56 protein-coding genes (2 of these 56 cut by a window edge) are annotated in these 56,325 nt (G+C 71.7%); 22 read left to right on the forward strand and 34 right to left on the reverse strand.

The genetic code is table 11. The annotated features are described in order from the left end of the window. The 3 genes in view from ACFYWM_RS32110 to ACFYWM_RS32120 are tightly spaced (at most 10 nt apart) and all read left to right on the forward strand, a layout consistent with a single transcriptional unit that may run on beyond the window. Positions 1-537, forward strand: the 3' portion of a protein-coding gene (locus ACFYWM_RS32110) for a carbon-nitrogen hydrolase family protein (RefSeq protein ID WP_389921361.1). Its footprint begins 258 nt before the window's first position; 537 of the gene's 795 nt are visible here — the last part of the coding sequence; the start codon falls outside the window, past its left edge; its stop codon occupies positions 535-537. A 10-nt stretch (positions 538-547) separates the two neighbouring features. Then, on the forward strand, positions 548-1,009 hold the full coding sequence (locus ACFYWM_RS32115; RefSeq protein ID WP_389921364.1) for a hypothetical protein: 462 nt from the start codon (positions 548-550) through the stop codon (positions 1,007-1,009). Beyond that, positions 1,006-1,437, forward strand: a complete 432-nt coding sequence (locus ACFYWM_RS32120) for a hypothetical protein (protein ID WP_389921367.1) — start codon at positions 1,006-1,008, stop codon at positions 1,435-1,437. The genes ACFYWM_RS32115 and ACFYWM_RS32120 overlap by 4 nt, the downstream gene beginning before the upstream one ends. A gap of 25 nt (positions 1,438-1,462) precedes the next feature. Here ACFYWM_RS32120 and ACFYWM_RS32125 read toward each other — a convergent pair whose 3' ends face one another. The 4 genes from ACFYWM_RS32125 to ACFYWM_RS32140 form a co-directional block, all read right to left on the reverse strand. Then, a complete protein-coding gene (locus tag ACFYWM_RS32125) occupies positions 1,463-3,097 on the reverse strand; it encodes an MFS transporter (protein WP_389921369.1) in 1,635 nt (544 codons plus the stop codon). Between the two features lie 232 nt (positions 3,098-3,329). Further along, complete coding sequence (locus ACFYWM_RS32130) at positions 3,330-4,826, reverse strand: carboxyl transferase domain-containing protein (RefSeq protein ID WP_389921372.1); 1,497 nt, start codon at positions 4,824-4,826, stop codon at positions 3,330-3,332. Positions 4,827-4,875: 49 nt separating this feature from the next. Continuing rightward, positions 4,876-6,039, reverse strand: coding sequence for a CaiB/BaiF CoA transferase family protein (locus ACFYWM_RS32135; RefSeq protein ID WP_389921373.1), 1,164 nt, complete (start codon positions 6,037-6,039; stop codon positions 4,876-4,878). Between the two features lie 468 nt (positions 6,040-6,507). After that, positions 6,508-6,855 (reverse strand): hypothetical protein, encoded by a 348-nt coding sequence (locus ACFYWM_RS32140; protein WP_389921376.1) that lies wholly within the window; start codon positions 6,853-6,855, stop codon positions 6,508-6,510. Positions 6,856-6,868: 13 nt separating this feature from the next. Here ACFYWM_RS32140 and ACFYWM_RS32145 point away from each other — a divergent pair, with 13 nt between their 5' ends. After that, on the forward strand, positions 6,869-7,186 hold the full coding sequence (locus ACFYWM_RS32145; RefSeq protein WP_389921378.1) for a hypothetical protein: 318 nt from the start codon (positions 6,869-6,871) through the stop codon (positions 7,184-7,186). A 328-nt stretch (positions 7,187-7,514) separates the two neighbouring features. Here the strand turns inward: ACFYWM_RS32145 and ACFYWM_RS32150 are convergent, their stop codons facing one another. From ACFYWM_RS32150 to ACFYWM_RS32160, 3 genes are all read right to left on the reverse strand, one after another. Beyond that, positions 7,515-7,889: a VOC family protein gene (locus tag ACFYWM_RS32150; protein ID WP_389921381.1), complete on the reverse strand. Its 375-nt coding sequence runs from the start codon at positions 7,887-7,889 to the stop codon at positions 7,515-7,517. A gap of 414 nt (positions 7,890-8,303) precedes the next feature. Then, positions 8,304-8,507 (reverse strand): cold-shock protein, encoded by a 204-nt coding sequence (locus ACFYWM_RS32155; protein ID WP_049562746.1) that lies wholly within the window; start codon positions 8,505-8,507, stop codon positions 8,304-8,306. A gap of 228 nt (positions 8,508-8,735) precedes the next feature. Then, positions 8,736-8,990, reverse strand: a complete 255-nt coding sequence (locus tag ACFYWM_RS32160) for a hypothetical protein (RefSeq protein WP_389921384.1) — start codon at positions 8,988-8,990, stop codon at positions 8,736-8,738. Between the two features lie 124 nt (positions 8,991-9,114). On the opposite strand from ACFYWM_RS32160, the gene ACFYWM_RS32165 reads away from it, so the two are divergent. The 4 genes from ACFYWM_RS32165 to ACFYWM_RS32180 all read left to right on the forward strand — a co-directional run bounded on the left by ACFYWM_RS32165 (position 9,115) and on the right by ACFYWM_RS32180 (position 12,427). After that, positions 9,115-9,870 carry a TetR/AcrR family transcriptional regulator gene (locus tag ACFYWM_RS32165; protein ID WP_389921387.1) on the forward strand — a complete coding sequence of 252 codons (756 nt, stop codon included), beginning with the start codon at positions 9,115-9,117 and terminating at the stop codon, positions 9,868-9,870. 48 nt (positions 9,871-9,918) lie between these two features. Next, the gene (locus ACFYWM_RS32170; RefSeq protein WP_389921390.1) at positions 9,919-10,365 is read left to right on the forward strand and encodes a GntR family transcriptional regulator; all 447 of its coding nucleotides are present in this window, start codon (positions 9,919-9,921) and stop codon (positions 10,363-10,365) included. After that, a complete protein-coding gene (locus ACFYWM_RS32175; protein ID WP_389921393.1) occupies positions 10,362-11,243 on the forward strand; it encodes an ABC transporter ATP-binding protein in 882 nt (293 codons plus the stop codon). The genes ACFYWM_RS32170 and ACFYWM_RS32175 overlap by 4 nt, the downstream gene beginning before the upstream one ends. A gap of 215 nt (positions 11,244-11,458) precedes the next feature. After that, positions 11,459-12,427: a hypothetical protein gene (locus ACFYWM_RS32180; protein WP_389921396.1), complete on the forward strand. Its 969-nt coding sequence runs from the start codon at positions 11,459-11,461 to the stop codon at positions 12,425-12,427. A 12-nt stretch (positions 12,428-12,439) separates the two neighbouring features. Here ACFYWM_RS32180 and ACFYWM_RS32185 read toward each other — a convergent pair whose 3' ends face one another. The 3 genes from ACFYWM_RS32185 to ACFYWM_RS32195 all read right to left on the reverse strand — a co-directional run bounded on the left by ACFYWM_RS32185 (position 12,440) and on the right by ACFYWM_RS32195 (position 17,269). Continuing rightward, positions 12,440-14,341 carry a hydantoinase B/oxoprolinase family protein gene (locus ACFYWM_RS32185; RefSeq protein ID WP_389921398.1) on the reverse strand — a complete coding sequence of 634 codons (1,902 nt, stop codon included), beginning with the start codon at positions 14,339-14,341 and terminating at the stop codon, positions 12,440-12,442. A gap of 31 nt (positions 14,342-14,372) precedes the next feature. Further along, positions 14,373-16,499 carry a hydantoinase/oxoprolinase family protein gene (locus tag ACFYWM_RS32190; RefSeq protein ID WP_389921400.1) on the reverse strand — a complete coding sequence of 709 codons (2,127 nt, stop codon included), beginning with the start codon at positions 16,497-16,499 and terminating at the stop codon, positions 14,373-14,375. A gap of 323 nt (positions 16,500-16,822) precedes the next feature. Then, positions 16,823-17,269 (reverse strand): hypothetical protein, encoded by a 447-nt coding sequence (locus tag ACFYWM_RS32195; RefSeq protein WP_389921403.1) that lies wholly within the window; start codon positions 17,267-17,269, stop codon positions 16,823-16,825. Positions 17,270-17,623: 354 nt separating this feature from the next. Between ACFYWM_RS32195 and ACFYWM_RS32200 the strand changes: the two genes are divergently transcribed. Further along, positions 17,624-18,262, forward strand: coding sequence for a hypothetical protein (locus ACFYWM_RS32200; RefSeq protein WP_389921405.1), 639 nt, complete (start codon positions 17,624-17,626; stop codon positions 18,260-18,262). A 256-nt stretch (positions 18,263-18,518) separates the two neighbouring features. After that, the gene (locus ACFYWM_RS32205) at positions 18,519-19,151 is read left to right on the forward strand and encodes a thymidine kinase (protein WP_389921408.1); all 633 of its coding nucleotides are present in this window, start codon (positions 18,519-18,521) and stop codon (positions 19,149-19,151) included. A gap of 82 nt (positions 19,152-19,233) precedes the next feature. On the opposite strand, the gene ACFYWM_RS32210 is transcribed toward ACFYWM_RS32205, so the two are convergent. The 5 genes from ACFYWM_RS32210 to ACFYWM_RS32230 all read right to left on the reverse strand — a co-directional run bounded on the left by ACFYWM_RS32210 (position 19,234) and on the right by ACFYWM_RS32230 (position 22,582). Beyond that, positions 19,234-19,932 (reverse strand): DsbA family protein, encoded by a 699-nt coding sequence (locus tag ACFYWM_RS32210; protein ID WP_389921411.1) that lies wholly within the window; start codon positions 19,930-19,932, stop codon positions 19,234-19,236. A 109-nt stretch (positions 19,933-20,041) separates the two neighbouring features. Continuing rightward, positions 20,042-20,239 (reverse strand): hypothetical protein, encoded by a 198-nt coding sequence (locus tag ACFYWM_RS32215; protein ID WP_389921414.1) that lies wholly within the window; start codon positions 20,237-20,239, stop codon positions 20,042-20,044. Positions 20,240-20,300: 61 nt separating this feature from the next. Then, the gene (locus ACFYWM_RS32220; RefSeq protein WP_389921416.1) at positions 20,301-20,756 is read right to left on the reverse strand and encodes an ATP-binding protein; all 456 of its coding nucleotides are present in this window, start codon (positions 20,754-20,756) and stop codon (positions 20,301-20,303) included. Beyond that, the gene (locus ACFYWM_RS32225) at positions 20,753-21,280 is read right to left on the reverse strand and encodes a DUF5999 family protein (RefSeq protein WP_389921419.1); all 528 of its coding nucleotides are present in this window, start codon (positions 21,278-21,280) and stop codon (positions 20,753-20,755) included. The genes ACFYWM_RS32220 and ACFYWM_RS32225 overlap by 4 nt, the downstream gene beginning before the upstream one ends. A 318-nt stretch (positions 21,281-21,598) precedes the next feature. Beyond that, positions 21,599-22,582, reverse strand: a complete 984-nt coding sequence (locus ACFYWM_RS32230; RefSeq protein ID WP_389921421.1) for a LysR family transcriptional regulator — start codon at positions 22,580-22,582, stop codon at positions 21,599-21,601. A gap of 166 nt (positions 22,583-22,748) precedes the next feature. Between ACFYWM_RS32230 and ACFYWM_RS32235 the strand changes: the two genes are divergently transcribed. Both ACFYWM_RS32235 and ACFYWM_RS32240 read left to right on the forward strand, forming a co-directional pair. Beyond that, positions 22,749-23,630, forward strand: a complete 882-nt coding sequence (locus tag ACFYWM_RS32235; protein ID WP_389921423.1) for a serine hydrolase — start codon at positions 22,749-22,751, stop codon at positions 23,628-23,630. Between the two features lie 215 nt (positions 23,631-23,845). Beyond that, positions 23,846-24,814 carry an MBL fold metallo-hydrolase gene (locus ACFYWM_RS32240; protein ID WP_389921426.1) on the forward strand — a complete coding sequence of 323 codons (969 nt, stop codon included), beginning with the start codon at positions 23,846-23,848 and terminating at the stop codon, positions 24,812-24,814. A 19-nt stretch (positions 24,815-24,833) separates the two neighbouring features. On the opposite strand, the gene ACFYWM_RS32245 is transcribed toward ACFYWM_RS32240, so the two are convergent. The 9 genes from ACFYWM_RS32245 to ACFYWM_RS32285 form a co-directional block, all read right to left on the reverse strand. Next, positions 24,834-25,742 (reverse strand): hypothetical protein, encoded by a 909-nt coding sequence (locus ACFYWM_RS32245; protein WP_389921429.1) that lies wholly within the window; start codon positions 25,740-25,742, stop codon positions 24,834-24,836. A gap of 25 nt (positions 25,743-25,767) precedes the next feature. Beyond that, on the reverse strand, positions 25,768-26,097 hold the full coding sequence (gene mnhG / locus ACFYWM_RS32250) for a monovalent cation/H(+) antiporter subunit G (protein ID WP_389921431.1): 330 nt from the start codon (positions 26,095-26,097) through the stop codon (positions 25,768-25,770). Then, positions 26,094-26,354, reverse strand: coding sequence for a monovalent cation/H+ antiporter complex subunit F (locus ACFYWM_RS32255; protein ID WP_389921433.1), 261 nt, complete (start codon positions 26,352-26,354; stop codon positions 26,094-26,096). The genes mnhG and ACFYWM_RS32255 overlap by 4 nt, the downstream gene beginning before the upstream one ends. A 163-nt stretch (positions 26,355-26,517) precedes the next feature. Then, positions 26,518-27,078 carry a Na+/H+ antiporter subunit E gene (locus ACFYWM_RS32260; RefSeq protein ID WP_389921436.1) on the reverse strand — a complete coding sequence of 187 codons (561 nt, stop codon included), beginning with the start codon at positions 27,076-27,078 and terminating at the stop codon, positions 26,518-26,520. Between the two features lie 72 nt (positions 27,079-27,150). Continuing rightward, positions 27,151-28,725, reverse strand: a complete 1,575-nt coding sequence (locus ACFYWM_RS32265) for a Na+/H+ antiporter subunit D (protein ID WP_389921438.1) — start codon at positions 28,723-28,725, stop codon at positions 27,151-27,153. Between the two features lie 100 nt (positions 28,726-28,825). Next, positions 28,826-29,647, reverse strand: a complete 822-nt coding sequence (locus tag ACFYWM_RS32270) for a Na(+)/H(+) antiporter subunit C (RefSeq protein ID WP_389921440.1) — start codon at positions 29,645-29,647, stop codon at positions 28,826-28,828. Beyond that, entirely contained in the window at positions 29,644-32,433 is a 2,790-nt protein-coding gene (locus ACFYWM_RS32275) for a Na+/H+ antiporter subunit A (RefSeq protein WP_389921442.1), read from the reverse strand. The genes ACFYWM_RS32270 and ACFYWM_RS32275 overlap by 4 nt, the downstream gene beginning before the upstream one ends. A gap of 229 nt (positions 32,434-32,662) precedes the next feature. Then, a complete protein-coding gene (locus ACFYWM_RS32280; RefSeq protein ID WP_389921444.1) occupies positions 32,663-33,427 on the reverse strand; it encodes a carbon monoxide dehydrogenase subunit G in 765 nt (254 codons plus the stop codon). Between the two features lie 131 nt (positions 33,428-33,558). Continuing rightward, positions 33,559-34,671, reverse strand: a complete 1,113-nt coding sequence (locus ACFYWM_RS32285) for a fatty acid desaturase family protein (protein ID WP_389921447.1) — start codon at positions 34,669-34,671, stop codon at positions 33,559-33,561. A 268-nt stretch (positions 34,672-34,939) separates the two neighbouring features. On the opposite strand from ACFYWM_RS32285, the gene ACFYWM_RS32290 reads away from it, so the two are divergent. Further along, positions 34,940-35,827 carry a polysaccharide deacetylase family protein gene (locus ACFYWM_RS32290; protein WP_389921449.1) on the forward strand — a complete coding sequence of 296 codons (888 nt, stop codon included), beginning with the start codon at positions 34,940-34,942 and terminating at the stop codon, positions 35,825-35,827. 73 nt (positions 35,828-35,900) lie between these two features. Here ACFYWM_RS32290 and ACFYWM_RS32295 read toward each other — a convergent pair whose 3' ends face one another. Continuing rightward, the gene (locus tag ACFYWM_RS32295; RefSeq protein ID WP_389921452.1) at positions 35,901-36,422 is read right to left on the reverse strand and encodes a hypothetical protein; all 522 of its coding nucleotides are present in this window, start codon (positions 36,420-36,422) and stop codon (positions 35,901-35,903) included. 579 nt (positions 36,423-37,001) lie between these two features. Between ACFYWM_RS32295 and ACFYWM_RS32300 the strand changes: the two genes are divergently transcribed. Next, positions 37,002-38,450: a cytochrome ubiquinol oxidase subunit I gene (locus ACFYWM_RS32300; protein ID WP_389921455.1), complete on the forward strand. Its 1,449-nt coding sequence runs from the start codon at positions 37,002-37,004 to the stop codon at positions 38,448-38,450. 11 nt (positions 38,451-38,461) lie between these two features. Further along, entirely contained in the window at positions 38,462-39,403 is a 942-nt protein-coding gene (gene cydB / locus ACFYWM_RS32305) for a cytochrome d ubiquinol oxidase subunit II (protein ID WP_389921458.1), read from the forward strand. Between the two features lie 16 nt (positions 39,404-39,419). On the opposite strand, the gene ACFYWM_RS32310 is transcribed toward cydB, so the two are convergent. Further along, positions 39,420-41,027, reverse strand: a complete 1,608-nt coding sequence (locus ACFYWM_RS32310) for an LLM class flavin-dependent oxidoreductase (RefSeq protein ID WP_389921459.1) — start codon at positions 41,025-41,027, stop codon at positions 39,420-39,422. 151 nt (positions 41,028-41,178) lie between these two features. Between ACFYWM_RS32310 and ACFYWM_RS32315 the strand changes: the two genes are divergently transcribed. After that, the gene (locus tag ACFYWM_RS32315; RefSeq protein ID WP_389921462.1) at positions 41,179-41,736 is read left to right on the forward strand and encodes a MarR family winged helix-turn-helix transcriptional regulator; all 558 of its coding nucleotides are present in this window, start codon (positions 41,179-41,181) and stop codon (positions 41,734-41,736) included. A gap of 301 nt (positions 41,737-42,037) precedes the next feature. Here the strand turns inward: ACFYWM_RS32315 and ACFYWM_RS32320 are convergent, their stop codons facing one another. Next, positions 42,038-42,562, reverse strand: a complete 525-nt coding sequence (locus tag ACFYWM_RS32320) for a hypothetical protein (protein WP_389921465.1) — start codon at positions 42,560-42,562, stop codon at positions 42,038-42,040. A gap of 419 nt (positions 42,563-42,981) precedes the next feature. Between ACFYWM_RS32320 and ACFYWM_RS32325 the strand changes: the two genes are divergently transcribed. Beyond that, on the forward strand, positions 42,982-43,869 hold the full coding sequence (locus ACFYWM_RS32325) for an LLM class flavin-dependent oxidoreductase (protein ID WP_389921468.1): 888 nt from the start codon (positions 42,982-42,984) through the stop codon (positions 43,867-43,869). A 151-nt stretch (positions 43,870-44,020) separates the two neighbouring features. Then, positions 44,021-44,740 (forward strand): spermidine synthase, encoded by a 720-nt coding sequence (locus ACFYWM_RS32330; protein WP_389921471.1) that lies wholly within the window; start codon positions 44,021-44,023, stop codon positions 44,738-44,740. Positions 44,741-44,949: 209 nt separating this feature from the next. On the opposite strand, the gene ACFYWM_RS32335 is transcribed toward ACFYWM_RS32330, so the two are convergent. Continuing rightward, positions 44,950-45,369 carry a PPOX class F420-dependent oxidoreductase gene (locus tag ACFYWM_RS32335; protein ID WP_389921474.1) on the reverse strand — a complete coding sequence of 140 codons (420 nt, stop codon included), beginning with the start codon at positions 45,367-45,369 and terminating at the stop codon, positions 44,950-44,952. Positions 45,370-45,729: 360 nt separating this feature from the next. On the opposite strand from ACFYWM_RS32335, the gene ACFYWM_RS32340 reads away from it, so the two are divergent. Then, a complete protein-coding gene (locus tag ACFYWM_RS32340; protein WP_389921477.1) occupies positions 45,730-46,137 on the forward strand; it encodes a MerR family transcriptional regulator in 408 nt (135 codons plus the stop codon). A 13-nt stretch (positions 46,138-46,150) separates the two neighbouring features. After that, entirely contained in the window at positions 46,151-47,230 is a 1,080-nt protein-coding gene (locus tag ACFYWM_RS32345) for an SDR family oxidoreductase (RefSeq protein ID WP_389921482.1), read from the forward strand. A gap of 20 nt (positions 47,231-47,250) precedes the next feature. On the opposite strand, the gene ACFYWM_RS32350 is transcribed toward ACFYWM_RS32345, so the two are convergent. The 6 genes from ACFYWM_RS32350 to ACFYWM_RS32375 are packed head-to-tail and all read right to left on the reverse strand — an operon-like array spanning position 47,251 to position 53,242. After that, the gene (locus tag ACFYWM_RS32350) at positions 47,251-48,456 is read right to left on the reverse strand and encodes a hypothetical protein (protein ID WP_389921484.1); all 1,206 of its coding nucleotides are present in this window, start codon (positions 48,454-48,456) and stop codon (positions 47,251-47,253) included. Then, a complete protein-coding gene (locus ACFYWM_RS32355) occupies positions 48,453-49,352 on the reverse strand; it encodes an ABC transporter ATP-binding protein (protein ID WP_389921485.1) in 900 nt (299 codons plus the stop codon). Before ACFYWM_RS32355 ends, ACFYWM_RS32350 begins: the two co-directional genes overlap by 4 nt. Before the next feature lie 10 nt (positions 49,353-49,362). Continuing rightward, positions 49,363-50,145 (reverse strand): ABC transporter ATP-binding protein, encoded by a 783-nt coding sequence (locus ACFYWM_RS32360; protein WP_389921490.1) that lies wholly within the window; start codon positions 50,143-50,145, stop codon positions 49,363-49,365. Then, complete coding sequence (locus ACFYWM_RS32365; RefSeq protein ID WP_389921495.1) at positions 50,142-51,173, reverse strand: branched-chain amino acid ABC transporter permease; 1,032 nt, start codon at positions 51,171-51,173, stop codon at positions 50,142-50,144. The genes ACFYWM_RS32360 and ACFYWM_RS32365 overlap by 4 nt, the downstream gene beginning before the upstream one ends. Further along, positions 51,157-52,044, reverse strand: a complete 888-nt coding sequence (locus ACFYWM_RS32370) for a branched-chain amino acid ABC transporter permease (RefSeq protein ID WP_389921498.1) — start codon at positions 52,042-52,044, stop codon at positions 51,157-51,159. Before ACFYWM_RS32370 ends, ACFYWM_RS32365 begins: the two co-directional genes overlap by 17 nt. 4 nt (positions 52,045-52,048) lie before the next feature. Next, positions 52,049-53,242 carry an amino acid ABC transporter substrate-binding protein gene (locus ACFYWM_RS32375; RefSeq protein ID WP_389921501.1) on the reverse strand — a complete coding sequence of 398 codons (1,194 nt, stop codon included), beginning with the start codon at positions 53,240-53,242 and terminating at the stop codon, positions 52,049-52,051. A 154-nt stretch (positions 53,243-53,396) separates the two neighbouring features. Between ACFYWM_RS32375 and ACFYWM_RS32380 the strand changes: the two genes are divergently transcribed. Beyond that, positions 53,397-54,470, forward strand: coding sequence for a LacI family DNA-binding transcriptional regulator (locus ACFYWM_RS32380; protein WP_389921504.1), 1,074 nt, complete (start codon positions 53,397-53,399; stop codon positions 54,468-54,470). A gap of 296 nt (positions 54,471-54,766) precedes the next feature. Beyond that, positions 54,767-56,325, forward strand: the start of a protein-coding gene (locus ACFYWM_RS32385; protein WP_389921507.1) for a PQQ-dependent sugar dehydrogenase. It continues 1,885 nt past the right edge of the window; only the first 1,559 of its 3,444 coding nucleotides appear in the window; the start codon lies at positions 54,767-54,769; its stop codon lies off the right edge, out of view.

Genomic DNA, 56,325 nt, shown 5'->3' on the forward strand with positions numbered 1-56,325 from the left:
GGCCGGGTCCACAACACCGCGGTCGCCATCGGCCCCTCGGGCTCGATCGAGGCGGCCTACCGGAAGATCCACCTGTTCGACTCCTTCGGCGCCCGCGAGTCCGAGCTGGTCGCGCCGGGCGACACCCCGGTCGTGGTGGAGCTGGCCGGGATCCGGGTGGGCCTGGTCACCTGCTACGACATCCGCTTCCCCGAGCTGACCCGGACCCTGGTCGACCTGGGGGCCGAGGTGTTCGCGGTGATCGCCGCGTGGGGGTCGGGGCCGATGAAGGAGGAGCACTGGACCACGCTCGTCAGGGCCCGCGCGATCGAGAACACCACCTGGGTCGCGGCCGTGGGCCAGGCCCCCAACCCGGAGGCCCGCGACGGCTTCGGGATCGGGCGGAGCATGCTGGTCGATCCGATGGGGGTGGTACGCACCGACCTGGGACCGGCAGCCGCCGTACATATATGCGAAATCGACTCTCAGATCACGATTGCCACCCGGAATGCCTTACCGTGCCTGGAACACCGGCGGCTCCAGGTCGGCAGATCGTAAAATGCCGACCGTGAGTGAGCCACCTGGGCGTAGAACGCAGATGCAGAAGGTCATACCTCCTCGGCTGCTCGTGCCCTATCTGGCCGGCAGACGCACCGTGATCTCCGGATACGTGTACCGGGTTCAGGACTGCGCGCGGCTGACCACCCCCGCGCAGCTGTTCGCCGGTCTCGACCTGGGGTTCGAGGGTTCGGAGCTGGCCGCGACGGTCCCGGAGATCTACCTGATGCGCTGGTTCGCCCGCGACATGGACGCCTACGTCGTGCCGTACGGCCCGCACATGGGCGGTGACTGGAACGATTCACCACCCTTCACCGGAAACGGCTTCACCACCTCGCGGGAGCACGTCGTGCCGCAGTTCCACACCACGCCCATGCCGATCCCCGCGGGGGCCGAGATCATCCACGTCGTCCCCGGCGAGGAGCGCCTCTTCGGCCTCTACGACGGCCTGAGCTGGCGGCCCGCCTCATGAGCGCCGAGATCGAGCCGGTCGCCTCGGGGTTCGCCGCCCGCTACCTGGGCCGTACGTACGCCGCGGCCCTCGGCCCCGGCGGCTCGGAGGTGGTGCTGTTCAACGAGGAGGCCCAGAAGGGCTTCGAGGCGGCCTCCGGCTACTGGCGGCTGGTCGTCGCCCGCGAGGACCTCGAATGGCTGGTGCTGGTCCGCACGGTCGGCGCGTTCGGCGGGGAGCCGTGCCTGGTCCTCGACGTCTCCGAGGAGAACGGCGAGGAGAGCCTGCACATCGCCTACACCGGGCACAGCGGGATGAAGGCCGAGGCGCTGGGCTACTGGATGGTCGACCACGGGGCCTACGAGGTCGTCGTCCCCCGCGACGAGGTCTTCTCCATCAGGATCGAGCGCCTGCCCGTCCCGCTCGTCCCGGAGGGCGCGGAGCCGTAGCACTCCCGGCACCCGCGGGGCGGGCTCACCGGTCAACCGATCGGCCGATCCGTCGAACGGTCGATCGGCCGGCCCGCTGCCGGTCAGTCCGCCGATCGGCCGGCCGCCGGTCGGCCGGGAGCGTCTCGCCGCCCGGCGTCCCCCGGAGCAGGACCACCACCAGCAGGGCGACACCCGCCATCAGGACGGCACTGATCGCCGCGGTCACGTGGAAGCCCTGGACGAACGCGGTGCGTGCCGTGTCGAGGAGTCCGGACGCGAGCCGTCCGGGGAGGCCTCCCGCGACCGCCACCGCGGCGTTGAGGTCGCCGCGGGCGGCCTCGGGGATGTCCGCCGGCGAGGTCCGGCTCCGGTAGACCACGGTGATGACGCTGCCGAGGACCGCGATGCCGAGCGCGCCGCCGAACTGGGGCGCCACCGAGGCGATCGCCGCCGCGGCACCGGCGCGGTGGGGCGGCGCGGAGCCGACGACCAGGTCGGTCGCGAGCGCCATCATCGGCCCCAGCCCCGCGGAGACGACGACGGCCCCGGAGACGAGAACGGCGAGCCCGCCCGTACCCTGCGTCTGGGTGAGCACGAGATAGCCGATCGCGGACACGGCCAGCCCCGTGGCGATCACGACGGAGGGCGGGATCCTGCGCGCGACCCGGGGAGCCAGGAGGGAGCCCGCGATGACGCCCGCCGCCGAGGGAGCCGTCCACAGCCCCGCCTCCAGGGGCGACAGGCCGTGCACCAGTTGCAGATACTGCGCGACGGCGTAGTTGGACCCCCACAGCACGAAGATGCCGAGTGCCAGCGTGGCGGCCGCGGCACTGAACGTCCGTCCGGCGAACAGCCGCAGGTCGACGAGGGGGTCGGCCGACGTACGCTGTCTGCGGACGAACGCCGCCGCCAGCGCGAGCCCGGTCGCGACCGCGACCGCGGACGTCACCTCCGGGCCGTCGGCCGCGATCCGCTTGAGCCCGTAGACCACCGGCAGCACCGCGCCCAGTGACAGCAGGGCGCCGACGACGTCCAGCCGCCCCGCGGCGGCGTCCCTGCGCTCCGGCAGCAGTAGCGGCCCCGCCACCAGCAACACCGCCATGAAGGGTACGGCCAGCAGGAACGCCGACCCCCACCAGAAGCGCTCAAGCAGCCATCCCCCCACCAGCGGGCCGATCGCCGTACCTCCCGAGACGCTGGCGACGATGACCCCGATGGCCGTCGCCCGCTGCCGCGGATCGGCGAACATGGACGTGGCCAGGGAGAGCGTGGAGGGCATCAGCGTCGATCCCGCGACCCCCATCAGCCCTCGGGCGACGATGAGGCTCCCGGCGTCGGGCGCGTAGGCGGCCAGGACCGAGGCCAGGCCGTACGCCACCGCCCCGATCAGCAGCAACCGGCGGCGGCCGATCCGGTCGCCCAGCGCGCCCATGGTGATGAGCGACCCGGCCAGCAGGAAGGCGTAGACGTCCACGATCCACAGCGACTGGGTGCCGCTCGCCGCCAGATCCCTGACGATGGCGGGCAACGCGAGGTTCGTGACGGTCAGTTCGAGGGAGGCGAGGAGGGCGGGCAGCGCCAGCACGGCGAGTCCGGCCCACTCCCGCCGCCCGGCCGTGACCGGTGCGGCCGGTGCGGGCGGCGTGGACGGCGTGGATGGCGGGGGCGGTGTGGTCATGGCCATCAGGATGAGACCTCAACCAAAGTTCAGGTCAACCCCCGACGGCCACGCCGGGACGTCCGGCGTCCGTGCGCCTGTGACGTCCGGCGTCCGGCGTCCGGCGTCCGGCGTCCGGCGTCCGGCGTCCGGCGTCCGGCGTCCGGCGTCCGGCGTCCGGGCGAGTGTGACGTCCGGCGTCAGTACGAGTGACGCCGGCGTCCACCGGCGGGCCGTGGAGGCCCGCACCCCCTCAGCTCACGCCGAGCCGCCGGTAACGGGCCAGCCTGGCGGCGAGGCGGTCGGCGGGGGCCCGGCCCAGCAGTCCCGCGATCTCGTGCTCCAGGGTGCGCGCGACCCGGGCGCAGAACGCCTCCGGCTCGTAGGCGGCGTCGGGGAACTCCGGGATGATCCGGTCGACGAGGCCGTCCCTGCGCAGGTCGGTGGATCTCACCCCCTGCGCGGCGGCGATCTCCGGGGCGAAGTCGACGCTCCGGTACAGCAGCGCCGAGGCCCCCTCGGGAGACAGCGGCGACAGCCAGCCGTGCTGGGCGCACAGCACCCGGTCGGCGGGGAGCAGCGCGAGCGCGGCGCCGCCCGCGCCCTCCCCCAGCAGCAGGCACACGGTCGGGGCGTCGAGCATCACCAGGTCGGCCACCGAACGGGCGATCTCCGCGGCCAGGCCGCCCTCCTCGGCCGCCTTGGACAGCGCGGCCCCGGCGGTGTCGATCACGGTGACCAGCGGCAGTCCCAGCTCGGAGGCGAGACGCATGCCGCGCCTGGCGACCCTGAGCCCGGCCGGGCCGAGCGGGGCGTCGATCCGCTGGTGCCGCCGGTCCTGGCCGAGCACGACCGCGGGGGCCTCGCCGAACCTGGCCAGGGCGAGGATCAGCCCGGGGTCGTTCTCGCCCACACCGGTGCCGTTGAGCGGGGTGACGTCGGAGGCGCCGAGCTTGAGCAGCGCCCGCACCCCGGGACGGTCGTCGCGCCGGGAGCGGCTGATCGCGTCCCACGCCTGGACCGTCGGGACCCGCTCGTCCGGCTCGGGCCCCGGGTCCAGGCCCCGGCGGGGAGCGCACAGCACGGCGAGCGCCCGTACGGCGATCCGCCGGGCGTCCTCCGCCGACACGACGGCGTCGACCAGGCCGTGGGCGAAGAGGTTCTCCGAGACCTGGACGCCCTCGGGGAACGGGTAGCCGTGCAGCGACTCGAACACCCTCGGCCCCAGGAACCCGATCAGCGCGCCCGGCTCGGCGGCGGTGACGTGCCCGAGCGACCCCCAGGAGGCGAAGACGCCGCCGGTGGTGGGGTGGCGCAGGTAGACGACGTACGGCAGTCCCGCGGCGCGGTGCGCGGCGACGGCGGCGGTGATCTTCACCATCTGGACGAAGGCCACCGCGCCCTCCTGCATCCGGGTCCCGCCCGAGGCGGGGGCGGCCAGCAGCGGGAGCCCCTCGGCGGTGGCCCGCTCGACCGCGGCGGTGAGCCGCTCGGCGGCGGCCACCCCGATCGAACCGGCCAGGAAGGAGAACTCGCACACGACGATCGCCACCCGGCGCCCGTCGAGCAGGCCCTCCCCGGTGATCACCGACTCGTCGTATCCCGTCTTGGCCCGGACCGCGGCCAGCTCCTCGGCGTACCCCGAGCCGGGCGCGGCGGGGTCGGCGGGCGGCTCGTCCCACGACCGCCACGTCCCCGGGTCGAGGAAGGTGTCGATCAGCGTGCGCGCGTCGGGCCGTGCCGGGGTCATACCCGCGCTCCGTGGGACGGTACCCGGGCGTGGAGGGGGGGTGTGCCTGTCATCGCTCGCGTGCCTCCAGCCAGGCGAGGATCTCCTCGCCGTGCTCGCCGAGCGCGGGCGGGGCGGCGTGGCGCACGGGAGGGTCGCCGTCGAAGCGGAGCGGCGGTCCCGGCAGCTCGATGGCGCCGAGCACGGGGTGGTCCACCTCGACGACCAGGCCCTGGGAACGGGTCTGCTCCCAGGCGTAGACCTCGTCGAGGGACCTGATGGCCCCGGCGGGCACCCCGGCCTCGCCGAGGGCGGCCAGCCAGTGCGCCCTCTCGCGCTTGGTGAGCGTCCGCTCCATGTCGGCGATCAGCTCGTCCCGGTGCTCGAACCTCTCCCTGTTGGTCGCATATTTCGCAATATAAGGTTCGGTGTCCAGTTCCAGCAGGACGGCGACCCTGCGCCACTGCGCGTCGTTCGCCGCCGCGATCTGGATCATGCCGTCGGCACAGCGGAAGGCGCCGTACGGGGCGATGGAGGCGTGGTGGTTGCCGCCCGCCCGGGACACCTGGCCGCCGACCGTCCAGGCCGTGCCGTGGTAGGAGTGCACCCCGGTCACCGCGGCCAGCAACGAGGTCCGCACGACCTTGCCCCGCCCGGTCCGCTCCCGCTCGTACAGCGCGGCGACCACGCCGTACGCGCCGTGGATGCCGCCGAGCAGGTCCGCCACCGAGGCGCCCACCCGGTACGGCTCCTCGGGCGACGGGCCGGTCAGGCTCATCAGCCCCGCCTCGCCCTGCGCGATCTGGTCGTAACCGGGCCTGCCGCCCTCCGGGCCGTCGTGGCCGAAACCGGTGATCGACAGGATGACCAGGCGGGGGTTGATCTCGTGCAGCCGCTCGACGGAGAAGCCCAGCCGGTCCATCACCCCGGTACGGAAGTTCTCCACCAGCACGTCGCTCTGCCGCACCAGGCGCTCGACGAGCGACCTGCCCTCGGCGGACTTGAGGTCGACGGCGATCGACTGCTTGTTGCGGTTCGCCGCCAGGAAGTACGTGGATATGTCGTTGTCCGGGCCCACGAACGGCGGCCCCCAGCCCCGCGAGTCGTCACCCCCCGCGGGATGCTCCACCTTGATCACCCGGGCACCCAGATCACCGAGCATCTGCGCGGCGTGCGGGCCCGCGAGCGCGCGAGAGAGATCGAGGACGACGATGTCGCCGAGTGCTCCCTGCAAGATCAACCTCCGGTGCGTGGCGGCCGTCCCGGCCGGCAAGGGCTCCCCCGTTTCCTGCCCGTTTTGTCAGGAGACCACGTGGCACCATACCCGGACGGAGGAACCCCCATGATCTCCCATACCATCACCGGACGGGACGGGAGGGGGCGAGATCAAGAGGACGTGTTCGTCACGATCCCCCACACGCCTCCGGCCAGGAGGAACCCGGGGTCACTCATGCAACGGCTCTCCCAGAGGTAACCCCCGGACACTTCCGCAATCCACATGATTGACCACCTCGGACCACCGGCCATAGATCCAGGCCACGCTTTTGAAAAGTGATGTTCCCTGGCTTTCGTGGAGTCGCTTTGATCGACTTACATGCTTCCACCCCCTTCAGAGGAGGCGGCGTAGCAAGGAGATATCCCCCGAGTTCCGGCGGAAAGTCCTGGCCCTCTCACAGGCCGGTCGGACCGTACGACAGGTGACCTAGACGCTCTCCCCGAACGCCCTGCCGGCGTGAGGGTCAACCAAGCCGACCACACCGAACTCGGGACACACCAAAAGAAACAACAGGACGAAATTGCAAAGCATCTGCTGGACGACATCGCTCAGGAGGGGTGCCGCGGATTCACCGAACCAGCCGGCAGTTGTCGTGACCAAAGCGGAAAAAACACGACAAGGGTTGAGAAAGACCCTGCGAAAAAGAGCGGACAGCAGGCCCGACACGAAGGAAAAACGGTGCGGCGTGGACAAAAATAAAAAGCATTCTCTCCTTGTCAAGTCTTTAGCACTTGTCGTTTCAATAATGCTCACGTCGACGGGGTGCTCGTACACGTGTGAATCTGAAGTGAAGAAGCTCCTCGCCATGGCGAAAGTAGCTGCCAAAAATTCGTTCACGGGATGGACCTTCTCGCACGACACATCCGCGTGCGACTCCGGGGACCACCCTTCGGTCACCTTCTGGCTCGGCGACGTACGGTCATCGACTGAAGTGTCCGAGAAAATGAAGGCGGACGGCTGGACACCTGTTTCCAAAAAGGAAGCGAGACCTTACAATGCCGATGTCGTGCTCAAGAAATATGTCGACAAACAACCTCTGGCCGCCGCAATAAGAGATGCTTTACAGACAAACACAAAAATGGTTGAGATTTTTTTCGGAGATTGAAGCCCGCCCGAAAAAGAGTCGTCATACACGTGCGGCGACATGCGCCCGATTCGCGGCCAACCGGAGCGACAGGCGCCGATTTCCCACACATCTCATTTCTCGTCCGGACTCTTCTACCTCCTCCCCTGCTCTACCTGCTCCCCTGCGGTCTGCCTGGCCGGCGCGCGGCCGACCGTCCGGTCCGGAGCGGACGAGCGCAGCCGAGAGGCGCCGGACTTGAACGGCGACAGCGTCGGCCACACTTCAGCCCAGCTGAACGGCGCCTTGTTTCAGCAGGCCACAGCGCCACGGAAACAGATGGGTAAGCATCAGACAAGCCGTGGCCGGTTCAGCTTGTACCGGGGCCGCCGAAGACGATGCAGAACGGGTGACCGACGGGATCGGTGAAGACGCGAAAGCCTGTCTCACGTTCTCCTGGGACACGGGTGGCACCCAGAGCAAGGAGTTCCCGCTCGGCCTGGTCGGGATCGCTCACACGAATATCGAGGTGCATCTGCTGGGGATACACCGGGTCAGGCCAGCGCGGCGGAACCCATGGGGCCGCCCTCTGAAAGGCCAGCTGCCGAAGACCAGGTTCCAGGCCGATGACCACCCAGCCGTCGATGTCCTCGTTGACCCTCATACCGAGCACCCGGCAGTAGAACTCCGCCAGAGTGCGTGGGTCCGGGCAGTCGATCACTGTCTTTTCGAGACGTCCGATCATGTGTAGAGAATGCCAGCATGCCGGTGACCGCGCCTTCACCCCTGCCTGACCAGGCGCGACGGGGCTTGGCGCACGATCTCGCCGAGATGTTCCAAGTCCCGGAACGGGAGCGGAAAACCGGGAGCTGTGGTCGGGCGGGGGTCGGGAGTCGGCGTCACCGACGCGCCCGGCCGCTGCGTCGTCCTGCTCCTGCGCCTACGCGGGCTTACGGCTGACCGACACTCGCGCGGTCACCGGTCCCGCCCGGCGTCTGGCTGTGCCCGCCGGAAGGTGACTCCTGGCGCCGACCTCGGTGCCACGACCCCCTCACCTCTTCACGCGATGCCAGAACGGTTTTCGGCACGGAGAAGCGAAACGAGCCGGGGCCCGCACCCTTGAGAGGTGCGGGCCCCGGCCCGTGATGTGCCGGTGCTACTAGGCGGGAACGATGTTCTCCGCCTGCGGGCCCTTCTGGCCCTGCGTGACGTCGAAGGAGACCTTCTGGCCCTCCTGCAGCTCACGGTAGCCCTGGGCGGCGATGTTGGAGTAGTGGGCGAAGACGTCGGCGCCGCCGCCGTCCTGCTCGATGAAGCCGAAGCCCTTTTCCGCGTTGAACCACTTCACGGTGCCAGTCGCCATGATCATTCTCCTTCGATAGGGGGCAGAGCCGGGATCCACACCGCGTGGATCCCGCGTCGCCGCGATGAGCCCATCCGGAGATGACCGGGAAAACAAAATGCACCTGAAGGGTTATCCGTCAGGTGCACACAAAGTTTCATGGGTACCACAACCGCAACTACGTTCAGGCTAGCACCTGCGCGGACCAACTCACGAGCCCACCCGCCCCGAACGTGGAACCGGTGACGATCACCCGCCGCCCGGCCGCTCCTTGCCGGCCGGCGCCCGCTTGTGCGCGGCGTCCAGGAGCGCGATCACGCCGAGGGCCGCGACCGTCGCGCCCGTGGCCGCGAGGTAGCACCAGGGGGCGGGCAGGTAGTTGGCCGCGGTCAGCGCGCTGGGCGCCTTGTCGGTGAAAACACGGAAAACGATCGCCAGCGGCCCCTCCCAGACACCCGCGGCGAGCACCAGGAGCATTGCGAGCCGGTACCAGGCCTCGTTCATCGTCGACCTCCTTGCGTCATGACCTGAGAACGTTACGAACGTATCAAAGGGTCGCCTAGCAAAAAGCCTCCTATCTGGACTATTCGCGACTTACATCACAGATTATTGGGAATATACTGTGAGGGTGCGTGATGAAAAGAAGGCGGCCTGCCAGGTCTGCCGTGCCCCGCTGCCGACGGTGACGCGGGGGCGGCCCCCGGCCTACTGCTCGCGCGGTTGCCAGGCCAGGGCGTACCGGCGGCGGAAGAACCCCCCTCCCGCGCCCGTGGCTCCCGAGCCGGGCGCGCGGTCGTCCAGGCGCCGCGAGATCAGCGAGGCGCTCTGGCGCGTCGCCGCCGGGCGTGGGCTGGACGCGGCGAGCATGCGGGAGGTCGCGGCCGAGGCCGGGGTGTCGCTGCGCGTGGTCCAGTACCACTTCGACAGCAAGCACCGGCTCCTCGTCTCCGCGCTCCGGTTGCTGAACGAGGACAACGAGCGGCACGCCCGGGCGCGGATGGCCTCGGTCGACCCCTCCGACTCCCGTGCCCTGCTGGGAGCGATCCTGGGCGAGTTCCTGCCGCTGGACGACCAGCGCCGGGCGGCCCTGCGGGTGCTCGCCGCCTACTACGCCCGCAGCCTCACCGATCCCGCGCTGGCCTCGGTCTTCCTGCACGACGCCCAGCCGATCGAGCAACTGGTCGCCGGTGTCATCGAGCGGGCGCAGCGCGAGGGGACGGCCGCGCCGGGGCTCGACCCGCGCCACGAGGCCGACCTCCTGGTGGCCGGTATCACCGGGCTGGGCATGGACGTCCTCCACGGGCGGCGCACCGTGGCCGAGGTCCGGCGCGCCGTCGACTACCACCTCGACCGCGTCTTCCCCGGCGGCCCGGGAGGGGCTTGACATTCCCCCGCCTTGACTCCACCCTTTCACTACTTAATTAGTGAAAGGGTGTGGACGTTGATCGAATTCCGCCTCGACCGGGGGTCGGGGGTGGCGACGTACCTCCAGCTGGTGCATCAGGTCCGGCACGCGCTGCGGCTCGGCGTGCTGCGGCCGGGGGACCGGCTGCCGACGGCCAAGGAGGTCGTGACCCAGCTGGCGATCAACCCGAACACCGTGCTGAAGGCGTACCGGGAGCTGGAGCGTGAGGGCCTGGTCAGCGGGCGGCCGGGGCAGGGCACCTTCGTGGAGCGGTCGCTGGGCCAGACCTCCATGGGCGACCGCGCGCGGTTGCGCGCCGACCTGGTGCGCTGGGTGCGCGACGGGCGCCAGGCGGGTCTGGACCTGGAGGACCTGGAGGCGCTGGTCGCCTCCGTCCTGACCGACCTGTCCCACGAGGCCCCCGGGACCCCCGGGGGCCGTGGAAGCCGTGAATCCCGCGAGGAGATCGCGTGAACGCGCTGGAGACCGAGGCCCTGGGCAGGCGTTACCGGCGGACCTGGGCGCTGCGCGACTGCTCGGTGGCGGTGCCGTCCGGGCGGGTGGTCGCGCTGGTGGGTCCCAACGGCGCGGGCAAGTCGACCCTGCTCCACCTGGCCGTCGGCCTGCTCGCCCCGACCACGGGTACCGTGCGGGTGTTCGGCGGGCCGGTGCACGAGAGCCGGCGGCGGATCGCGTTCATGGCACAGGGCAAGCCGCTGTACGCGGGCTTCAGCGTGGCCGAGATGCTCACGTTCGGACGCGGGCTCAATCCCCGGTGGGACAACGCGGCGGCCAGGGCACGGCTGGCGGAGCTGGACATCCCGCTCGACCGCAGGGTCGGCAGGCTCTCGGGCGGGCAGCGGACGCAGGTGGCGCTCACCGTCGCGCTGGCCAAGCGCCCGGACCTGCTGGTGCTGGACGAGCCGCTGGCCGACCTCGACCCGCTGGCCCGTCAGGACGTGATGCGCGCCCTGATGGCGGCGGTCGCCGAGACAGGGCTGACCGTGTTGCTCTCCTCACACGTGGTGTCGGAGCTGGAGGGGACCTGCGACTGGCTGATGGTGGTCAACGGGGGCCGGGTCCAGGTCAGCGGCGACATCGACGAGCTGGTGGCCGGGCACCGGCTGCTGACCGGTCCCGCCGAGGGCGCCGACGCGCTCGCCGCCCGGCTGCCGGTGATCTCGCGGGGCGGGACCGGGCGGCAGGCCACCCTGCTCGTCCGGGACGACACCCCGCCGCCCGACCCTCGCTGGACCGCCCGCCCGGTGAACCTGGAGGAGACGGTGCTGGCCTACCTGCGCGCCCCGGACCTCGCGGCCCTCCCCCGCCCCGCGCTGACCTCCGCCCGCTGATCCTCTGCCCCACCATGACTTCCGCCCTTTGATCCTCCGCCTCGCTCTGCCCTCTGCCCGTTGATCCTCTGTCCTCGCCCTGGCCTCCGCCCGCCGATCCCCGCCCCTGTCGCGGGGAACCGGTACGGAACCGGCGATGTTCGCATGATCTTCCGTACGGAACCGCCACGGAACCACCCGGGTGGACCGGGCGTACCACCTGAAGGGATTTCTCCTTGCTCTGGCTGACCTGGCGACAGCATCGCGCGCAGATCCTGGTGACCTGCGGTCTGCTGCTCGCCCTGGGAGTGCTGCTGCTGGTCTCCGGCCTGCGGGCGAGCGCCTACATCACCGGCCAGGCCCCGCCCGGCTGCCCCGGGCCCGCCGCCGCGTGCTCCGGCGTGAACTCGGCGATCTACCACGACTACTACTACCCGGTCTTCATGGTCTTCGGCCTGCTCCCCATCGCCGGGTCCGCGCTGGTCGGGGCCTTCTGGGGCGCGCCGCTGCTGGCGGCCGAGTTCGAGCGCGGGACCAGCGCGCTGGCCTGGACCCAGTCGGTCTCCCCCCGGCGGTGGCTCGCGGTCAAGCTCTGCCTGCTCGGCGGCATGGTCGTGGCCGCCGCCCTCCTCCTGTCGGCGATGATCAGCGCGTGGCTGCCGGTGTTCCGCGACGTGATCGGCGACAAGTCCCTGGAGGCCGGGACGTTCACCGTCATCGGTGTCGTCCCGGCCGCGTGGTGGCTGTTCGCGTTCGTCCTGGGCGCCGCCGCCGGGACGTTCTTCCGGCGCACCCTGGCCGCGATGGCGGTGACCGTGGCGCTGGTCGCGCTGGCCGTTCCGGCCGTCTTCTTCTCCCGCGACTCGTACGCCGAGCCCGTGCGTACCGTCACCACCGGCTGGACGGCGCTCTACGAGGGCGGCGGCACCCTGGTCGGCGAGGCCTGGGTCGCCCCCTCCGGCCGGGAGATCCCGGAGCCTCCGGCCGGTGCCTGCCCCCCGCCCTCCGGGGTGGACTCCCGTTCTGAACGGGCCCAGCTGCTGAGGGAGGAGTGCCTGATCGACGAGGGCTATCGCAAGGCGGTCTACCACCATCCGGCCGACCGGTTCTGGCGCTTCCAGTGGACCGAGACCGCCATCCTGCTGACCGGCACCCTCGCCCTCGGCGGGCTCACCGCCACCCGCACCCTCCGCCGCCGGAGGTGACCCCCTCGGGCATCACATGAGATCCACCTCCGCGTACGGCAAGCCGCCCGACAGGGTGGGGAAGCCCGGCCCCCGGTCGAAGAAGGGCCTTTCGGCCGGACCGGCCGGGTCTGCCGGGTCTGCCAGAAGGAGGGCGCGGAGATCGGCGCGGCGGGCCTCGGTGGCCTCGGCGTCCACCCGGGGATCGTCGGGGTCGCCGTACAGGACGACCCCGTAGTCGTCGCGGGCGCCCTCGGCGGAGACCTTGCCGTCGCGGACGTCGGCGGCCACCAGGGCGGGGTCGCGGTCCAGCGGGGAGCCCCAGCCGCCCCCGCCCGTGGTCCGCACCCGGATGATCTCCCCGGCTCGGACCGGGGAGTCGTCCACCAGGCCCTCCATCTCCCTGCCCTCGATCTCCACGACGAAGGGCCGTCCGGCCCGGCCGCCGTTCACGCCCCAGCACGACAGGATCGAACGGTCGGCGATGGACATGAACGAGGCGTCGCGGAGCATCCGCAGGTGCTTGTCGTAGCCGAGGCCGCCCCGGTAGAGGCCGGGGCCGCCGGAGTCGCGGGCCAGGCCGAGCCGCTCGACCCGGAACGGCCAGCGGGACTCGGCGAACTCGACCGGGATGTTGCGCGAGTCGGGCACCACGTGGATGGTGTCCTCGCCGTCGGCGTACCACCGGCCGCCGGAGCCGCCGCCGAGGACCTCCCTCATCAGGTACGGGGTGCCGTCGGCGCCGTCGCCGTAGACGCCGGTGTAGCGGATGGTCTCCTGGTCGGCGGGCATCCGGCCGCCGGTCGCCTTGGCCAGCACCCCGGCCAGCACGCCCAGCAGGCGCAGGATCACGAACGTACGGGCGTTGGTGGGGGCCGGGAAGATCGGGGTGAGCAGGGTGCCCTTCTCAGGGAAGCGCATCTCGATGAGGGGGACGACACCCTCGTTGACGTCGAGCTCGGCCATCCGCTCGGGGGTGTCGGCCAGGTTGCGCAGGATCGGCGCGAGCCACTTCTTCAGGAACACCCCGTCGGCGTAGTCGCCCGCGTGGTTGATCGGGCCCTTCGCCTGCGGGGAGGTACCGGTGAAGTCGATGACCAGGGGAGCGGCGGCGGAGTGGTCGACGGTGAGGGTCATCCGCTGCGTGTGCAGGCGGGGCTCGTCGACGCCGTCGTGCTCGGCGTAGTCCTCCCACACGTGCGTGCCCTCGGGGATCTTGGCCAGCAGCTCCCTGCGGAACGTCTCGGTGGTGCTGGAGATGATCGCGTCGAAGCACGCCTCGACCGCCTCGCGCCCGTAGCGGTCGAACAGCTCCCCCAGCCGCCGCGCGCCCATCAGGCAGGCCGAGCACTCGGCGTCCAGGTCCCCGGCGAGGGAGTCGGGCATCCGGGAGTTGCGCGTCATGATCGTGAGCGCCGCCCGGTTGGGCACGCCCTCGTCCCACAGCCTGATCGGCGGGACCATCAGCCCCTCCTCGAACACGCTGCGCGCGTTGCTCGGCATGGAGCCCGGTACGGCCCCGCCGATGTCGTCGTGGTGGCCGAACGCCTGCACGAAGGCGACGACCTGCCCGTCGTGGAAGACCGGGACCGTCACGCACAGGTCTGGCAGGTGCCCGATGCCGCCCTCGGACAGGTAGACGTCGTTGTGGAAGAACACGTCACCGGGCCTCATCCCGTCGATCGGGAAATCCCTGACGATCGGCTGGACCAGCGCCGAGTAGGACCTGCCGGTCAGTTTGCGCAGCCGTACGTCGTGGATGCCCGCGCGGAAGTCGTGAGCGTCGCGGATCATGGGCGAGCGGGCGGTACGGGCGATGGCCGTCTCCACCTCCATCTCCACCGACGCGAGCGTCCCCTCGACGATCTCCACCAGCACCGGGTCCGCCCCGCTCACCGGCCGCCCGCCCATGGTCACCGGCCGCTCCGCGCTCATCGGTCGCTCCGCGCTCAACGGTCGCTTCGCGTCATGCACGGCGTACCTCCAGGTTTCCGAACTCGTCCATGGTCGCGGTGAAGCCGGGGTGGAGCGGGAGCGTGGAGCCGTACTCCTCGATGACCGCCGGGCCGGTGATCTCCGCTCCGGCGGTGAGGTCGGGGCGACGATGGATGGGGACGGCGCCCCACTCGTCGTAGAAGACCTCGCGGGAGGCGACCGGCTCGGGCCTCGGGTCGCCGTGGGGCCTGCGCGCGATGGCGGGGCGGGTGATGGGGCCGATGCCGGAGACGCGGAGGTTGACCCACTCGACGCCGTGCCTGGGGTCGTCGCGGTAACCGTACCCGTAGAGCTTGCGGTGCTCGGTGTGGAAGCGGTCGAGCACCTCGGCCCGCCAGGCCTCGTCCAGCGGGCCGGAGGGCGCAGGCACCCTGACCTCGTAGGCCTGGCCGTAGTAGCGCAGGTCGGCGCTGCGCGCGTAGACGTGCGCGCCGGCGGCGAAGCCCTCGCGGTCCAGGGCCGAGGCGGCCTGTCCCTCCAGGTCGCCGAAGATCTCCCCGGCCGTCTCCAGGGAGAGGTCGCGGGTGACGAAGGTGCGCACGTAGTCGTTCTTGACGTCCACGGTGAGCAGCCCGAAGGCCGAGACGTTGCCCGGATCGGGCGGGACGATCACCGACGGCAGGCCGAGGATGTCGATCAACCGGCAGACCAGCAGCGGCCCCGAGCCCCCGAAGGCGACCATCGGGAAGTCGCGCACGTCCAGGCCGCGTTTGACGGTGATCTGGCGGATGGCGTTCGACTGGTTGAACGCGCTGATCTCCAGGATGCCCGCCGCGGTCCGTTCCGGGGACAGCCCGATCTTGCCCGCGAGGGCCTCGATCCCCTCGCGGGCGGCGTCGGCGTCGAGCGGGATCTCGCCGCCGAGCAGGTGCGGGGGGACCCGGCCGAGGAAGACGTGCGCGTCGGTGACGGTGACCTCGGTGCCGCCCCGGCCGTAGCAGAGCGGGCCCGGGTCGGCCCCGGCCGATCTGGGCCCGACCTTGGGCGTGCCCTCGGGTGAGATCCACGCGACGGAGCCGCCGCCCGCGCCGACGGTCACGATGTCGATCATCGGGATCTTGCAGGGGTAGCGGCCGATGCTGCCCTCGGTGGTCAGGGACGGCTCCCCGTCGACGACCACCGCGACGTCCGTCGAGGTGCCTCCGCCGTCCAGGGTGATCACCGAGGGGTGCCCGGCGGTGGCGGCGATCAGCGCGGCGCCGAGCGCGCCCGCGGCCGGTCCCGAGAGCACGGTGGTGATCGGCTGGTGCACGACCTCGGCCGCGGACAGCACGCCGCCGTTGCTCTTCATCACGGAGAACGGCATGCCGCTCCCCTGCCCCGCTCGCCCTGACGGCTCAGCGTCCTGTACGCGGCTCGCCGCCTCCAGGCGTTCGGCCAGGTTGGCGATGTAGCGGCGCATGGTCGGTTTGACCGCGGCGTCGACCAGGGTGGTGACCGACCGCTCGTACTCGCGGTACTCGCGCAGCACGTCGCACGAGATCGAGACGACGGCGTCCGGGTGCTCCCGTTCGAGGACCTCCCGCATGCGCAGTTCGTGGGAGGGGTTGGCGTAGGAGTGCAGGAAGCACACGCCGATCGCGGTGACGCCGCGGTCGCGGAACCACCGGGCCGTCGCGACGGCCTGCTCCTCGTCGAACGGCCGCACCTCGGCGCCGGTGTGGTCCAGGCGCCCGCCGACGGTCCTGACCCGGTGCACCGGGACGATACGGGGTGGCTTCACCCAGAAGTAGGAGTTGCCGTAGCCGTCCGGCACGCTCTGGCGGGCGATCTCCAGGATGAACTCGAAGCCCTCGGTGGTGACGAAGCCGAGGTCGGCGATGCGGTCCTCGAGGAGCTGGTTCGTGGCGACCGTGGTGCCGTGCACGACGGCCGACACGGCCTCCAGGCCCACGTCGCCCGTGTCGCTCGCCTCGGTCACGTCCTCGGCCCCGGCCGCCTTCCGCAGGACTTTCCGCACCCCCTCCATGAACCCGTCCGCCGGGTTGGCGGGGGTGGAGGGAGTCTTGGTCGTGGTGATCTCACCGGTCTGCTCGTCCACCGCGACCACGTCGGTGAACGTGCCTCCGGTGTCGACCCCGATACGGACGCTGCGCATGCCCCCGTGTCTACCCAGTCCCGGCGAGTACGCAAATCGGCGGACCCTGCCGAAGCTGTGCCCGGCCCTTGGGCAGTCTTGGCGGGAAACGACCGGGAAACGACCGGGAAACGACCGGGAGACACCTCGGAAGCGATCTTCCCGGAAACGACCCCGCTGGAACGACCTCGGCGGGACGGCCTCAGTGGAACGACCTCGGCGGGACGGCATCCCTGGAAACGACCCCGCTCGAACGGCCGCACCAGGACGGCCGCACCGGAACGGCCTCGCCGAGGGCGGTCCCGCCGCCACGGTCACGGACCGGCCGGCGGCGGGAGCGGACCCTAGCGGCGGCGGGGACCCATGGTGGTGTTGATCACCGCGTCGGCGTCGTGCGCGTGGATCTTGGCGGCGAGGCGGATGGCCATCTCGTTCGTACGGCGCAGCTCGGCCTCGACCCGGTCCTTGCCGGACTGGCCGACCTGCACCCCGAAGTAGGCGCCGATGACCGCGCCCGAGACCCCGACGAGCCCGGCGAACGGCGCGGCCGTGTCGCCCTCGCGCAGCGCGATCACCACGAAGCCGATCAGGATGACGATGAGCCCCATGATGACGACGTAGAACCCGTACCGCCAGCGAGCCGCCTCCGCCTGGGCGGCGACGGCCTCGTCCTCGGTCATCATCGCCGCGAGCGCCGTGGGCATCTCCGTGCTCTCCGTGCCGGAGGGGCCGGGGGTCACGACGGCCGGTGTCTTGCCGAGGGGTGGAGCGGAGTTGTTGGTGGTCGTCACAGATTCTCCCACTTTTCGATGGACCAAAAGGAATCTCCCACGGTTCTCGCCATCAAGCCAAGTCAGGCCAAGTCAGATCAAGCCAGGTCACGTCGCGACTTGTCATGGCCTGTTGCGGCTTGTTGTGGCTCGTCAACCGGGGGTCCGCCCCCTTCTACCAGTGCGTCTTCGCGCCAAACGTCCCCGCGTGCCCCGCGGTTCGCCACCGGCCGTGGATCGTCACCTTTCCGGCGGGCGTACGGGAGTGAGCCGCCCGTGAAACATGGAGATCACGATCCGCGATCAACGCGGTAAAACGGGACTCGGATGAGATAGAAGACATTCACTACTCTCATTCGGTTTTCAGAGGTATCTGTGACAAAGCTCCTCCGTCTCCTCGTGGCCCCGCTGTCAGCCGCGGCCCTCCTCCTCACCATGTTCTCGACCCCCGCCCGGGCCGACACCGACCCCGTGCTCGCCGCCCAGTGGCAGGTGGCGTGGGACACCTACCGGTTCTACGAGTGCCTGACCGCTCCCCTCCCGATAACGGGACGGAGCCAGGCCAAGCGCGACATCTCCATCGAGATCGACGCGCCGGTTGAGCACGTGTTCGACGCCTACTCGAACATCAACAACCACCTCGGCATGCACTCGTTCCTGAAGCGGGTCGTCACCCACGCGGACTGGACGGACGCGGGGACGCGCTACGTCAACTTCACCGCCGTGGAGGACATCCCGGTCGCCGGGCTGCCCGTCACCTCCAACACGCACGCGCAGCAGCGCATCCACCGCGACGACCTCTACTACGAGACCGACACCTGGACGCTGCCGAACGTCGTCACGCACCAGAAGATCGTCTTCGAGGACCTGGGCGACGGGCGGACGCGCGTCACCGAGCACCTCACCTTCGAGGCGAGCGTCCTGCTCATCGACTTCACCGTGACGAACGGCGTCTCCTCCCACCAGGCGACGCAGGCGGGTCTCAAGGCGGCGATCGAGAGCGGCGAGCTCTGAGCCGACTCACCCGCGAAAGGGGGCCATGGGACCCGCCCGCCGGAACCGGGCGGGCCCCATGGTCCTTGTCGGTCCTTGTCGGTCCTTGTCGGTTCTCGTCAGCGGGCCGGAAGCGGTCCCGTACGACCGGAGCGGTCCCGTACGACCGGCCGCCGGATGCCGTCGGACGCCGCCGGGTGCCGCCGGGTGGAGGTGACGAACCGATGACCAGGGCTGGAGATCGCGGAACGTGGCCGGAGTACTAGGCTGGCCCCCCGTGACCGAACTGTCTGCCCTCTCCGCCGTTCCCGCCGGTTCCCGGGACGGGGTGCTGCGCTTCTACTTCGGCCCGATGGACTGCGGCAAGTCCACGCTGGCCCTGCAGATGAACTACAACCACGGCCGCCAGGGCAGGCGCGGCCTGGTGCTCACCAAGCACGACCGCTCGGGCACCCCGCAGGTCACCAGCCGGATCGGCCTGGGCAGCGAGGCCGTCGAGGTCGTCGACGACCTCGACCTGGTGGCCCTGGTCCGCGCGCACGAGCCCATCGACTACGTCATATGCGACGAGGCGTGCTTCTACACGGTCGCCCAGATCGAGCAGCTCGCCGATCTCACCGACGACTTCGGCATCGACGTCTACGCCTTCGGCCTGGCCTCGGACTTCCGCTCGCAGATGTTCCCCGCCGCCCAGCGGCTGTTCGAGCTGGCCGACGAGATCAGCCGCCTGCAGGTCGAGGTCCTGTGCTGGTGCGGGCGTCCCGGACGCCTGAACGCCCGGGTGGTCGGCGGCAGGATGGTCCGTACCGGCGAGCAGGTCGTCATAGGCGACACGGGCGCCGACCCGATCCGCTATCAGGTGCTGTGCCGCCGCCACTACCGCTCCGGCGAGCTCGGCCTGACCGGCTGACCTCACCGCGAGACCTCCTTCACCAAAAAACCTCACCGCGAGACCTCACCGCGAGGCGGGGGCGTCCCCCCGCCCGGCGGTGTCAGACGGCGCAGTAACCCTCGTCGTCGCAGGCGTCGCCGCCGGTCGCGGCGGCCTTGACGGCCCTGGCGGCCGGAGACTGGCCGGTGCGCTCGGCGACCTCCTCGAGGGCGGCGAGCAGGGTGTCCTCGGGCTGGGCGCCGGAGACGGCGAACTGGCCCTCGAAGAGGAACAGCGGCACCGAGCTGACGCCGATGGCGCGGGCCTGGGCCAGCTCCTCCCGTACCGCCGCCGCGCCGTCCTGCCCGTCCAGGTCGGCCTGCACGCCGAGCTCGCGGGCCAGTCCGGCGAGGACCTCCCGGGAGCCGACGTCGAGGCCGTCGGTGAAGTGGGCGCGGAAGAGGGCGTAGAGCGCCTCCTCCCCCTTGCCCTGCTCCCCGGCGAGCCGGATGAGACGGTGCGCGTCGAAGGTGTTGGCCTGGATCGAGTGGTCGAAGTCCAGCGCCAGCCCGTCCTCGGCGGCGACCTCGGTCACCCTGTCGAACATCCGGGCGGCCTGCTCGGCCCCGCCGAACTTCGCCGCAGCCCACTTGAGCGTGAGCTCGCCGTTGGACTTCGCGTCCGGCGCGAGCTGGAACGGCCTGAACTCGACCTCCACCTCCCCGCCCTTGGCCCGGTAGCGCTCCACGGCGCGGGCGAAGCGGGTGTGGCCGATGTAGCACCACGGGCATACGACGTCTGAGTAGATTTCAACCTTCACACCACGCTGCAACCGGTACGGCAACTCACTGATTCCTTCCGCCGGCCGTGAACGTGAACGCATGGAATTCCGGTCACGACCGGATGTGCTCGTCGCCCGGCCTCCGAGGTCAGTACGGCAGCAGCCTTCCCGACGGGCTCCGCAGGTCCAGCACGACCTGGGCGGAACGCCGCGAGCGCTTGCGGATTCGTATCTGGCGCTTCGCCCGGAACTCCTGCCGGGTGCGCGTACGGGCATGGCCCGCCGATCCCTGTGATGTGCCGTCGTACGGGCGGCGCGGATGGTCCATGGCGTCTACGTCCCCCATGTTCCTCTCTGTCCTCCCTGAGGAGAGGCTTTACTGTCGTGGGCTGTGAAGCCGGCCCCTCTCAGGCCGCGGTGCCGTCCGGGCGGGTGGCGACGGACAGCTCGAACCAGCTGACCTTCCCGGTGGGCGTGCGTTCGCTGCCCCACCGGTCGGAGAGCAGGTCGAGCAGTTGCAGCCCGCGCCCTCTCTCGTCGTCCCCGAGAGGATCGCGCGCGCTGGGCAGGGCGGGATTGGCGTCGTTCACCTCGCAACGCAGCGTTCCGTCCCGATAGGAGACGGCGAGCCAGACCGGCCCCCAGGCGTGGCACAGCGCGTTGGTGACGAGCTCGCTGACGAGCAACCGGGCGACCTCGTCCTGCTCGCCGATCCCCCACTCGGCCAGCTGGTCGCCGACCAGCAGCCGGGCCCTGGGCACCGAGGCCGGGATGGGGAAGATCCGCCAGGACGCCTCCCTGGCGTCGGGGCGAGGGATCGGGACGGTGGCCACGCAGAGGGAGAGAGCGGTGAACAGTCTCATGCCGTCCTCCCTCGAGGATCGCGACGAGCGGGAGCACCACGTCCACCGGGCGCGAGCGTCCCGGCGTCCTGGAGGACCACCACGCCGTCGCGGAGCAGCCCCCATCCCCGTTCGGGGTGAGAGATCACGAGACGGGCCGCCTCACGATCCGGGGCGTCCACGAACGGACGGGCGGGCGGGTGCTGACACACGGTCCTACTCCGATCTTGATCCGATCCTGATTGGCTACTGAGGGGAACCTCCCGGAACCCCTGGCGGGCGATCGTCTTCTCCGGCTCGCCTCCGGCCCGTCGACGACGGGACCGGCTCCCTTTTCGGAAACGCGCTTTCCGAATGCGAACTCTTCGAGCACGAACTCCTCGAATGCGAGCTTTCGAACGCGAGCTTTCCGGATGCGAGCTTTCCGGACGCGAGGGACCTGTCCCTCTTCCGCTGTCGGCGACGACCCTTCGCGCGCCTGCGCCCACGTCTACCTCGGTGCGGCCGGTTCCGGTAGTGACCGGGAACCCTGTCGACGATCGCACTCACCCGTTCGATGACCTGCACGTGACACAAAATCGCTGTCACACTTCCCCGAACGGGCTGCGGTGTTGATTTATAACCGCTTATATGTTGATTTCTCTTTGTTTACACCCGTATGTGTTGAAGGTCGATAGAGCTAAGTCCTTGTCCTGGTAAAGCATTCTTTGCGGTATGGATTCGCCCCGCGCCAGGTAAAAACGAGCGACGACGAGGAGCCTCAGGCAATCCGAGAGGCCGGCCGGGGTCGGCGATCCTCTTCCGGGCCTCGCCGGGGAGCGGCCCGGGAGAAACGCGGAGTGTGACCGGCACCCCGAGGGCGGCTACGGACTGTAGACGACGGACCAGGGGCGGGGTGTGGGCGACGGGGGCGTCCCGGGTGCCGCCTGCGGCGTACCGGCGGTGGCGTCCTGGGCGAGGATCTCCGCCGCCAGGGCGGCGAACCCGGCCGCCGCCGGGTGGGCCGCCCCCTCCGGCCAGGCGACACAGATCCCTCGCCGCAGCGGGGCACCGGCCAGGGGGCGCCAGGCCAGCCGGGGCTCCCTGCGGGCCATCGTCTCCTGCTCGAACGCCACCCCGTGCCCGGCCAGCACGAGCCCGAGCAGGAACTCCGGGTTGCGGGCGTGCTGGAGGCGTACGGGAGAGAAGCCCCCCGCGCGGCAAACGTCGAGCATGCGGTCGTACCACGCCGGAGAGGTCTCGCGCGGGAAGACGACCAGGTCGTGCCCGGCGAGGTCGGCCAGCGTGATCTCCCACGCCCCTTGGGGGCGTGCCGCCAGCAGGCGGGAGGAACGGGGCAGCACCACGCCCAGCGGGATCTCCACGACGGGCCCGGACCGCAGGCCGGGGACGTCGGCGGGGTGGTGCACGAGGCCCGCGTCGAGCTGGGCGGAGGTGAGGCGGCGCAGCTGTTCCGGGATGGTCAGCTCGTGGAGCTCCAGCCGTAGTCCCGGCGTCTCCTCGGTGACACGCCGCAGCAGGGCGTGCAGCGTCACGGCCGGGATCTCCGGGGGCACCCCGACCCGGAGAATGCCCAGCTCACCGTCACCGGCCCGGCGCATCGTCGCCCGCAGGCGCTCCTCACCGGCGAGGAAGCGACCGGCCTCCCCGACGAGGAGCCGGCCCGCCATCGTGAGCTCGATCTGCCGGCGCGAGCGGTCGAACAGCTGGGCACCGAGCTCGCGCTCCAGCCTCTGGATCGACTGGCTGAGCGGCGGCTGCGCGATGCCCAGCACCTCGGCGGCGCGGCCGAAGTGCAGTTCTTCCGCGACGACGAGGAAATGTCGCAGATGCCGGGAGAGGTCCACGGCGTCACGATAAGCGATGAGCGATCGCCAACGGGGGCGCGGGTGTATGGGGGCGCGGGGTCGCGGGGACATGGGGTTATCGCAGATCCGCATACCCGCGGATCCGCATACCCGCGGATCCGCCACGCGTCACGGTCCGGTGGCGGGGCTGGATAGCGTTGCGGGCATGTCGGCAGAGGAACGGACAGCGGAGATCTTCGCGGCGGCCGGGGTGGAGGGGTACCTGCACGCGCTGGACGTCACCGGGGGCGGCGAGATCGCCGTGCGTGCCGACGAGCAGGTCGTGATCGCCTCGATCTTCAAGGTGCTGCTGGTCCTGGAGTTCGCCCGCCAGGCGGCGGCCGGCCAGCTCGACCCGGCCGAGCGCGTCCTGGTGACGGCGCGGGACAGGCTCGGCGGGTGGGGGACCGCCGGGTGCGCGGACGACCTGGAGATGTCGCTGCGCGATCTCGCCCACTTCGCCATGCAGGTCAGCGACAACACCGCCGCCGACCTGCTGATGCGGAGGATCGGCCTGGACACCGTACGGATGCTGGCGGCGGAGCTGGGGCTGGCGCGCACGCGCGTGGTCGGCGGGCCCAGGCAGGTGCTGGAGTCGATGCTCGCGGACGTGGGGGCGCGGGACGACGCCGAGTTCGCGCGGATCTTCCCGACGCTGCCCCCCGAGCGGGTACGGGCGCTGCGGGTCCTCGACCCCGACCACACCACCTCCAGCACCGCGCGCGACGTGACCCGGCTGCTCGGGCTGATCTGGCGGGACGAGGCCGGGCCACCGGAGGCGTGCGCGGCCGTCCGCGACTACATGGCACGGCAGATCTTCTGGACCCGGATCGCCTCGGGCTTCCCGCCGGGGACGCGGGTGGCCGCCAAGACGGGGACGCTGCCCGGCCTGCACATGGAGGCCGGGGTCGTCGAGTATCCCTCCGGCGAAAGCTACGCGGTGGCGGTGTTCACCCGGACCAGGCAGTTGCCCACCCGGCGCATCGACGTCGACCTGGCGATCGGCCGGGCCGCGCGAACCGCCGTCGACGCGCTCCGGGCCGGGTAGGCCCCCGCGCATCGAGCGGGTTCCGCCTCCCCGCGTGCCATGTGAACCCCCTTCCAGCTGCTCCGATACGCGTTCGCCTATGGGAGACGACGGTCGTGGATCTTGGACGCGGGCGGTCCGGTGATGGTTGGGTCCTCAGCGGGCCGTACGCGGCCGGCGGCCGTCACCCGCGTGACCGGTGACGACCGCGTGTTCATCCGTACCAAGGGGGAGACATGTCCCGATTCGATCGAAGAGGTTTCCTGCGCACCGCGACGGCGGGGGCGGCGGGGGCGGCGCTGGCGGGGGCCGCGCCGACCCCGGCGTCCCCCGCCAGGGCCGCGACGGCGCGTCCGGGCGGGGCGAGGACCGCCGCGACGTTCCGCTGGCTCGGCACGTCGGGCTGGCGCGTGGACGCGGGGTCGTCGACGCTGCTCGTCGACCCGTACGTGACGCGGTTCGACACCGGCCTGGCGGCGGGCGCGTTCAGGCCCACGACGGCGCTCACGGTCGACGCCGAGGCGGTCGGCAGGCACGCGGGCACGCCGAAGGTGGTGCTGGTGACGCACGCGCACTGGGACCACTTCAACGACGTCCCGCACATCGCGACGTCGACCGGGGCGCGGGTGGTCGGCACCGCCACCACGTGCAACCTGGCGCTGGCGTTCGACGTGGAGAAGAACCTGCTCAGCCCGGTGAAGGGCGGGGAGGTCCTGGACTTCGGCGACTACGTCGTCGAGGTGGTGGCGTCGCTGCACAGCCGCAACGCCGACTACTCCATGGTCTTCCCCGGCGTCCGGCTGACCAGGCCGGAGCGCAAGCCGGAGAACATCTCCGAGCTGCCCGAGGGAGACACCCTGGCGTTCCAGGTGACGGTCAGGGGCGGCCCGTCGGTCTTCTTCATGGGCGGCAGCGACTTCGTCGAGCGCAACCTCACCGGTCTCGCCCCGGACGTCGCGATGATCCCCACCACCTCGTCGTCGTCCACGTACGACTACGTGCCGCGCCTGCTTCGGGCCCTGGACATGCCGCGCGTGGTCGTACCGGTGCACTGGGACAACTTCGAGGTGGAACTGCGGAACCCCCCGCAGGCCGACGAGAAGTCGAGGAAGAGCCTCGCCGAGTTCGTCGCGGCGGTGCGCAGGGTGAGCCCCGGGACGAAGGTCGTGATCCCGGACTATCTGACACCGCACACCTTCGGCTGACCCTCACGTTCAGTCCGGATCAGGGGGCGGAGGCGATCTCCCCGAGGCGGGCGGCCAGGTGGTCGGGCTCGCCGTCGACCAGGGCGGACACCCCGCGCCACCAGGCGAACCACTCGCCGCTGCGCCACATCCAGTCGATGCGCTCGATGGAGGCGACGACGTCGCCCTTGACACGCCACACCTCACCGGCCTGCTCGGCGGAGGCGCCGTGGCGCAACGCCCAGGAGTGCAGGATCGCGGCGGCCTCGGCGTCGACCGGCTGCTCGTACGGGTCGGGGTGCTCGTCCAGCCGGTGGGGGCCGAGCCCGGCGGCGACGCCCCAGCTCCACTGGGCCTCGGCGGGACGTGAGTAGCGGAGGGAGTCGAAGTCGAGGTTGGAGCCGAGCCCGTCGGCCCCGTCGTCGGCGCGGCGCAGGACCACCGCGTCAAGGCGGCCCCCCGCGTCGAAGGAGACCACGATCCGCTGGCCGGGGCGCGCGTCCCTGGGCAGCTCGACCCGGTCCTCGGCCTGCCAGGAGTTGAGGTCGGTGACCGCGGCCGGACGGCCCCAGGTCTCGTCGGCCGCGTCGTCGGCGATCCAGGCGGCGAGCATCTCCAGGACGGTCAGGTCGGTCCACGGTTCGATCGCCGTGGCGGTCCGGAGCACCTCCTCGGGCGCGGGCAGCTTGTCCCCGCGCTCCTGCCGCCACCACTCCTGCCCGAGCTCGCGGGTGCCGACCAGCAGCGCGGCCAGCGCGGCGAGTTCGGTGGATCTGCGGGTGAGGGGGGCGCCGCGCACGAGCTCGACGGAACGCGCGACGCGGTCGGCACCCAGCGCCGCCTTCGCCTCGCCCAGCAGCAGGGCGGCGTCCGGCCGCTCCTCTCCCAGCAGCTCGCGGATCAGTCGTCTGGCCTCGGTCCTGGCATCCTCCGCACGTGCATCACGCATACCGACACGGTACGCCGGGAGATCCTTAGGCGCGAGCGTCACCGGGCGGCACGGCGGTGCCGTCGTCCCGCGGCGAGTCGGCGAGGTGTGCCGCCCTTCCCACCAGGTAGGCGGCCACCGCCGCCGTCACCACCTGGTAGACGGCGACGAGCAGCAGGGTTCCGGCGATCGTCCAGCGGGGGTGGCGCAGCCACATGGCGAGCAGGACGAGGTGGAGTCCGAGCACCTGGGGCTTGGTCGCCGCGTGCATGCGCGACAGGGTGCCGGGAAACCTGACCAGCCCCACCCCGGCCGCGAACGCCAGCCCCGCCCCCAGCAGCAGGCACACCCCGGCGGCGACGTCCAGCGCGGTCATCGGGCACGTCCCGCGAAGAACCTCACCAGCGAGACCGAGCCGACGAACCCCAGCAGGGACAGCACCAGCAGCACGGGCAGTGCCGAGTACTCCCGGTACGTCGCCGCCTCCGCCCCGATCGCGCACATGACGACGGCGGTGAGCACGTCCAGCGCGACGGCCCGGTCCAGCATCGTGGGGCCGCGGACCAGGCGGTAGAGCGTCATCACCGCGGCGGCGACGAGCAGCACCAGAACGGCCAGGTGTGTCACCGTCACCGCGACTCCCCCTCGTGTGTTCCCTTCATCACGGTTCCCCCCGATACGTCATGGCCACCACGCCTCTCCGCGTGCGCCGGGGCTGCCCGGCCACCACACCCGCCGCACGTCCCCCGGCACGTCACCCGACACGTCATTCGGTACGTCATTCGGTACGTCACCGTCATCGCAGCTCCTCCCGGTCGGCGCGGGTGCCGAAGGCGGTCACGATGCGGCTCTCCAGCCGTGTCACGTCCTCCCGGGTGACCCGGGTGACGGCCGGCTCGTCCCCCGGGATGCCGAGCACGTGGAGCACCAGCAGCCTCCGCCGGACGTTCGCCTCCAGCACCAGGCTGCCCGGCAGCGCCGACAACGCCACCGTCATCAGCACGGCCATCGTCTCCGACGAGGAGCGCAGCCCGACCTCGACGATCTGGACCGGGGGCGGCGGTCCCGGGCGCAGCGCCCAGAAGGCGACCCGGAGGCTGGAGACCGCCAGGTCCCACGCGAAGCGGACGACGAACAGGAGGATCCCGACGGGGTGGAGCCGGATGCCGGAGTCCTGGACCGGCAGCGGCAGCAGCCACACGACGACCAGCCCGGCCAGCAGGCCGCCGAGCACGTTGCCCACGCTGAGATCCCCCCAGAGCAGCAGCCAGACCACCGTCAGCCAGGCCACCAGCGGCAGCGGTACGGGCCTGCCCAGCACCCGGGGCACCGGGAGCGTCGGGCCCGGCCCCCTCACCGCTCACCGCCGAGCACCGCGGAGACATACGACCTCACCGCTCACCGCCGAGCACCATGGAAACGTACGACCTCACCGCTCACCGCCGAGCACCGCGGACAGGTACGGCTCGCGGGCCAGCAGCTCGCCCGCGGCCCGCTCGGCCAGGGCGGACAGCGGCCCGGCCAGCACGGTGTACGACAGGGCCAGCACCACCAGCGCCGCCGTGGCGGCGAGCATCGGCACCGGCATGGCGGCACCGGTGACGACGGCCTCTCCGGTGATCCCCCCGGTGCCCCCCGCCTCTCCCGTACCGGCCTCGCCGGGCTCCTCCGCGGACGCTCCCGCGGGCGGCGTCCCCCAGAAGGCCCTGCTCCAGGTCGTGGCCACCGCGTACAGGGTGAGCAGGCTGGTCAGCAGCCCTCCCGCGACCAGGACCAGGGCCGGCGGACGGCCGTCCGCCACCCCCGCCTGGATCAGCCCGAGCTTGCCCAGGAAGCCGGACATCGGCGGTATCCCCGCCAGGTTCATCGCGGGCACGAAGAACAGCACCGCGATCGCGGGGGCCGGCCCGGCCAGGCCGCCGAGCCGGTTCAGGGAGGTGGTTCCGGTACGACGCTCGATCATGCCGGTCACCAGGAACAGGCTCGTCTGCACGGTGATGTGGTGGGCGACGTAGAAGACGGCGCCCGCCATGCCCGCGACGGAGAAGAGGGCGACCCCGAACACCATGTAGCCGATGTGGCTGACCAGGGTGAAGGAGAGCATGCGCTTGATGTCGGTCTGGGCCACCGCCCCGAACACCCCGACCAGCATGGTCAGCAGCGCCGCCCACATCAGCAGGCCGCTCACCGGGCCGCCGGGGAACAGCAGCGCCTCCAGCCGGATGATCGAGTAGATGCCGACCTTGGTGAGCAGCCCCGCGAAGAGCGCCGTCGCGGGGGCGGGCGCGGTCGGGTAGGAGTCGGGCAGCCAGGCCGACATCGGGAAGATCGCGGCCTTGACCACGAAGACCAGCAGCAGCGTCAGCTCGACCAGCAGCCTGATGTGCTGCGGCAGCACCGAGAACCGCTCGGCCAGCTGCGCCATCGACACGGTGCCGGTCGCCGCGTAGGCGACCGCGATCGCGACGAGGAAGAGCAGCGACGACGCCAGCCCCACCACCACGTAGGTGGCGCCCGCCCGGATGCGGGCCTCGGTCCCGCCGAAGGTGAGCAGCACGTACGAGCCGCTGAGCAGCATCTCGAACGCGACGAAGAGGTTGAACAGGTCACCGGAGAGGAAGGCGTCCGACACCCCGGCGACCATGATCAGATAAGCCGGGTGGAAGATCGACAGCGGGGCCAGGTGCTCCTGGTCGGCGCGCGACTGGGCCAGCGAGTAGACCATCACGCAGAGCGTCACCGCGGAGGAGACCGCCAGCATCAGCGTGGAGAGCCTGTCGGCGACGAGCGCGATGCCGATCGGCGCGCCCCAGCCTCCGGCGTGGGCCACCAGGGGTCCCTCCCGGTCGGCGGCCGCCAGCAGGAGCAGCGACACGAGGAGTACCACCGCGAGCGTGCCCACGCTGATGAGCGCCTGGAGCCGTATCAGCTTGCGGCCGATGGCGAGCTTGAGCCCGGCGGCCAGCAGCGGCAGCACCACGGGCACCGGGATCAGCGCCTCCACCGGCACCCCCTCCCCCCGCCCCCCGTGACCCGTCCGCCGTCCGAGATTCCCCCGTCCCTCACAGGCCCTCCTCCCGCACCGCGCGGGACGCGATCCCGCATCAGTCCTCCCCTTCCAGGTCGGTGTCGTCCTGCGCCCTGGCCTGCCGTGCCCGGTCGGCGCGGATCACGGCGCGCATCTGCCTTCGGGCGTCGCTCACGCGGGCGCGGAGCCGCCTGCGGATCTCGTGCTCCCGCGCGACCTGCTCCCGCTCCCTGCGGGCGAACTCGGCGCGCATCTCCCGTACGCGTTCCCTCCGCTCCTCCTTGGAGAGGTCCTCCGCGCGCTGCGCCTCGGCGAAACGCTCGGCGAGCTGTTCGGCGGACAGGCCCTCGTTCTTGTGCTCCTGCAACCAGCGGCCCAGGTCGACGTTGACGTCGAGGATCCGCTGCTCCAGTTCGGCGGCCTCCCTGCGTTCCCGCTCGTGGCGGGCCTCCCGCAGCCGGGCGAGCTCGGCGCGCTGCTCCCTGACCATCCGCCGGTACGCCTCCAGGCGGTCGAGCACGTCCTGGCCCAGCTCGCCGCGCCTGGCCCGCAGCCGCACCCGGCGGTCCTCGGTGTCGTCCTGCACCTCGTCGGCACCGGTGAGCTGCCAGGAACGGTGGACCATGGCGAGCAGGAAGGCGGTGACGCCCAGCGTGATGACGATGGCGGTGAGCACCATGGCCTGCGGCAGCGGGTCGGCCATCCGCTCCGGGGCGGCCGTGCCCAGGATCGGCGGCCTTCCCGGCGGCCCGCTCGCGGTGAGGATGAGCAGGTTCACCCCGTTGCCGAGCAGGATGACCCCGGCCAGCAGCCGGACCAGGCTCCGCTCCAGCAGCAGCGTGACCCCGGTGGCCACGAGCGTGCCGGCCACCAGGAGGGGCAGCAGCGGGGCGGTCACCGGTCCTCCCCCTCGTCGATCCGCCGGTCCAGCTCGGCGCCCAGGCTGCGCAGGGCGTCCTGCACCATGCCGACCACCGTGACGTAGACCCCGACGTCGAACAGCAGCACGGTCGACAGGTGGAGGTCGCCGACGAGCGGGACGCGCAGGCCGGCGGGGAGCATGTCCAGCGGCCCGGCGCCGGCCAGCAGCCCCCAGAACGCGGTGACCGTGCACAGCAGCAGCCCCAGGCCGATCAGCACCCCGGCGGTGACCCGCGCGGCGGCGGCCAGCTCGTACCTGCCCCCGGCGAGGTAGCGCATGACCAGCGCGAGACCGGCCACCATGCCCCCGGCGAACCCCCCGCCCACCGCGCCGTGCCCGGTGAACAGCAGGAAGACCGAGACCACCATCACCGTGTGGAAGGTGAGCCGGGCCACCAGCTCGAAGATGACCGCCCGCTGCCCGGGGGGCAGGGTGGCCGCCAGCCAGTACGTCCGGGAGTCGTCGCCGTTCCCCTCATGCGGGACCCGCAGCGCGTACGAGCGGCTGCGCAGGAAGACCAGGCCCGTCATGCCGAGGGTGAGGACGACGAGCACGGAGGTCTCCCCCATGGTGTCCCAGGCCCTGATGTCGACCAGGATCGCGTTGACGACGTTGGCGGCCCCGGCCTCCCTCGCGGCCGGGGCCATCATCGTGCCGACCGGCGTCGCCAGCCGCGCGTTCATCGCGAGCACCCCCGCCCCGGCCACCACCGCGCCGCTCACGCAGCCGAGGGCGAGCCGCGCCCCGAACGGCACCCGGGGCCGGTCCTCCCGGGGGCCGAGGGGAAGCCTGCGCAGCACCAGCACGAACACGACCAGGCTCAGCGTCTCGACGAGGAACTGGGTCAGGGCCAGGTCGGGAGAGCCGTGCACGAGGAACAGCAGCGCCGTGCCGTACCCGGTCAGGCCCGCCACCAGCACCAGTACGACGTGCGAGCGCACCCTGAGCGCGACGGCGGCCGTGGCCATGAGGAGCACGCCGACGACGGGCTGCTCGAAACGCTCCCAGAGCACGACGTCCGGGCGGAGGCCGGGCGAGGGCCCGTACAGGAGTGAGAAGGCCGCGACCCCCGCCAGGGACACGAACGCGATCATGAGGTAGTCGGGCAGCGAGCCGCGCTGGACGACTCCGGTCAGCTGCAGGGAGAAGCGGACCAGCCCGCGGACCAGGGCCCAGTAGGCCCGGCCGGAGTCCGTCACGTGCAGCGCCATCCCGACCCGCACCAGCGGTTCCCTGACCAGGAAGAGGAGCGCGCCGCCCGCCAGCGCGGTGGCCGACAGCAGCAGCGGCACCGGGGCGCCGCTCCACAGCGCGAGGTGGGTGCCGTGGCCGGGCCCGGGGAAGGTTCCGGTGTAGCCCTCCATCGCCTCGCCGTACCGCCCGGCGAGCGGGGCGGCGGCGAGCCCGAGCGCCGACAGCAGCGCGGGCGGCAGGAACGTCGCGGCGGCGCTACGGCGCACCTGCACCGGTTCCCGGCCGGGCCTGTCGCCGAAGGCGCCCCACAGGAGACGCGCGCTGTACCCGGCGGTGAGCGCGGAGCCGAGGACGACCCCCGCGAGGACCACCGTGTCGGCGGTCCGGCCGGTCAGCAGCGACTCGAAGGCGGCCTCCTTGCCGACGAACCCCAGGAAGAACGGGATGCCCGCCATCGAGGCGGCGGCCCCGGCCGCGGTCGCGAACAGCCACGGCGCCGAGCGCCGCAGGCCGCTCAGCTCGCGCAGGTCACGGGTGCCGGTGGAGCGGTCGACGACACCGACGACCAGGAAGAGGGACGCCTTGAACAGCGCGTGCGCGAGCAGCATCCCCACCCCGGCGATCGCGGTGTCGCGGGTGGCCGCGCCGAACAGCACGGTCAGGAACCCCAGCTGGCTCACCGTGCCGTAGGCGAGCAGCTTCTTGAGGTCGTACTCGCGCAGTGCCCGCCAGGCGCCGAGCAGCATGGTGAGCAGGCCCAGGGGTACGGCCGTCCAGCGCCACGCGGCGAGGTCCCCGAAGGCCGGGCCCAGGCGGGCGAGCAGGTAGACGCCCGCCTTCACCATGGCGGCGGCGTGCAGGTAGGCCGAGACCGGCGTCGGCGCGGCCATCGCGGCGGGCAGCCACACGCTGAACGGGAAGATCGCCGACTTCGACAGCGCGCCGGCCAGGACCAGCACCACCGCCACCGGGACGAGCCCCCCGGACGGCGGGTCCGCGACGATCCGCGAGACACGGTACGTCCCCGCGGCCTCGCCGAGCACGACCATGCCGCCCAGCATCGCCAGCCCGCCGAACGTGGTGACGGTCAGCGCCTGCATGGCGGCCCTGCGGCCGGTCCTGCTCGCGGGGTCGTGGCCGATCAGCAGGTAGGAGAAGACCGTGGTCAGTTCCCAGAACACGTACAGCAGCAGGAGGTCGTCGGCGACCACCAGGCCGAGCATCGCCCCGGCGAAGGCCACGAGCACCCCGGCGAACCGGCCGAGCCCCTCGGCGGTGGCGGCGAAGTAGCGCGAGCAGTACAGCACGACCAGCGCGCCCACGCCGGTGACCAGCGCCATCATGAGCATGGCCGGCGCGTCGGCGCGGAAGGACAGCCCCAGGCCGAGAACGGGCGCCCAGTCGTGGTGCGACTCGACCGGCACACCGGCCAGGGCGATCCAGGACGTGTAGACGAACCCGCAGGCGGGCGGTACGGCGAGCAGGAGGAACGCGTCCCGGCCGAAGCGGCGCACCAGCGCCGGGGCGAGTACCGCCGCCACGGCGTGCAGGATCAGCAGCGGCTCCATGTCCCCCCGGGCACCCGTCGTGGTCGACGTATCCCAAAATGCCGGGAGGCACACGTTTCACCGGTCAAGCACGCGGGCCGCTTGACCCGAACACCGCCGGTTCTTCATCGGGGCATGATCAGCCCTTCGCCGATCGGCCCCTCGACCCGGCGGGCCCGGTCACCGCTTCCCACGGCGGACCGCCGTCACCGCTTCCTGTCGCGGAACGCCGTCATTCCCCGAGACATCGTCACCGCTTCCTGCCGGTCCGGCCGAGCAGCCAGCCGATCACCGCGCTGCCGAGCGCGACGCCCGCGCCCATCCCGAACGCGGCGAGAAGCGACCAGGCGGGGACCCCGGGCCTGGGCCGCCCGGCCGGGCGCTCGAAGACGTGCGCGGATCCGGCCTGGCCGGCCGCGGCCGACGATCCCGGGGCGGCGACCCCGGTGACCTCGGCGAGTGCGGCGAGCGACGGGTTACCACCCGCCGCGATCCGGGTGAGCACGCCGTCGGCGGAAGCGGGAACGGGGGCGGGGGCGGGGGCGGGGGCGGGGGCGGGGGCGGGAACCGGAATCTCCCCGGAGGTGAGGTGACTCTCCACGGCGGAGAAGAACTCCCCCGCGGTCTTCCTCGCGACCGAACCCAGCATGCGCTGGCCGACCCCGCCGATCATGCCGCCGATCACGGCCTCGGCGTCGTAGTCGACGCGGGTGCCGCCCTCGACCTCGCTGAGGCGGATCTCCACGGTGGCGTCCACGGTGCCGGGGGCGCCCTGGCCCCGGGCCCTGAGCACGAACCGTTCCGGCGCCTCGGGCTCGGAAAGGGCGACCTCGCCCTGGTAGACGCCCTTGATGGAGGCCACCCCCGCGGTGACGGTCATCCGGTAGGTGTCCGGCCCCGTCTCCTCCAGGCGCTCGCACCCGGGGATCGTGCGTACGAGCACGGCCGGGTTCTGGAGCGCTGACCACACACGATCTCTGTCGATGCCGAGCACGGCACTGCCTGCGAGCTTCACACCCAGCACCCTAGGCAATCGCCGGGCGGGCGGATAACAGCAACATCTGCCCGCCGCCCGGACCCGCCCTTGTCAGTGCTGTCCCAGTGCTGTCCCGGTGCCTCGAAACGGGCGGGACAGCGCGGATCGACTCAACCGGTCGCGGGACTTCCGGACCGCAGGGGAACCCCCACGTCGTGCAGGTGACGCAACGCCTGCGCGTACGAGCTGACGATCCCGGACTCCAGGTAGTCGACCCCCAGCTCCTCGCAGTACGCCCGGACGATCGGCTGGGCCCGGCGCAGGTTGGGCATCGGCATGCTCGGGAAGAGGTGGTGCTCGATCTGGTAGTTGAGCCCGCCGAGCACGACGTCCAGGACCACGCCGCCGCGCACGTTGCGCGAGGTCAGCACCTGGCGCCGGAGGAAGTCGAGCTTGTCCTCGCCCCTGAGCATCGGCATGCCCTTGTGGTTGGGGGCGAAGGTGCAGCCCAGGTAGACGCCGAAGACCGCCTGGTGCAGGAGGAGGAAGAGCACGGCCTTGACGGGCGACAGCACCGCGAACAGCGCGCCCAGGTACAGCACGGCGTGCACGGCCAGCAGCGACGCCTCCACGGCCCGGTTCTTCATCGCCGGTCGCCTCAGCGCCCGGACGCTGGACACGTGCAGGTTGAACCCCTCGAACGTGAGCAGCGGGAAGAACAGGAACGCCTGCCAGCGGCCCACGAACCTGGGCAGCCCCTTGCTCGCCGCGGCCTGCTCGCGCGACCAGAGCAGGAAGTCGGGGTTGACGTCGGGGTCGTGGTCCTCGTGGTTGGGATTGGCGTGATGGCGGGTGTGCTTGTCCATCCACCAGCCGTAGCTCATGCCGATGGCGAGGTTCCCGGCCACCAGCCCGGCGAGCTCGCTGGAGCGGCGGGAGCGGAACACCTGGCGGTGGGCCAGGTCGTGGGCGACCAGTCCGATCTGGGCGAACACCACCGCGAGGAAGACCGCCACCAGCAGCTGGTACCACGAGTCACCGAGGGCGAAGAAGGCCGCCCAGCCGCCGACGAAGGACGCCGCGACCAGGCCGAGCCTCGCGGCGTAGTAACCGGGACGCCGGTCGAGCAGCCCCGCCTGGGCGATCCGGCGAGACAGGCGGGCGAAGTCACTGCCCCGCTCCCCGTCTCCCGGAGCGGCGGTCTCGGGGGCGTCGTTTCCGGAGGTGACGTTCGCAGGAGCGGGGGGAAGATCCGCATCATCGATCGCGGTTGAGTTGGTCACGGTTCTCCTCAGATGGGCCGGATCACTCGACATGATCACGTCAGCCTGTCACGCCACGGATCAGCGTCGACCAAGAAGGACGACCGTCCCAGGATCCCGTGGCCGCCGCGATCCCAACCCCCCGCTCACACCCCAGCTTGTGGTAGTGCTGACCCTACCCCGGCAGATGTCACTATTTACGAATAATCGCAAGACAGCTGCTATATCACCCTCCTATCCGTTTCAGCCCGCTAGGTCGGACTCACGGCTGCTGGCAGGATGGTCGCCCATGGCATCGGGGACATATTGGACGATCAGAACGGCGGCGGCGACGGCTCTGGCGGTGAGCGCCGGGTGCGCCACGGGCCTCGACGGCGGAACGGGCCGGGCCGGTGACGGCACCACCCCCGCGCCGGGCGCCTCCAGCGCGTCGAAGGCCCCCTCCGGCGCGGGCGACCGCGCGGCGAGGCCGGCCGGACCTCCCGGGGTGACACCCCGGCCGGGCGAGGTGGGCGAGTTCCCCCGCCCCGGCGACGGCCTGCCCCCGGTGATCAGCTCCATCCCCACCAGGCGGAAGGTCGTCTTCCTCACCATCGACGACGGCTGGGAGCAGGACCCCGGCTTCGTGGCGCAGGTACGCGACCAGCGGATCCCGGTGGCGGCCTTCGTCACCCGCGACGCCGTGGAGGCCAGGGGCGCGGCCGATCCGACCGCCCAGGGCGGCAGGTTCCTGGGCGCGGGCAAGTGGAGGTACGTGCGCGACCTGCGCGACGCGGGGGCGACGATCGAGAACCACACGCTGACCCACCCGAACCTCCCCACGCTCGGCTACGAGGGCCAGAAGGCCGAGATCTGCGGCGTCTCCAAGCTGATCCGCAGGCACACCGGCACCGCGCCCACCCTGTTCCGCCCGCCGTTCGGCAACCACAACACCCTGACCCGCAGGGCCGCCAAGGCCTGCGGCATCGACGCGCTCCTGCTCTGGACCGCGACCGTGCAGCCGGGCGGGAAGATCGCCTACCAGGTGCCCGACAAGAAGCTCCGCCCCGGCGACATCCTGCTGCTGCACTTCCGCCCCAACCTCGCGCGCGACTTCAGGATCCTCGTCGCGAAGATCAAGCGCCGGGGTTTCGAGATCGGCAACCTCGACGCGTATCTCAAGGCCGCGGCCCGCTGACCAGGCCGCGGCGGCCGAACGGCGGACGGCCCGCTCCCTGCGCGGGGAGCGGGCCGTCCGGGGATATATGTGATCACTCACTCTCGGCGGTGTAGAGGTACTCCCAGTCGCCGCACCGGGTGGGGTAGGAGCTGTGCCGGCCGATCTGGCAGACCTTGACGCGGACGCTGTCGACCTTGTGCTTGCTGAAGGCGAAGTGCTTGGCACCCCCGGCGCCGCAGTAGGTGTAGGACTTGCCGTCGTACCACTGGTTGCCACCGTCGCCGAAGTGGTGGACCGCGAACTTCACGTAGGCGCACTTGCCGCCCTGCTTGTACGTGCGGTGGTCGAGGTCGTACAGCTTGCCCTTGACGTCGACCCGGTTCCACTTCTGCTGGTGGTCCCACTCGACGCCGATCCAGCCGCGGCTCTTGGCCCGGTGGTTGGCCGAGAAGTAGGAGCCCCAGTTCTCGCTGTAGTCGTAGTCGTAGCCGGTCGCGGCGGTGGCCGCCGCCGGGGCCGCCGTGGTCGCGGCGTGCGCGGTGGCGGGCGCGGCGAGCGCGATCGCGCCGAGGGCGGCCGCGGCGAGCAGGCCGGTGGCGATTCGCTTGATCATGGTTTCTCCCCTTGTCTCCCCGAACCGGCCCTTGCCGATTTCCCCCTGGAGTGACTCATTTGTAGGGGGAGCGGCTTGCAGACCCCCGTATCGCTCCTTACGGAGCGCTTGCGAGACGTTTGCAGCGACTCGCCCTAGCCAGACGGGATTCGTGTGGGAAAGGGGTGACAAGGGGTCCGCCGCCCGGCGTACCCGGAAATCACCCCGGAGGCGGACGCCCCGGAGGGGGCGCCCGGACCACCATGGAGTCACGCCCCGGGGGAAGGCGGGCGCGGGGGGCGCCCGGTGCGGGGGACGGATGCCCCTTCGGGAGGGACGTCCGGGGAGGGATCCTCGGACACCCCTTCGGGAGGGGGCGTCCGGGAGGAAATCCCCGGTGGCGCGGGAGAACCGGCGCCGCGGGCCACCGAAGACGATCTCGGTCCGGCGGAGAAGTGCGGTCTCCCACCGGGCCATGTGACAAAGATCGCAGTAGCTCGCGGCGCCCCTCCCTCCCATTGCTCTACAAGTCGTAGTACTACTAGAAGTAGAACTACAGGCTGTAGAGCACAAGGCCCGTGAAGGGAACGCGAGGGGACGATGGACGCGCTAGACCTGGCCCGGTGGCAGTTCGGGGTGACCACCGTGTACCACTTCCTGTTCGTGCCGCTCACGATCGGCCTCGGCGTCTTCGTGGCCGGGTTGCAGACCGCGTGGCACCGCACCGGCAAGGAGCACTACCTGCGGCTCACGAAGTTCTTCGGGAAGCTCTTCCTGATCAACTTCGCGATGGGCGTGGTCACCGGCATCGTGCAGGAGTTCCAGTTCGGCATGAACTGGAGCGAGTACTCGATCTTCGTGGGCGACGTCTTCGGCGCCCCGCTCGCACTGGAGGCGCTGCTCGCGTTCTTCCTGGAGTCGACCTTCATCGGCCTGTGGATCTTCGGCTGGGACCGGCTGCCCAAGCGCGTCCACCTGGCCACCATCTGGGTCGCGGTCATCGGCTCCAACCTCTCGGCGTACTTCATCCTCGCCGCCAACGCCTGGATGAAGCACCCGGTCGGGTACGAGGTGGTCGACGGCAAGGCCAGGATGACGGACCTGTGGGCGGTGCTCACCAACTCCACCGCGCTCGCCCAGGTGCCGCACGTGATCGCGGGGGCCTTCGTCGTGGCGGGCGGCTTCGTGCTCGCGGTCTGCGGCTACCACCTCCTGCGCGAACACCGCGCCGGCGGGAGCGGCGGGAGCGGCGGCGCGAGCATCTGGCGGACCCCGATGCGGGCCGCGCTGCTGATGACGGCGATCGCCGGGATCGTGGTCGCGGGCAGCGGCGACACCTCGGCCAGGCTGCTGCATGAGCAGCAGCCCATGAAGCTCGCCGCGGCCGAGGGGCTCAGGCACGACACCGCCGGAGCGGCGTTCTCCCCCGTTCCCGGCCTGGAGGTGCCCAAGCTACTCAGCCTCCTGTCCGCCCACGACCCGAACGCCGTCGTCCAGGGCACCGAGGACCTTCAGGCGCGCTACGAGGAGCGGTTCGGCCCCGGCGACTACCGGCCCAACCTGCCGGTGGTCTTCTGGTCCTTCCGCGTGATGATCGTCTTCGGCCTGTCCACCGTGGGCCTGTCGGTGCTGGGCCTCTGGCTGACCCGCCGCGGGCGCCGCGGCGCCCCTGCGGCCACCCGCGTCCCGCGCGAGTTCCCCGCCTGGTTCGCCAGGGCCTGCGTGCTCGCGCTGCCGCTGCCGAGCATCGCGATCATCGCCGGCTGGCTGCTCAGCGAGATCGGCCGCCAGCCGTGGACCGTCCAGGGCGAGCTGCTCACGGCCGCGAGCGTCTCGCCCGGCGTCAGCCTGGCCGAGGTGGCCGTCTCGCTCGCGGTCTTCACCGCGCTGTACGGCGTGCTCGCGCTGGCCGAGGCGGTACTGCTCACGCGCCACGTCAAGGCGGGCCCCGAGCCCGTCGCCCCCGCCGCTCCCCGCACGCCGCCCTCCCGCGACGGCGACGGCCACGAGAGCGCGGATCCCCGGCTCCAGCCGACCCTCATGTACTGAAGGCGACGACGATGGAACTCACCACCTTCTGGTTCGCGGTCATCGCGTTCCTGTGGACCGGCTACTTCGTGCTGGAGGGCTTCGACTTCGGCGTGGGGATGCTGGCACCGGCACTGGCCAGGAACGAGGCCGAACGCAAGCAGGTCCTGGGCACGATCGGCCCGGTCTGGGACGGCAACGAGGTCTGGCTGATCACCGCGGTCGGCGCCATGTTCGCCGCCTTCCCCGCCTGGTACGCCGGGATGCTCAGCGAGTTCTACCTGCCGATCGTGCTGGTCCTCGTCGGGCTGATCGTGCGCGGCGTCGGCCTGGAGTGGCGCGGCAAGGTCCGGCACGCCTCCGACCGAGCCTGGTGCGACCTGGGCGTGCTGGTCGGCAGCGCGCTGCCCGCCTTCCTGTGGGGCGCCGTCTTCGCCGACCTGCTGCGGGGCAGCGCGACGGCCGCCCTGGTCGGAGGGGTGTTCTCGCTCTCGGTGTGCGTGCTGCACGGGGCGGTGTTCGTCGCGCTCAAGACCACCGGCCCGGTGCGCGCCCGCGCCAGGCGCGCCGCGATGATCGCCTCCGTGCCGGCGCTGCCCGCCGCCGTGGCGGCCCTGTCACACATCCCCGTCGCGGGTACGGCGGCCGTCGCCTGGTCGGCGTCCCCATGGCTGTGGGCGGGCGCGCTCGCCTCGATGGCCGCCCTGGCCGCGGGGGTCGCGCTGACCTGGCGAGGCCGGGAGGGCTGGGCGTTCGCCGCCACGGCCTCGTCCATCGCGCTGGGCTCCGCCGCCCTGTTCGGCGGCCTGTGGCCCGCCCCGTTCCCCGGCCTCACCGTCGCCGAGGCCGCCTCCGGCCCGTACACGCTGGGGGTGCTGACCTGGATCGGCCTGATCGCGCTGCCGTTCGTGCTCGGCTACCAGGCCTGGTCGTACTGGGTGTTCCGCAGGCGCCTGGTCGCCGAGGTCTCCTGAGGGCGCCTGCCGTCTCTCAGTGGGCGCCCAGCCGGGCGAGCGGCTCGACGAGCTCCCGCTCCTCGTAGGACAGGTGCGACAGGAGCGAGTCGGTGAGCAGATCCATCGCGGCCCGCAGGGCCTTGTGACCTTCAGGCTCGGAGACGAAGGCGACCAGCGCCCGGTCGACGCCTTCCAGGACCTCGTGGATGACGTGGTGCTCCTGCTCCAGGCGGTCGACGACGGGCTTCAGCCTGGGGTCCGCGCGGCGCAGGTGGGGGAAGAGGCTCTGGTCCTCGATGGTGTGGTGGGTCGTGACGATCCGGCAGTAGGACTCGCAGTAGACGCCGATCGTCCAGTTGTTCTGGCGCATCGTCATCGTGTTGATGTGCGAGCGGGCGACGCCGGGATCCATCGCCCCGGCGGTGACCTCCTCGATGAGCCGCCGGATCTCGGCCAGCTCCTGGCGGAGCTGGTCGTGGACGTCGATGAGATGGCGTCCGGTCGCCTGTTCCCCGGGGGTGTAGGTGCGGTCCGGGTCGGGGGCCGGGCCGGTGGGACGGGCGGTCTCGTCCCACACCCGCACGTCGGAGAGCCGGACCCCGTCGTCCGGGGTCGGCGTGACCCCCAGCGCGGGGTTCCCTCCCCTGATGCGGGCGGGCGCGACGGCGGCCGTCGAGGTGGCCGTCCCGGTGGCCGGTGAAGCGCTCCGGACGTCGTCCCGCGTACTCACCTCGGCCGCCCGGGGCAGGTCCACGGCGGCGCGCTCGGCCTCCACCAGCTCGCGTACGCCGGGGACGACCTCGGCGGCGAAACGCCGGATGTCGTCGGGGTCGTCGCTCGCGAGGATGTAGGCGCTCATCCCCTGCTCCAGGGTGAGCTCGGCGAGCTGCTCGACCCAGACACCCGCCGGTCCCCGCAGGAAGGAGCCGCCGGAACCGGTGAAGGTCCCGGCGATGTTGTACAGGCGCCGGACGTCGGCGGGCGAGCGTCCCGCGCCGAGGGCGGCCTCGTCGATGATCGCGTTCATGGCCGGGAGCTCGTCCAGGGCGGCGTAGGCGTTGCTGGGCAGCCAGCCGTCCGCGAGCCGCCCGGTCATGTCGAGCATGCGCTTCTTGTAGGCCCCCAGCCAGATGCCGACGTCGTGGGCGGGCGCCGGGCCCGCGTGCGCCCCCCAGACGCGGTGGTGGCGGCCGTCCACCCGCACGGTTCCGCCCTCTTCCGCCCACATGGCCCGGATGACCTGGATGCCCTCCTCCAGCGCGTCGACCCCCTGGGCGGCGGTCAGCCTGGGACCGCCGAGGGCGGCGATGCCGTCCCGGAAGGCGCCCGCTCCGAGCCCGAGCTCGACGCGGCCCCCGCTGAGGAGGTCCAGGGTCGCGACGCTGCGGGCGAGCACCGCGGGCGGGCGCAGGGGCAGGTTCGTCACGTTCGGCGACACCCGCACCGTCGAGGTGACGGCCGCGACGACCGACAGCAGCGTCCAGGTGTCCAGGAACCGCGCCTGGTACGGATGGTCCTGCACGGTCACCAGGTCCAGACCGGCCTGGTCGGTGAGCCGGGCGAGCTCGACGACCCTGTCGGCCCGGTCGGCGACCGGGGTTAGGAAGGTCCCGAACAGCAGCTCGTGCCCGTAGTCGGCCATGTCTCTCCTCGGTGCGTCATCTCGGATACCCGGATGCCAGGACGTGCGAACGCGCGGCGCCGCGACAGTGCGGCAGGACAGATCGTATGCAAAGCAGATGAATTGTCAAACAGAAGGTCTTTCAGGCGGCCGATCCTGGTAATCTCGGGACATGCCCGCCACCCCACGTTCCGGCGCCGAGATCCCGGACGCCCTGGACACCGACCTGGGCTGGACGCTCGGAGTGGTCTTCCGCTCCTACGTCAGGACCGCGAACGCGCTGGTCAGCCACCTGCCCGGCGGTCCGCGCGGCTACCAGGTGCTCGTCGCCGCGGTCCAAGGGCTCCCCGGCGGCCAGGGCGCGCTGGCACAGCGCCTCGGCGTCGACAAGACGGTCATGACCTACCTGCTCGACGACCTGGAGAAGGCCGGCCTGGTCGAGCGCCGCCCCGACCCCGCCGACCGGCGCAACAAGCGCGTCGTCGCCACCGAGCTGGGCAGGCGGACCTGGACCGACACCCAGTCGCGGCTCGAACACGCCGAGGAGCACGTGCTGGCCCCGCTGGACCCGGCCGACCGCTCGGTGTTCCGGGAGCTGCTGCGGAAGCTCGCCGTCCGCGCCGACAGCCTGGACCCGGAGCACAACACCTGCCGGCTCGTCGAGGAGCTCGACCCCGACGGCGTCCCCGACGACCTCCCCGTCAAGCCGAGGCGCTCCGCCCGAGGCTGACCACCGGCCGTCACGAGAACGCGAGCGCCCCGGCCCGGAAACCCGTCCCGGACCGGGGCGAACCCATCCCAGGCCGGGGCGAACCCATCCCAGGCCGGGGCGAACCCATCCCAGGCCGGGGCGAACCCATCCCGGACCGGGGCGAACCCGTTCCGGACCGGAACGCATGGACGCCGGGGCCGTCAGGGGCCCCGGACGTCCCTCAATGGCCCGGGGACGCGGCTCACCCCCGGAGGCCGGACGCGGATCACGTCCCTTGGCGGCCCGGGGACGCGGCTCGCCCCCGGAGGCCGGACGCGGATCAGCCCGCGGACAGGATCAGCGTGGAGCTGTAGGCGGAGGAAGCCCCCGTACCGAATCGCTGGTTGTCGACCACGGATCCGTAACCGGCGCCGCTGGCCCAGTGGAACGTCATCACCGGCCGGTTCCCGCTGAAGTCGATGTTGCCTATCACCTCGGTGAAGCCACTGCCGCCGCCGTTCCGCGACGAGGCGTTCGCCGCGAAGACCCAGCTGTTCCCCTGCCGCTGGAACCGGCCGCGCAGGGGATAGAGGTCCGAGCGCACGTTGGTGGTGTTGAAGACGAAGGTGCCGTTCCCCGAGAAGACCCACACCGCGTTCTGGACGCGCGAGAACGCGCTGCCCCTCCAGGCGGCCCGCCCCTTCAGCTGCTGGAAGTGGGTGACCCTCGCCGTACGGAACCGGTAGGGGAAGGCGGCGCTCGCCACCTGCCCGGACGCGGTGGGCGCGCTCGCCCCGGCCTGCCCCCTCTCGGCCGCCTGCGCCGGAGGGGCCGACACCGCGACCCCGGCGAGCAGCGCCGCCACGGCGAGAGCCCTCGCCGCCTTCCCTCTCCCCCCGGAGCGCGCTCCGTCCCCGCCCGCCCCCGAACGGAACCGACTCCTCGACCCCATGGAACCCATACCGATCTCCCTCCCGGCGCCTTCCCCGCCTTCGTGTCCCACCCGACGGAAAATGTGCATTGCTGACTATGGTGAAAGAGTAAAGCTCTCACTGGTATTCGCGAAAGAGAAATCCAATGCGATCACAAGAAATAAGGGAAATGAAGGCATGAAGTTCGTGGTACACCTGAGAAAATGCTCGCAAAATGCACTATTTGTCGGAATCGCCATTACTTTACCTGACTATATTTAAGTCGCCGTAATCTGGCTTGCCGCCCGCAAGCACAGCCTCGAAAGAAAACGAAGTTGACCTCAAGAGGACTTGAGGTTGAAGGATGACCTTCATGGAGATCGGAGTGATCCTGCCTTCCGTGGCCGTGCGGCGGCGGCAACGGCTCGACCTGGGCACCGCCGCGCGGCACGCGGAGGAGGCGGGGCTGGACGGCGTCTGGCACGGCGACCACTTGGCGACCGGGGCCGCCTCGCTGGACTGCGCCGTGGCGCTGGCCGTCGCGGCGGGGGCGACGACGCGGATCCGGATCGGGGCGAGCGTGTTCGTCCCGGCGATCCGTCCCCTGGCCTGGTCCGCCAAGCAGATCGCGAGCCTCCAGCACGTCTCGGACGGACGGCTGGTGCTGGGCGTCGGGTCCGGCGGCGGCGCCGGGCAGTGGGCGGCGGCCGGGGTGCCGTACGGCGAGCGCGGCAGGCGGACCGACACCGCGCTGGAGCTGCTCCCGCGCCTGCTGGCCGGGGAGAGCGTCACGCTGGTGGACGAGCGGGCGGAGGTACGGTTCGAACCGGCCGTGACGCCCCCGCCGGTCTGGGTCGGCAACGCGTCGGCGGTGGCCCTGCGGCGGGCGGCCCGGCACGGGGACGGCTGGTTCCCCTCGATGGTCCCCCCGGCGGCGGTGGCCTCGGGAAGGACCGTGCTGGCCGAGCTCGCCGCCGCCCACGGACGCCCGGAGCCGATCGTCGCCATCGGCGCCACCGGCGTCCTCGGCTCGGCCCCCGGCCTGCCCACCCGCTCCTCCATCGCCACGAACATCACCGGGTACGGCATCCCGCCGGAGGAGGCGATGGAACTGCCCGTCACCGGGGAGCCCGCGCGGGCGGCCGAGCGGCTGGCCGCCTACCGCGAGGCCGGGGCACGTCACGTGGTCCTGGGATTCGCCGGGGGCGACTGGCGCGAGCAGTGCGACCTGCTCGCCGAGACCCGCGCCCTCCTGAACTGACCCCCGGGGCCGAAACAGGCTCTCGTCCCGAGAATGCACGCGCCGCCCGCGGGAGGTGTCCCGCCGTCAGGATAGATTCGGGGTCAGGCATCACCGGGGCCGACCCGGGCATCGGCCCGGCCGCCTCCCTCGCCATGGACGGACGGCTGCGATGAGCGCGCGTTTCGAGGAGCTTGACTGGCGTCCGACGCCGATCGGCGCCATCAGCCTGCGACGCCGCCGGGAGCCCTCGCTCGGCGTCGACGTCTACGAGATCAAACTCGACGACGACTTCCTCATGTCGAGCCTGTTCACGGTGGCCGAGATCGAGCTCGCCCGGCTCGGGCTGGCGGCGCTGCCGGGTACGGACCTCGACGTCGCCGTGGGCGGGCTCGGGCTCGGGTACACCGCCCAGGCCGTGCTCGAAGACTCCCGCGTACGCTCGCTCGTCGTGATCGACACGCTCGGCGAGGTGATCGAGTGGCACCGGCGGGAGGTGCTGCCGGTCGGGGCCCGGCTGATGTCGGATCCCCGCTGCCGCCTGGTGCACGGTGACTTCTTCGCGATGGTCGCCGCCGGTCCGGGCCTCGACCCCGAGATCCCGGACCGGCGCTTCCACGCCGTCCTGGTGGACATCGACCACACGCCGCGCCACGTGCTGCACCCGAGCCACGCCGCCCTCTACACCCCCGAGGGCCTGCGCGGGCTCGCCGGGCGCCTCCATCCGGGCGGCGTGTTCGCCCTGTGGTCGGACGACCCGCCGGACCCGGACTTCGGCGCCGTGCTCGCGGAGGTCTTCGCGACCTCGCGGGCGCACGTCGTCACCTTCCCCAACCCCCTGCGGGGCGGGGAATCGGCCAATACCGTCTACGTCGCGACGAACAACCCCTGACCCACCGCCCGCGCCCGCTCCCCCGGCGTCCGGCCACGTCAGGTCCGGGGGCGCCCCACCCGGCCAGGCGGTCGGCCGGCCAATCGGCCGGCCGGTCGGGAACCGATCTCGCCCGGCCAGGCGGTCGGCCGATCGGTCGGTCGGTCGGTCGGGAACCGATCTCGCCCGGCGGGCCGGTGACGCCCCGCCCGGCCGTACGGGCGGGAGCGTCAGCCGGGCTGGTTGCTGTCCTTGTGCGCGCCCCAGCCGTGCCAGCACTCGACCTCGATCCAGGCGCTGACCCGGGCGCGGTTCCGTTCCGGATACTCCTTCCCGAGATACTGGCGGGCCAGCCGGTCGATGTCGGTCAGATCCCCGTCCTCGCGCATCTCGGCGACGCGCCCGACGATGCTGACGTGGGTGTACCAGTCCTTCTCGTCGAGCACGGTGAGGGAGACCCGGGGATCGTCGCGAAGGTGCTCCAGGCGCTTGCGGCCCTCGTCCATGTTGACCAGGATCCGGCCGTCGTCCCAGAGATACCAGGTGGCCGTGGACACCGGCTGGCCGTCGGGCCGGAGCGTGGTGATGACGGCGTGGTTCGGCTTCTTGAGCATGGCGACTGCTTCCTCCGGAAGCGGCGGCTTCGACATGATCGCTCCTCTTCGCCCCGGCGTCCCCTGTGGTGAAGGCGGCGCGTGCGGTTCACGAGATACACATCCACGGTGCCATATCCCGCTAAGTGACGATCCGGCGACCCTCCGCGAACGGCCGATACGCCGTACGGCGGCCGGATGAGGCCGGGCCGATCACACTTCACGCGAACGCGTCCCGCCGCCCGCCGCCCGCCGCCGTACGAACCCGGCGCCCCGGACCGACGAGCCTTCTCATGATCAGGGTGATCCGCGTCATATCGTCGTCGGGAGGTTTGACTTGAAGCGCTTCAAGTGTTGGAGGCTCCCTTCATGGCAACGGCGTCCGGAGAGCGGGCAGCGGGTCTGACCATCCAGGAGATGGCGCGACGATCGGGCTTCAGCGAGCCCACGCTGCGTTACTACGAGAAGATCGGCCTGCTGGGAACGGTCGCCAGGGACGAGTCCAGCGGTCACCGCCGGTACGAGGCGGCGACCGCGGAACGCGTCGAGGCGCTGTCGTGCCTGCGTTCGTCGGGGATGACGGTCAGCGGGATGCGCCGCTACCTGGACCTGCTCGCCCGGGGGAACTCCGCGGCGGCCGAGCAGCGAGACCTGTTCGCCGGGCAGGCGGAGAAGCTCGCCGCCGACATCGAGCAGCTGCGGCTGCGCCTGACGTATCTGCGCCACAAGGCGGATATGTGGGACGCCCGCGCCCGTGGGGACGCCGTCGCCGAGAGCCACGCGATCGACAGGATCGTTCGCGTGCTGGAGCAGTTCACCCACTGAAGGAGCGATCACGATGAGCGCGGAAGATCTCACCACCTCCACCCCCGCGAGCGAAACGGTGCTGGTCACCGGCGGCACCGGCTATCTCGGCGGCCACATGGTCGCCCGCCTGCTGCGGGAGGGGTACCGGACCCGTGTGACGGTCCGGGAGCCAGGACAGCGGGCCGGGGTGCTGCAACAGCTCCGCCGGGCCGGGGTCGACCCGGCCGGCCGCCTGGAGTTCGCCGTGGCGCGCCTCTCCGGCGACGAGGGCTGGGCCGACGCCGTGGACGGGGCCGCCCACGTGCTGCACCTGGCGTCGCCCTTCCCGTTCACCCCTCCGGAGACGGAGGCCGAACTCATCCTCCCGGCGCGCGACGGCGCGCTGCGGGTCATCGCCGCGGCCCGTGCCGCGGGCGTGCCGCGCGTGGTGATGACCTCCTCCTACGCGGCGGTCGGTTACACGGTGAAGCCCGGCGGCCACTACTCGGAGGAGGACTGGACCGACCCGGACACCGAGGGCCTGCCCGCCTACCACAGGTCGAAGGTCCTCGCCGAGCGCGCGGCCTGGGACTTCGTCCGCGCCCACGGCGGCGTCGAGCTGTCGGTCGTCAATCCCACGGGGATCTTCGGCCCGGTGCTGAGCGACCGCCCGTCCGCGTCGGCCGACCTGGTCAAGGCCATGCTGACCGGGCGGATGCCCGTGGTGCCGATCATGTACTTTGGCGTCGTCGACGTGCGTGACGTCGCGGACCTGCACCTGCGGGCCATGCTGCACCCGAAGGCGGCGGGCGAGCGCTTCATCGGGGTCGGCGGGGCGTCGATCAGCTTCTTCGACATCGCCCGGATCCTGCGCGAGCACTTCCCCGCCGCCGCGGACCTGCTGCCGTCCGCCGAGCTCACGATCGAGCAGGTACGCGAGGCCGCGAAGACCGATCCGTCCCTCCGGGACGCCGCCGGCCTGGGGGGACAGATCCCCGTCATCAGCAACGAAAAAGCCCGTTCGACGCTGGGCTGGGAGCCGCGCGACGTCACCGAGACGATCGTGGAGACCGCGGAAAGCCACCTCCGGCTGGGACTGACCCTGCCCGAGGGCCACAGCCTCGACGCGTGACCTCCGGGACGCGTACCGGGTCAGGAAAGAGACGAGGGCCCGCGCCCGAAGGCGTTGAGCGCGGTGGCGGCGAGGGCGAGGGCGAGGCCGACGACGGGGGCGGCGGGGACGCCGAGGAGGGCCAGGGCGGTGGCCGTGACCCCGGCCGGGACCCACGTCCAGGCGGGGATCACGCGGGGCGTGCCGCCCCGGCGGCGGCGCCAGGCCTCGGCGGCCATCGGGACGACGAGCGGGGGCAGGGCGGCGGCGAGCGCCGAGAGCCAGGGCAGGAGATAGAGGTCGAACCGCAGGACGGCCAGCAGCGTGCCGGGGACGGCGACGGCGAGGACGGCCGCGGTCCTGGAGAGCCCCGGCACGACCGACCTGACGGCGAGGGCGCCGGAGTAGGTGGTGGTCAGGCTGGGGGCGAAGACAGCCGCGGTGACGAAGAGGTTGCCGAAGGCCGCGACGTCGCCGGTGCCCGCCAGCGTCGCGACCACGTCGGGCGAGCCGGTGCGCAGCCACACCCCGGCACCGGCCAGGGTCGCCAGCGACGCGGGGACGACCAGCAGGGCCACGCACACCAGCAGGTCCCGCCGCCCGGCGAGGCCGTGGCTGAAGTCGGGTGCCCGCAGCGCGAAGACGGCGACGTACCCGACCAGGACCGCCACGTCCGGCAGGATGCCGCGGACGTCGGCGGTGACCGGCAGCACGGGTGGGCTCAGCCTGACCACGCACACGGCGACCAGCGCGAGCGCCGCCAGCGTGGTGACGACCGCGATCCGGTTGCCCATCCGGCCGGAGGCGTGGGAGGCGGCCAGCACGGCGGCGGCGAGCAGTACCGCGCCCACCGGTCCGGGCAGGGAGGTGACGGTGCCGAGCGAGGCGCCGCCCAGCCCCACGTTGAAGCCGTTCCAGCCGATCATGGCCAGGGTGAGCAGGACGCCCACCGCGGTGCGGGCGGCCGGGGAGAGGTAGGTGGGCGCGACGTCCGTCAGCGTGCCGCCCTCGGTGCGGGAGGAGCCCAGGCCCAGCATGCCCTGGCCGTACAGGAGAGCGGCCATGAGCGCGGCGCCGAGCAGGACGGCGACGATCGGCACCGCCCCGCCGTGACGGTCGGCCATCGCCGCCCCCATGGTGAGGGTCGCCGGCGCGGCGCCCAGCCCGAGCCAGGCCCCGGCCGCCCCGGTCCAGCGGCGGCCGGCCCGGCCCGGGGAGGACGCGGCCGGCGGGGAGGACGACGTCATGCTGGGGTGGTGTCGGCCTTGACCGGCGTCCCTCCCGCCGGGCCCCCGGGCGTTCCCGGCGGACCCTCCGTACTCCCCGGCGTCCCGGTCGGGCCCTTTGACGTCCCTTCCCCGTCCCCCAGGGTTCCGGACGGGCCGGTGGCCGGTTTCCTGGCGGCGCTGCCGCCGAGGTAGAGGGCTCCCAGGCGGGGGTCCTCGACCAGTTCCCCGGCCGGTCCGGAGATGTGCACCCGCCCCAGGTCCAGCACGCAGCCGATGTCGGCCATCTCCAGGGCGCGGCGGGCGTTCTGCTCGACCAGCAGGACGGCGACCCCGGTCCGGCGCATCAGGTCGATCTGCTCGAAGACGGTCGAGGTCGTCTTGGGGTCCAGGCCCATCGACGGCTCGTCCAGCAGGATCACCTTGGGCTCCAGCATGAGCGCGCGGGCGAACTCCACCTGCTTCTGCTGGCCGCCGGAGAGCAGGCCCGCGATGCTCGTCCAGCGCTCGCCGACCACCGGGAAGATCTCCTTGACCTCCTCGACACGCCGTTTGAGCCGGTCCTTGTCCCGGACGGTGTAGCCGCCCAGGCGTACGTTCTCCTCGACCGTCATCTCGCGGAACACGCTGTGCCCCTGGAGCACGTGGGCCATCCCCAGGCCCAGGAGGTCCTGCGGCGAGGCGCCGGTGACGTCCCGGCCGCCGAGCAGCACCGAGCCCGAGCGCGGGGCGAGCAGCCCGCTCGCCACCTTGAGCACCGTCGACTTGCCCGCGCCGTTCGGCCCGACCAGGCAGACCACCTCGCCCGTGCGGACCGTGACCGACAGCCCGCGCAGCACCAGCGCCGCCCTGCCGTACCCGGCCTCGACGTCGCGCAGTTCGAGGACGGTCTCCTTCGGAGCGGGAGTTTCAGACACGTCAGACACGTCAGACACCGAGGTATGCCTCCAGCACTCGGGGGTCGTTCTGCACGACCGCCGGGGGGCCCGCGGCGATGGGGGCGCCGCGGTCGAAGACGATCACGTGGTCGCACATCCCCATGACCATGTCCATGTTGTGCTCGACGACGAGGAACGTCCGTCCCTCCTGGTTGAGCTCGCGGACGAGGGTGACGATCCGCTCGATCAGCGCCGGGTTCACCCCTCCGGCGGGCTCGTCGAGCAGCACCAGCTCGGGGTCGCCCATGAAGACGGCCGCGAGCTCCAGCAGCTTCTGCTGCCCGTACGAGAGGTTGCGCGCCTCGGCGTGCTCCAGGTGGTCGATGCCGACCCGGCGCAGCCAGTGGCGGGCCCGCTCGACCTCCCCCCTGTCGTGGCTGCCGGCCAGCAGCTCGCGCAGGCGGGTACGGCGCACCGCGACCAGCATGTTCTCCAGCACGGTCATCCGGGGGAAGACCCGGCAGAGCTGGAAGGTGCGTCCCAGCCCGGCGTGCGCGATGCGGTGCGGCGAGTAGCGGGTGATCTCCCTGTCCCCGTAGAGGGTCCGCCCGGAGTCGGGCCGGATCATCCCGGTGACCAGGTTGAAGAAGGTCGTCTTGCCGGAGCCGTTCGGCCCGATCAACCCGTTGATCTTCCCGTGCAGCAGCTCGACCGTCGCCCCGTTCACCGCGGTCACGCCGCCGAACGCCTTGGTCAGGCCCTCGGTACGCAGCGAGGTGCTCGGCGAGGTGCCCGGTGACGTGCCCGGTGACGTGCTGGGTGACGTGCTCATCGAACCGCCTCCTGCATCTCCGCCCGCTGCGCGGCGGTCTCCTCGCGGATCGACGCCTCCGGTGGCTTTCTCAGCCGCAGCAGTTTCGCGACGGCCGGGATGATCCCCTCGGGCATGAACAGGACCACGAGTACCAGCAGCAGGCCGGTCGCGGTCAGGTGGATCTGCGACTCGCCGAGCGCGACCAGGAAGTACTCCCCGGCCGGGGCCACGATGAGCGCGCCGAGCAGCGGGCCGAACAGGTAGCGGACCCCGCCGAGCAGGCTCATCAGCACCATGTAGGAGCCGATCAGGATCGAGAAGACGAAGATCGGGTCGAGGCTGCGGAACCAGACGGCGTACAGGCCGCCGGCAAGCGCCACGAACAGCGCCGACAGCGCGTAGGCGGCGACCTTGAACGCGACCGTCGGCACGCCGAGCGACTCGGCCTTGTCCTCGTCCTCGCGGATGGCCCGCAGGCCGCTGCCGAACCGGGAACGGCCGACGAACCACCAGGTCAGCAGGACCACGACGAGCAGGAGCAGGAAGAGGTAGAAGAACACCAGGTGCGTCTCGCCCCGGTTGAGCTCGCGGAACTGCGAGGGCACCCGCAGGCCGGTGGAGCCGCCGGTCAGCGACCGCCAGCCCTGGACCAGCAGGTTCATCATGGAGACCAGGGCGATGGAGACGATCACGAAGGAGGCCCCGCGCACCCGGACCGCCGCGATGCCGACCAGCACGGAGAACAGCGCGACCACGACGGCCGAGACCAGCAGCGCGAGGACCCAGTTCCACCCGGCCCGGGTGATCAGCAGGCCGGTGCCGTACGCGCCGAGCCCGAAGAACGCCGAGTGGCCGAGGGAGACGTACCCGGTGAACCCGCCGAGCAGGTTCCACGAGGTGGCCATCACCGCGTACATCACGGTGAGCACGCCGGCGTAGAGGAGGTAGGTGTTGGGCGCCAGCCACGGGTAAGCGAGGACCAGGAGCGCCCCGAGCGCGAGCAGCCCGGTCCTCGTCCGGGAGCCCGCCCTAGAACCGTTGCGCAAGGCGACCTCCGAAGAACCCCTGGGGACGCACGACGAGGGTGAGGAAGAGGAAGACGTAGAACATCATCGTGGCCCAGGTGGCGTCGACGGTGACCAGCACGAGGCTCTCGATGACGCCGAGCATGAGCGCGGCGGCCGCGGCCCCCTGCACGCTGCCCAGGCCGCCGACGACGATGATCGCCATCAGCTTGCCGATCCAGGCCCAGTGCGCGGCCGGGAAGAACGGCGTGATCAGGGCGAGCACCGCGCCGCCGACCGCCGCGGTGGCCAGGCCCAGCCCGAAGCCGTACCCGGTGACCCGGTCGGTCCTGATGCCCACCAGCCGGGCGGCCTGCGGGTGCTGGATGGTCGCGCGCAGGGACTGCCCGAAGCGGGTCATCCGCAGCACCACGAAGAGCAGGCCGAGCGTGAGCGCGGCGACGCCGAAGGCGATGATGCGGTCGTAGGGCAGGCGGACCGCGCCGAGCGAGAGCGACTGGGTGGCGTACTCCATGCTGATCGACCGGTAGGAACCGGTGTAGATCGTGCCGAGCACGCCCTCGATGATCAGGGCCATCCCGAAGGTGAGCAGCACCGACATCATCGCCATCGTGTCGGAGGCGAGCCTGGAGATGAGCAGCCGCTGGATCGCCACGCCCGCCGCGAAGAACAGCGGGACGGTGATCGGGATGGTGAGCAGCGGGTCGAGCCCGAGGCGGACGTTGAGCGTGTAGGTGAGGTAGGCGGCGACGATGAGGAACGCCGGGTGGGCGACCATCACCACGCGCATGACCCCGAAGTACAGCGACAGACCGGAGGAGAGCAGGGCGTACAGGCCGCCGGTCAGCACGCCCAGGGCGAGTCCCTGCAGCAGGAGGGAGCCCGAGGGCATCAGGTCACCAGTCCTTCTTGGGGAAGACCAGCTTGGTGTTCTGCGCCTTGGAGCCTTCTGGCAGCACGATCTGGACCTTGCCGTCCACGTACTGCTGGATCATGTGCGCGGCCTCGGGACGGCCCTTGTCGTCGAAGGAGAGCGGGCCGACGATGGTGTCGAACGTGCCCGCGCGGATGTGGTCCGCGAGCTTCGTCTGGCACTCCGCGGTCGGGTCGACGCAGCCGACCGCCTTCACGGCGGCCTGCACGATCTGGCCCACGGTGTAGCCGTTGGCCGCGTCCTCGTTCGCCTCGCCCTTGAACATCTCCTTGTAGCGCTTGACGAAGGCGTCGTTGCCGGGGAAGCCGGAGGTGAGCGACCAGCCCACGGGCGACAGGATGCCCTCGACCGCGCCGCCGACCGCCTCGGGGAACTCCTGCAGGGTGGGGCCGGTGGAGAAGGCCGCGAGCTTGGGCTGGGCGCCGAGTTCCTGCAGGGCGCGGACCAGACCGACGGAGTCCTCGAACTGGGTGCCGCCGACCACGATGTCCGGCTTGGCGTTCGCGATCCGGGCGGCGATGGGGGCGAAGTCGGTGGTCTCCGGCGGGTAGACCTCGTCGGCCACGGTCTTGATGCCGCCCGCGGCGAGCTTGTCGCGCAGGCCGTAGGCGGTGCCCTGGGCGAACGGGTCGTCCAGGGAGGCGTACGCCGCGGTCTTGGGCCGCTTGTCCGCCGGGAGCGCCAGGATGTACTCGGCCAGGTAGTTGTAGTGGTCGCTCGCGATGGCCGGGGCGGCGTAGAACAGGTTCTTGAACCCCTGCTCGAAGACCTCCTTGGCGGCGCCCGCGGGCTCGACGAACAGCATGTCGTACGACTCGGCGACCTCGGCGGCGGGGATCACCAGGCGGGTCGAGAACGGGCCGAACACCAGGTTGACCTTGTCCTGGGTGATGAGCGACTCGTAGTCGGAGACGACACGGTTGGGGTCGGAGGCGTCGTCCCGGAAGATCAGCTCGACCTTCCGGCCGAGGAGGCCGCCGGCCGCGTTGACCTGGTCGGCCCAGACCTCGTACCCCTCCCGCACGCCCTTGCCGGGTTCGGAGAAATCGCCGGTCAGCGGCAGGGAGATGCCGACCTTGACCGGACCGGTGCCACCGCTCTCGGCGGCCGGCTCGTCACCGATGCCACCGCAGGCGGAAAGGCCTAGACTGCACATCGCCACCAAGGCAAGGCTTCTGAGGGCGAGGGGAGCCCTTACCATGTCGAACCCTCCAGAGCGTGGATCGGTTTCACCTTCGAAAGCGCTTTCGTAAGCGCTTTCGGTTACCATGGCACGCATTACAGCGACGTGACAAGGGGTAACTTCGCCCATGGAAGAACGCCCGGTGGAAGAGCGTCCGGCCATCCCGCGTCTGGTTGACGTCGCGCGGGCCGCGGGGGTCTCGCTGGCGACCGCCTCCCGCGCGATGACCGGGAGCAGCGGGGTCAGCTCCACGCTCGCGGCGCACGTCCAGGCGGTCGCCGCCCAGGTCGGCTACGTCCCCAACAGCCACGCCCGCGCCCTCGCCGGCGGGCAGGCGTCCATGATCGGGCTGATCGTCCACGACGTCGGCGACCCCTACTTCGCCGAGATCGCCCGGGGCGTGCTGCGCGAGACCGAGAGCCGCGGTTACATGGCCATGATCAGCCAGACCGAGCGCGACCCGCGCTCGGAGCTGGCGCGCATCCGCGCGCTGCGGGCCCACCGGGTCACCTCGATCGTCCTGGCCGGCTCGGGGTACGTCGAGGCCGACACCGAGGTCGACACCGCCGCCGAGCTCGCCTCCTTCAGCTCGGCGGGAGGCCGCGTGGCGGTGATAGGCCGCCACCACCTGCCGGTCGACGCGGTGCTGCCGGACAACCGCGACGGCGCCGAGACGATCATGCGCCACCTGCTGGACCTCGGCCACCGCGACATCGGCGTGGTCGGCGGCCCGGCCAACCTCACCACCGTGGAGGACCGGCTCACCGGCCTGCGGAGCGCCGCCGAGGCGCACGGGCTGAACTGGGGGGCGATCCCCGTCGTGCACGGCGACTTCACCCGCGAGGGCGGCGCGTCCTCGGCCGCGCGGCTGATGCGCGGGCACCCGGAGCTGACCGCGGTCATCGCGCTCAACGACCCGATGGCCGTCGGCGCGCTGTCCTGGCTGCTGCACGACGGCCGCCTGGTCCCCGGCGAGGTCTCGGTCGCGGGCTTCGACGACATCCCGGTGGCCGCCGACGTCTACCCGGGCCTCACCACGATCCGCCTGCCGATGATCGGCATGGGCCGGCAGGCGCTCGAACTCGTCCTCAAGCCCCCCGCCGCCCGCCCCCGGCGCCGGCGCACCGGCCACGAGCTGGTCGTCCGCGCCTCCACCGGCCCGGTCCCCGCCAGATCCGGAGCGGCCCGCCTCACCCGCTGACCCCTCCGGCCCGCCCGAGCCTTCCCTCCGAGTCGCCGAGTCCCCGAGTCGCCCGAGCCTCTCCGAGCCACCAGGCCCCCGGAACTCCCGAACTTTCCCGCCCGCCCGAGCCTCTCCGAGCCCGTCGAGCCCGCGTCGAACCCGTCCCGCGCGGCCCTTCCGCACAGCCCTTCCACCGCACAGTCCGGCGATCGCGACTGTTGACATCCCGATCTTCAGGGTTAACATCTGCGCAGGCCCGAACGTAAGCGCTTTCGCAAGCGCTTACGGATCGCTCACCCCCCGAGAGGATCCGGATGCCCGCTCCGCCCACCCCCCTCCGCCGGCTGCTGTCACCGGTGCTCGCCCTGGTCACCGGCCTGGGGTTCGCGCTGGTCACCACGGCCCCGGCCACCGCGGCCCCGGCCGCCGCCGTGGCGGCACCCCCCTGTCCCGCCCTCTGCGCCCTGGCCACCTTCGACGACTACGACAACGGCAGCCTGCGCTCGCAGGGAACCTGGCACGTCAACACCCCCGGCGCCGCCGACGGCGCCCTCGCGGGCGACGCGGTGCCGGCGGGTTTCTCCGGCAAGACCCTGATCAACAAGCTCGACGCCGGCTCCCAGCCGGTCCGCTACCGCGGCAACGCCTACGCCACCCTGGGCGACCTCGCCATCGCCGAGGGCGCCACCGGCACCCTCTTCCTGGAGTTCGCCGCCGACGACCTGGCCAGGACCGACGTCAGCCTGGGCCTGAGCGCCGACGAGTCCCCCGGCCTGGGCTTCGACACCACCGGCGACGAGCTCGACCTGGACGACTACGCCGTACAGGTGCGCTTCGACGAGCGGGGTCTCGTCATCAGGGACGGGGGCCAGGACCGCGTCGCCGACAACGTCACCCTCACCCCCGGCGCGGTCCACCGGATCTGGGCCGTGGTCGACACCGCGGCCGACAGCTACCGCGTGCACGTCGCCGCGCCGGGCGGGCAGCCGGTACGGGCCGCCGCGGGCGGCGACGACACCTTCGCCTTCCGGACCGGCGGCTCGGCCCCGCTCGTCACCTTCCTGCACCTGAACGACCCGGAGGACCCGCCGGGCGGGGTGTCGTACGTCGACAACATCCACCTCGACCCCGACGGCGCCACCCTGACCGACCCGACCCCCGCCTTCGACCAGGTCCTCGACCTGGAGGGCTACACCACGGGCGCGCTGAACGGCCAGGACGGCTGGACCACCTCGGGCGCGGCCGTCGTGGTCGCCGCCGACCCGAGGCAGGCCGGGAACCAGGCGATCCGGATGACCGGCCCGAACCTGCGGGCGCACCGGGCGGTCCCCGCCATCGCGCCGGGCGCGAGCGGCACCCTGTTCTTCCGCTTCCAGCGGACCGGCAACGTCGACACCAGCGCCGGGCTGACCGATGCGGACGCGCCCGCCGCGTTCGGCGACTTCGAGGTGCAGGCCAACAACCAGAACTCCGCCACGCTGAACGCCCGCGACCGGGGCGCCTTCGCCGCCGCGGGCACCTGGGCGCCCAACACCTGGCAGTGCGTGTGGCTCGTCGCCGACAACACGACCGACACCTTCGCGATGTACAGCAGGGGCGGCCCGTACGCGGTGACCACCCGGCTGCCGGCGGGCACCGAGCGGCGGTTCGGCTTCCGCAACGGCACCGCCGAGGCACTGGACCGGTTCGCCGCGATCAACGGTACGAACAGCGCCTCGGCCCTCTACTACGACGACATCGCGGTCGACACCGGCGGGGTCAACCTGCGGGTGCCCGGCGGCGGCGCCGACACCTGCGGCGTGACCGACACGAGCGACCTGCCGCTGCCCGACCCGCTGCCCGGCGACCCCGTCGTCACCGGCCTCGGCGTCAC

The sequence above is a fragment of the Streptosporangium sp. NPDC002721 genome (genome assembly GCF_042888905.1).
Taxonomy (GTDB): Bacteria; Actinomycetota; Actinomycetes; order Streptosporangiales; family Streptosporangiaceae; genus Streptosporangium.

Coding starts and splice junctions, on each gene's coding strand:
- ACFYWM_RS32235 (WP_389921423.1), top strand. CDS start 22,749: ATGTCGGCAGAGGAACGGACAGCGGAGATCTTCGCGGCGGCCGGGGTG.
- ACFYWM_RS32185 (WP_389921398.1), bottom strand. CDS start 14,341: ATGAGCGCGGAGCGGCCGGTGACCATGGGCGGGCGGCCGGTGAGCGGG.
- ACFYWM_RS32370 (WP_389921498.1), bottom strand. CDS start 52,044: ATGCCCTCGGGCTCCCTCCTGCTGCAGGGACTCGCCCTGGGCGTGCTG.
- ACFYWM_RS32245 (WP_389921429.1), bottom strand. CDS start 25,742: ATGCGTGATGCACGTGCGGAGGATGCCAGGACCGAGGCCAGACGACTG.
- ACFYWM_RS32340 (WP_389921477.1), top strand. CDS start 45,730: ATGGCGCGACGATCGGGCTTCAGCGAGCCCACGCTGCGTTACTACGAG.
- ACFYWM_RS32160 (WP_389921384.1), bottom strand. CDS start 8,990: ATGAACGAGGCCTGGTACCGGCTCGCAATGCTCCTGGTGCTCGCCGCG.
- ACFYWM_RS32380 (WP_389921504.1), top strand. CDS start 53,397: ATGGAAGAACGCCCGGTGGAAGAGCGTCCGGCCATCCCGCGTCTGGTT.
- ACFYWM_RS32215 (WP_389921414.1), bottom strand. CDS start 20,239: ATGGGGGACGTAGACGCCATGGACCATCCGCGCCGCCCGTACGACGGC.
- ACFYWM_RS32315 (WP_389921462.1), top strand. CDS start 41,179: ATGCCCGCCACCCCACGTTCCGGCGCCGAGATCCCGGACGCCCTGGAC.
- ACFYWM_RS32325 (WP_389921468.1), top strand. CDS start 42,982: ATGGAGATCGGAGTGATCCTGCCTTCCGTGGCCGTGCGGCGGCGGCAA.
- mnhG (WP_389921431.1), bottom strand. CDS start 26,097: ATGACCGCGCTGGACGTCGCCGCCGGGGTGTGCCTGCTGCTGGGGGCG.
- ACFYWM_RS32120 (WP_389921367.1), top strand. CDS start 1,006: ATGAGCGCCGAGATCGAGCCGGTCGCCTCGGGGTTCGCCGCCCGCTAC.
- ACFYWM_RS32130 (WP_389921372.1), bottom strand. CDS start 4,826: ATGACCCCGGCACGGCCCGACGCGCGCACGCTGATCGACACCTTCCTC.
- ACFYWM_RS32295 (WP_389921452.1), bottom strand. CDS start 36,422: ATGATCAAGCGAATCGCCACCGGCCTGCTCGCCGCGGCCGCCCTCGGC.
- ACFYWM_RS32330 (WP_389921471.1), top strand. CDS start 44,021: ATGAGCGCGCGTTTCGAGGAGCTTGACTGGCGTCCGACGCCGATCGGC.
- ACFYWM_RS32375 (WP_389921501.1), bottom strand. CDS start 53,242: ATGTGCAGTCTAGGCCTTTCCGCCTGCGGTGGCATCGGTGACGAGCCG.
- ACFYWM_RS32240 (WP_389921426.1), top strand. CDS start 23,846: ATGTCCCGATTCGATCGAAGAGGTTTCCTGCGCACCGCGACGGCGGGG.
- ACFYWM_RS32300 (WP_389921455.1), top strand. CDS start 37,002: ATGGACGCGCTAGACCTGGCCCGGTGGCAGTTCGGGGTGACCACCGTG.
- ACFYWM_RS32310 (WP_389921459.1), bottom strand. CDS start 41,027: ATGGCCGACTACGGGCACGAGCTGCTGTTCGGGACCTTCCTAACCCCG.
- ACFYWM_RS32275 (WP_389921442.1), bottom strand. CDS start 32,433: ATGGAGCCGCTGCTGATCCTGCACGCCGTGGCGGCGGTACTCGCCCCG.
- ACFYWM_RS32290 (WP_389921449.1), top strand. CDS start 34,940: ATGGCATCGGGGACATATTGGACGATCAGAACGGCGGCGGCGACGGCT.
- ACFYWM_RS32125 (WP_389921369.1), bottom strand. CDS start 3,097: ATGACCACACCGCCCCCGCCATCCACGCCGTCCACGCCGCCCGCACCG.
- ACFYWM_RS32150 (WP_389921381.1), bottom strand. CDS start 7,889: ATGATCGGACGTCTCGAAAAGACAGTGATCGACTGCCCGGACCCACGC.
- ACFYWM_RS32190 (WP_389921400.1), bottom strand. CDS start 16,499: ATGCGCAGCGTCCGTATCGGGGTCGACACCGGAGGCACGTTCACCGAC.
- ACFYWM_RS32155 (WP_049562746.1), bottom strand. CDS start 8,507: ATGGCGACTGGCACCGTGAAGTGGTTCAACGCGGAAAAGGGCTTCGGC.
- ACFYWM_RS32350 (WP_389921484.1), bottom strand. CDS start 48,456: ATGACGTCGTCCTCCCCGCCGGCCGCGTCCTCCCCGGGCCGGGCCGGC.
- ACFYWM_RS32360 (WP_389921490.1), bottom strand. CDS start 50,145: ATGAGCACGTCACCCAGCACGTCACCGGGCACGTCACCGGGCACCTCG.
- ACFYWM_RS32335 (WP_389921474.1), bottom strand. CDS start 45,369: ATGTCGAAGCCGCCGCTTCCGGAGGAAGCAGTCGCCATGCTCAAGAAG.
- ACFYWM_RS32220 (WP_389921416.1), bottom strand. CDS start 20,756: ATGAGACTGTTCACCGCTCTCTCCCTCTGCGTGGCCACCGTCCCGATC.
- cydB (WP_389921458.1), top strand. CDS start 38,462: ATGGAACTCACCACCTTCTGGTTCGCGGTCATCGCGTTCCTGTGGACC.
- ACFYWM_RS32345 (WP_389921482.1), top strand. CDS start 46,151: ATGAGCGCGGAAGATCTCACCACCTCCACCCCCGCGAGCGAAACGGTG.